54 protein-coding genes (1 of these 54 only partly in view) are annotated in these 55,120 nt (G+C 70.7%); 29 read left to right on the top strand and 25 right to left on the bottom strand.

From position 1 onward, the window contains the following. Positions 1-104 precede the first annotated feature (104 nt). The 3 genes from CK500_RS06315 (at position 105) to CK500_RS06305 (ending at position 6,104) form a co-directional block, all read left to right on the top strand. On the top strand, positions 105-3,767 hold the full coding sequence (locus CK500_RS06315) for a transcriptional regulator FilR1 domain-containing protein (protein ID WP_095636408.1): 3,663 nt from the start codon (positions 105-107) through the stop codon (positions 3,765-3,767). 74 nt (positions 3,768-3,841) lie between these two features. Then, positions 3,842-4,363: a PUA domain-containing protein gene (locus tag CK500_RS06310; protein WP_095636407.1), complete on the top strand. Its 522-nt coding sequence runs from the start codon at positions 3,842-3,844 to the stop codon at positions 4,361-4,363. 520 nt (positions 4,364-4,883) lie between these two features. Continuing rightward, positions 4,884-6,104: an ArsA family ATPase gene (locus CK500_RS06305; RefSeq protein ID WP_095636406.1), complete on the top strand. Its 1,221-nt coding sequence runs from the start codon at positions 4,884-4,886 to the stop codon at positions 6,102-6,104. Between the two features lie 23 nt (positions 6,105-6,127). Here CK500_RS06305 and CK500_RS06300 read toward each other — a convergent pair whose 3' ends face one another. Together CK500_RS06300 and CK500_RS06295 are read right to left on the bottom strand one after the other, a co-directional pair. Further along, a complete protein-coding gene (locus CK500_RS06300; RefSeq protein ID WP_095636405.1) occupies positions 6,128-6,793 on the bottom strand; it encodes a hypothetical protein in 666 nt (221 codons plus the stop codon). Continuing rightward, positions 6,790-7,422 (bottom strand): hypothetical protein, encoded by a 633-nt coding sequence (locus tag CK500_RS06295; RefSeq protein ID WP_095636404.1) that lies wholly within the window; start codon positions 7,420-7,422, stop codon positions 6,790-6,792. The genes CK500_RS06300 and CK500_RS06295 overlap by 4 nt, the downstream gene beginning before the upstream one ends. Positions 7,423-7,512: 90 nt before the next feature. Here CK500_RS06295 and CK500_RS06290 point away from each other — a divergent pair, with 90 nt between their 5' ends. From CK500_RS06290 to CK500_RS06255, 8 genes are all read left to right on the top strand, one after another. Then, the gene (locus CK500_RS06290; protein WP_095636403.1) at positions 7,513-8,304 is read left to right on the top strand and encodes a DUF2103 domain-containing protein; all 792 of its coding nucleotides are present in this window, start codon (positions 7,513-7,515) and stop codon (positions 8,302-8,304) included. Positions 8,305-8,385: 81 nt separating this feature from the next. Next, entirely contained in the window at positions 8,386-9,045 is a 660-nt protein-coding gene (locus tag CK500_RS06285; RefSeq protein WP_095636402.1) for a metal-dependent transcriptional regulator, read from the top strand. A 168-nt stretch (positions 9,046-9,213) separates the two neighbouring features. Then, a complete protein-coding gene (locus CK500_RS06280) occupies positions 9,214-9,912 on the top strand; it encodes a LysE family translocator (protein WP_095636401.1) in 699 nt (232 codons plus the stop codon). 125 nt (positions 9,913-10,037) lie between these two features. Beyond that, on the top strand, positions 10,038-11,090 hold the full coding sequence (locus CK500_RS06275) for an NAD(P)-dependent glycerol-1-phosphate dehydrogenase (protein ID WP_095636400.1): 1,053 nt from the start codon (positions 10,038-10,040) through the stop codon (positions 11,088-11,090). Positions 11,091-11,178: 88 nt separating this feature from the next. Then, positions 11,179-11,841, top strand: a complete 663-nt coding sequence (locus CK500_RS06270; RefSeq protein ID WP_095636399.1) for a DUF420 domain-containing protein — start codon at positions 11,179-11,181, stop codon at positions 11,839-11,841. Between the two features lie 89 nt (positions 11,842-11,930). Then, entirely contained in the window at positions 11,931-13,247 is a 1,317-nt protein-coding gene (locus tag CK500_RS06265) for a M28 family peptidase (RefSeq protein ID WP_095636398.1), read from the top strand. Positions 13,248-13,305: 58 nt separating this feature from the next. Next, a complete protein-coding gene (locus tag CK500_RS06260) occupies positions 13,306-14,064 on the top strand; it encodes an NAD(+)/NADH kinase (protein WP_095636397.1) in 759 nt (252 codons plus the stop codon). Positions 14,065-14,078: 14 nt separating this feature from the next. After that, positions 14,079-14,522: a DUF7313 family protein gene (locus tag CK500_RS06255; RefSeq protein WP_095636396.1), complete on the top strand. Its 444-nt coding sequence runs from the start codon at positions 14,079-14,081 to the stop codon at positions 14,520-14,522. Between the two features lie 747 nt (positions 14,523-15,269). Here the strand turns inward: CK500_RS06255 and CK500_RS06250 are convergent. The 7 genes from CK500_RS06250 to CK500_RS06220 form a co-directional block, all read right to left on the bottom strand. Further along, the gene (locus CK500_RS06250; RefSeq protein ID WP_095636395.1) at positions 15,270-15,548 is read right to left on the bottom strand and encodes a DUF7314 family protein; all 279 of its coding nucleotides are present in this window, start codon (positions 15,546-15,548) and stop codon (positions 15,270-15,272) included. Positions 15,549-15,552: 4 nt separating this feature from the next. Then, positions 15,553-16,008: a DUF7315 family membrane protein gene (locus CK500_RS06245; protein ID WP_095636394.1), complete on the bottom strand. Its 456-nt coding sequence runs from the start codon at positions 16,006-16,008 to the stop codon at positions 15,553-15,555. 39 nt (positions 16,009-16,047) lie between these two features. Then, positions 16,048-16,836: a cytochrome b family protein gene (locus CK500_RS06240; protein WP_095636393.1), complete on the bottom strand. Its 789-nt coding sequence runs from the start codon at positions 16,834-16,836 to the stop codon at positions 16,048-16,050. Between the two features lie 4 nt (positions 16,837-16,840). Beyond that, on the bottom strand, positions 16,841-17,650 hold the full coding sequence (locus CK500_RS06235) for a cytochrome b (RefSeq protein ID WP_095636392.1): 810 nt from the start codon (positions 17,648-17,650) through the stop codon (positions 16,841-16,843). 7 nt (positions 17,651-17,657) lie between these two features. Then, positions 17,658-18,047 carry a DUF7318 family protein gene (locus CK500_RS06230; protein ID WP_095636391.1) on the bottom strand — a complete coding sequence of 130 codons (390 nt, stop codon included), beginning with the start codon at positions 18,045-18,047 and terminating at the stop codon, positions 17,658-17,660. Then, positions 18,044-18,682, bottom strand: coding sequence for a halocyanin domain-containing protein (locus tag CK500_RS06225; RefSeq protein WP_095636390.1), 639 nt, complete (start codon positions 18,680-18,682; stop codon positions 18,044-18,046). The genes CK500_RS06230 and CK500_RS06225 overlap by 4 nt, the downstream gene beginning before the upstream one ends. 95 nt (positions 18,683-18,777) lie before the next feature. Continuing rightward, positions 18,778-19,602 (bottom strand): DUF7319 domain-containing protein, encoded by an 825-nt coding sequence (locus CK500_RS06220; RefSeq protein WP_095636389.1) that lies wholly within the window; start codon positions 19,600-19,602, stop codon positions 18,778-18,780. A 127-nt stretch (positions 19,603-19,729) separates the two neighbouring features. Here CK500_RS06220 and CK500_RS06215 point away from each other — a divergent pair, with 127 nt between their 5' ends. Together CK500_RS06215 and CK500_RS06210 are read left to right on the top strand one after the other, a co-directional pair. Next, the gene (locus CK500_RS06215; protein WP_095636388.1) at positions 19,730-20,212 is read left to right on the top strand and encodes a DUF7321 family protein; all 483 of its coding nucleotides are present in this window, start codon (positions 19,730-19,732) and stop codon (positions 20,210-20,212) included. Positions 20,213-20,294: 82 nt separating this feature from the next. Further along, entirely contained in the window at positions 20,295-20,915 is a 621-nt protein-coding gene (locus CK500_RS06210) for an HAD family hydrolase (RefSeq protein ID WP_095636387.1), read from the top strand. Between the two features lie 14 nt (positions 20,916-20,929). On the opposite strand, the gene CK500_RS06205 is transcribed toward CK500_RS06210, so the two are convergent. Next, a complete protein-coding gene (locus CK500_RS06205) occupies positions 20,930-21,841 on the bottom strand; it encodes an MBL fold metallo-hydrolase (RefSeq protein WP_095636386.1) in 912 nt (303 codons plus the stop codon). 3 nt (positions 21,842-21,844) lie between these two features. Then, positions 21,845-23,722, bottom strand: coding sequence for a radical SAM protein (locus CK500_RS06200; protein ID WP_095636385.1), 1,878 nt, complete (start codon positions 23,720-23,722; stop codon positions 21,845-21,847). Positions 23,723-23,833: 111 nt separating this feature from the next. On the opposite strand from CK500_RS06200, the gene CK500_RS06195 reads away from it, so the two are divergent. The 3 genes from CK500_RS06195 (at position 23,834) to CK500_RS06190 (ending at position 24,950) form a co-directional block, all read left to right on the top strand. Then, positions 23,834-24,226, top strand: coding sequence for a hypothetical protein (locus CK500_RS06195; RefSeq protein ID WP_095636384.1), 393 nt, complete (start codon positions 23,834-23,836; stop codon positions 24,224-24,226). Between the two features lie 85 nt (positions 24,227-24,311). Continuing rightward, a complete protein-coding gene (locus tag CK500_RS17350) occupies positions 24,312-24,467 on the top strand; it encodes a DUF7559 family protein (RefSeq protein ID WP_198951515.1) in 156 nt (51 codons plus the stop codon). A 3-nt stretch (positions 24,468-24,470) separates the two neighbouring features. After that, positions 24,471-24,950, top strand: coding sequence for an Hsp20/alpha crystallin family protein (locus tag CK500_RS06190; protein WP_095636383.1), 480 nt, complete (start codon positions 24,471-24,473; stop codon positions 24,948-24,950). Positions 24,951-24,962: 12 nt separating this feature from the next. On the opposite strand, the gene CK500_RS06185 is transcribed toward CK500_RS06190, so the two are convergent. Continuing rightward, a complete protein-coding gene (locus CK500_RS06185) occupies positions 24,963-26,234 on the bottom strand; it encodes an NAD(P)/FAD-dependent oxidoreductase (protein WP_095636382.1) in 1,272 nt (423 codons plus the stop codon). 62 nt (positions 26,235-26,296) lie between these two features. Next, the gene (locus CK500_RS06180) at positions 26,297-27,115 is read right to left on the bottom strand and encodes a DUF7388 family protein (protein ID WP_095636381.1); all 819 of its coding nucleotides are present in this window, start codon (positions 27,113-27,115) and stop codon (positions 26,297-26,299) included. Positions 27,116-27,412: 297 nt separating this feature from the next. Here CK500_RS06180 and CK500_RS06175 point away from each other — a divergent pair, with 297 nt between their 5' ends. Further along, positions 27,413-28,444, top strand: coding sequence for a glutathione S-transferase family protein (locus CK500_RS06175; RefSeq protein WP_095636380.1), 1,032 nt, complete (start codon positions 27,413-27,415; stop codon positions 28,442-28,444). A 414-nt stretch (positions 28,445-28,858) separates the two neighbouring features. Here the strand turns inward: CK500_RS06175 and CK500_RS06170 are convergent, their stop codons facing one another. Next, positions 28,859-29,992, bottom strand: a complete 1,134-nt coding sequence (locus CK500_RS06170) for an ABC transporter ATP-binding protein (protein WP_095636379.1) — start codon at positions 29,990-29,992, stop codon at positions 28,859-28,861. A gap of 196 nt (positions 29,993-30,188) precedes the next feature. Between CK500_RS06170 and CK500_RS06165 the strand changes: the two genes are divergently transcribed. The 6 genes from CK500_RS06165 (at position 30,189) to CK500_RS06140 (ending at position 38,004) form a co-directional block, all read left to right on the top strand. Further along, complete coding sequence (locus tag CK500_RS06165; RefSeq protein WP_198951514.1) at positions 30,189-31,484, top strand: extracellular solute-binding protein; 1,296 nt, start codon at positions 30,189-30,191, stop codon at positions 31,482-31,484. Positions 31,485-31,499: 15 nt separating this feature from the next. Beyond that, complete coding sequence (locus tag CK500_RS06160) at positions 31,500-32,492, top strand: carbohydrate ABC transporter permease (RefSeq protein WP_095636378.1); 993 nt, start codon at positions 31,500-31,502, stop codon at positions 32,490-32,492. Beyond that, positions 32,489-33,550 (top strand): sugar ABC transporter permease, encoded by a 1,062-nt coding sequence (locus CK500_RS06155; protein WP_095636377.1) that lies wholly within the window; start codon positions 32,489-32,491, stop codon positions 33,548-33,550. Before CK500_RS06160 ends, CK500_RS06155 begins: the two co-directional genes overlap by 4 nt. A gap of 512 nt (positions 33,551-34,062) precedes the next feature. Beyond that, positions 34,063-36,327 (top strand): DNA mismatch repair endonuclease MutL, encoded by a 2,265-nt coding sequence (gene mutL / locus CK500_RS06150; protein WP_095636376.1) that lies wholly within the window; start codon positions 34,063-34,065, stop codon positions 36,325-36,327. A 94-nt stretch (positions 36,328-36,421) separates the two neighbouring features. Next, positions 36,422-37,582 carry a thiolase family protein gene (locus CK500_RS06145; RefSeq protein ID WP_095636375.1) on the top strand — a complete coding sequence of 387 codons (1,161 nt, stop codon included), beginning with the start codon at positions 36,422-36,424 and terminating at the stop codon, positions 37,580-37,582. Beyond that, positions 37,579-38,004 carry a PhlB family protein gene (locus CK500_RS06140; protein WP_095636374.1) on the top strand — a complete coding sequence of 142 codons (426 nt, stop codon included), beginning with the start codon at positions 37,579-37,581 and terminating at the stop codon, positions 38,002-38,004. The genes CK500_RS06145 and CK500_RS06140 overlap by 4 nt, the downstream gene beginning before the upstream one ends. 21 nt (positions 38,005-38,025) lie before the next feature. Here CK500_RS06140 and CK500_RS06135 read toward each other — a convergent pair whose 3' ends face one another. The 4 genes from CK500_RS06135 to CK500_RS06120 form a co-directional block, all read right to left on the bottom strand. Continuing rightward, positions 38,026-40,086, bottom strand: coding sequence for a histidine kinase N-terminal 7TM domain-containing protein (locus CK500_RS06135; protein WP_095636373.1), 2,061 nt, complete (start codon positions 40,084-40,086; stop codon positions 38,026-38,028). 334 nt (positions 40,087-40,420) lie between these two features. Beyond that, a complete protein-coding gene (locus tag CK500_RS06130) occupies positions 40,421-41,230 on the bottom strand; it encodes a metallophosphoesterase (RefSeq protein WP_095636372.1) in 810 nt (269 codons plus the stop codon). Next, positions 41,230-42,858, bottom strand: coding sequence for a hypothetical protein (locus tag CK500_RS06125; RefSeq protein ID WP_095636371.1), 1,629 nt, complete (start codon positions 42,856-42,858; stop codon positions 41,230-41,232). The genes CK500_RS06130 and CK500_RS06125 overlap by 1 nt, the downstream gene beginning before the upstream one ends. Continuing rightward, on the bottom strand, positions 42,855-44,129 hold the full coding sequence (locus CK500_RS06120) for a Single-stranded DNA binding protein (RefSeq protein ID WP_095636370.1): 1,275 nt from the start codon (positions 44,127-44,129) through the stop codon (positions 42,855-42,857). The genes CK500_RS06125 and CK500_RS06120 overlap by 4 nt, the downstream gene beginning before the upstream one ends. 121 nt (positions 44,130-44,250) lie before the next feature. Here CK500_RS06120 and CK500_RS06115 point away from each other — a divergent pair, with 121 nt between their 5' ends. Further along, the gene (locus CK500_RS06115; RefSeq protein ID WP_095636369.1) at positions 44,251-44,598 is read left to right on the top strand and encodes a DUF7510 family protein; all 348 of its coding nucleotides are present in this window, start codon (positions 44,251-44,253) and stop codon (positions 44,596-44,598) included. A gap of 91 nt (positions 44,599-44,689) precedes the next feature. On the opposite strand, the gene CK500_RS06110 is transcribed toward CK500_RS06115, so the two are convergent. Both CK500_RS06110 and CK500_RS06105 read right to left on the bottom strand, forming a co-directional pair. Further along, entirely contained in the window at positions 44,690-45,718 is a 1,029-nt protein-coding gene (locus tag CK500_RS06110; protein ID WP_095636368.1) for a glycosyltransferase family 4 protein, read from the bottom strand. 171 nt (positions 45,719-45,889) lie between these two features. Further along, a complete protein-coding gene (locus tag CK500_RS06105) occupies positions 45,890-46,168 on the bottom strand; it encodes a DNA-directed RNA polymerase subunit L (RefSeq protein WP_095636367.1) in 279 nt (92 codons plus the stop codon). Between the two features lie 114 nt (positions 46,169-46,282). On the opposite strand from CK500_RS06105, the gene CK500_RS06100 reads away from it, so the two are divergent. Further along, positions 46,283-46,855 (top strand): GNAT family N-acetyltransferase, encoded by a 573-nt coding sequence (locus CK500_RS06100; protein WP_095636366.1) that lies wholly within the window; start codon positions 46,283-46,285, stop codon positions 46,853-46,855. A gap of 436 nt (positions 46,856-47,291) precedes the next feature. Here the strand turns inward: CK500_RS06100 and CK500_RS06095 are convergent, their stop codons facing one another. The 4 genes from CK500_RS06095 to CK500_RS06080 form a co-directional block, all read right to left on the bottom strand. Beyond that, the gene (locus CK500_RS06095; RefSeq protein WP_095636365.1) at positions 47,292-47,939 is read right to left on the bottom strand and encodes a 30S ribosomal protein S3ae; all 648 of its coding nucleotides are present in this window, start codon (positions 47,937-47,939) and stop codon (positions 47,292-47,294) included. Next, entirely contained in the window at positions 47,936-48,268 is a 333-nt protein-coding gene (locus tag CK500_RS06090) for a KEOPS complex subunit Pcc1 (protein ID WP_095636364.1), read from the bottom strand. The genes CK500_RS06095 and CK500_RS06090 overlap by 4 nt, the downstream gene beginning before the upstream one ends. Then, positions 48,265-49,545 carry an exonuclease RecJ gene (locus CK500_RS06085; RefSeq protein WP_095636363.1) on the bottom strand — a complete coding sequence of 427 codons (1,281 nt, stop codon included), beginning with the start codon at positions 49,543-49,545 and terminating at the stop codon, positions 48,265-48,267. Before CK500_RS06085 ends, CK500_RS06090 begins: the two co-directional genes overlap by 4 nt. Positions 49,546-49,716: 171 nt before the next feature. After that, a complete protein-coding gene (locus CK500_RS06080) occupies positions 49,717-50,187 on the bottom strand; it encodes a 30S ribosomal protein S15 (RefSeq protein WP_095636362.1) in 471 nt (156 codons plus the stop codon). Between the two features lie 429 nt (positions 50,188-50,616). On the opposite strand from CK500_RS06080, the gene CK500_RS06075 reads away from it, so the two are divergent. From CK500_RS06075 to CK500_RS06060, 4 genes are all read left to right on the top strand, one after another. Beyond that, positions 50,617-52,191 carry a Na+/H+ antiporter NhaC family protein gene (locus CK500_RS06075; RefSeq protein WP_095636361.1) on the top strand — a complete coding sequence of 525 codons (1,575 nt, stop codon included), beginning with the start codon at positions 50,617-50,619 and terminating at the stop codon, positions 52,189-52,191. Next, a complete protein-coding gene (locus tag CK500_RS06070; RefSeq protein ID WP_095636360.1) occupies positions 52,188-52,457 on the top strand; it encodes a DUF7513 family protein in 270 nt (89 codons plus the stop codon). The genes CK500_RS06075 and CK500_RS06070 overlap by 4 nt, the downstream gene beginning before the upstream one ends. 399 nt (positions 52,458-52,856) lie before the next feature. After that, positions 52,857-53,540: a PHP domain-containing protein gene (locus CK500_RS06065; RefSeq protein ID WP_095636359.1), complete on the top strand. Its 684-nt coding sequence runs from the start codon at positions 52,857-52,859 to the stop codon at positions 53,538-53,540. A gap of 5 nt (positions 53,541-53,545) precedes the next feature. After that, on the top strand, positions 53,546-54,724 hold the full coding sequence (locus CK500_RS06060; RefSeq protein ID WP_095636358.1) for an asparagine synthase C-terminal domain-containing protein: 1,179 nt from the start codon (positions 53,546-53,548) through the stop codon (positions 54,722-54,724). A 300-nt stretch (positions 54,725-55,024) separates the two neighbouring features. Here the strand turns inward: CK500_RS06060 and CK500_RS06055 are convergent, their stop codons facing one another. Beyond that, positions 55,025-55,120, bottom strand: the final stretch of a protein-coding gene (locus tag CK500_RS06055) for a uracil-DNA glycosylase family protein (RefSeq protein WP_095636357.1). Its footprint extends 582 nt past the window's final position; only the last 96 of its 678 coding nucleotides appear in the window; its start codon lies off the right edge, out of view — the gene reads right to left on this strand; it ends in the stop codon at positions 55,025-55,027.

Raw genomic sequence — 55,120 nt, 5'->3', positions numbered from 1 at the left:
TCGCCGAGCCCCATATTCTCATCCGGTGGCACACTGTGTCACCTCGCGACGAGACGTGTGATCGAGGAAACAGTTATTCGGGTGGGCCGAGTCGTGGGCGACGAATGGAGGCGCCCTCAGCGCTCGTCGAGGTGGTCGAACGCCGGCTCGACTTCCTCGAGCGACTCGTCGAGGAGGGGCTTCGGAAACACGAGCTGGTCGACGAGCTCGGTCACTCCCGCTCGACGGTCAACCGCGCGATCGACGAGCTGGAGGCGGCCGGGCTCGTCGCCGGCGAGACCGACGGGTACCGGACGACCCTGACCGGGCGACTGCTCGCGCGGAGCTACCGCCGGTTTCTGACGGTCGCCGCCGACGTCGACGCCGCGAGCGAAACGCTCGCCCCGCTCGGGCCGGACGTCGCGCTCGCCCCGGCCGCGCTGCGGGACGCCGACACCTATCGCGCCGCGGCCCCCGACCCGTATCGACCCCTGGAGCGCCTCGATGCGGTCCTCGCGGACGCCGAGAGCGTCGCCGCCGCGCTCCCGGCGCTCCCGTACCCCCGGCTGCTGGACCGGTGCCGGCGGATCGCCGCCGACGGCGGGCGCGTCGAGCTCGTGCTGACCGAGCGTACGTACCGACACGCCCGCGAACGCTACGCCGACACGCTGGGCGGACTCGCGGCCGGCGACGGCGCCGGGGTGTCCGTCATCGACGCGGTCGAGGTCGGCTGTCTCGTCGCCGACGGGACGGCGGTCCTAGTCGTGTTCGACGACGACGGCGGCGTTCACGGCGTGGCCGAGTCGACGGACCCGGAGGCGGTGGCGTGGGCCCGCGACCGCGTGCGCGACCTCCGTGAGGCGGGTCGCGACGCGACGGGCGAGCTCGCCGCGATCCGTGAGGCGAGGGCTGGACGGGACGGGGAGACCGCCGGCGTCGCCGAGCCCGGGGGCGACGAGCGCGACGGCGCGGTCGAGACCGACGTGGCCGACGCCGGCGGGTTCGACGCGTTCGGCGCGCCGCCCCGGGCCGGCGGGCGCTCCTCGTCCCCGGACCCCCTCTCCGCGCAGGGATTCGTCGCGCTCGACGACGCGCTGCTCGACCGCGACGCCGACCCGATGGGCCCGCTCCGCGCGACGGCGTCGTTCGCCGAGGTCGACGACGGGTACGTGCTCGACCGGACCGCGGTCCGCGACGGCTCGCGCCGGTCGATCGCCGACCGGCTGATCGAGGGGCTCGACGGTGGAGACGACCACGCGCTGGTCGGTCCGGCCGGCGGCGGGAAGAGCACCGTCTGCCGGCTCGCCGCCGTGCGGTGGTACCGGTCGGGGCGGGGGGCGGTGCTGTACCGCGCCGGCGACGAGGGGGAGCCGTTCGCGGCCGCCGACCGGCTCCGCGAGCGCGCGCTCGACGCCGAGGGGCACGCGCTCGTCGTCGTCGAGGACGCCGTCGATCCCGACGCGGCGGACGCGGTCCGCGTGGCCCGCGAGCTGGCCGACCGGACCGACGTCTCGTTTTTGTTCGACGCGCGCGAGGACCGGTACGACGACCCCGACTCGCTCCCGCTCGACCCGATCGACCTCGAGTACCGGCGGGAGATCGAGACCGTCCGGATGCCGCGGATCGACGAGCGCGAGGCGGAGCGACTCGCGGAGCACGTGGCGGACCTCACCGGCGCCCCGCCGGTCGCCGATCCGGGGTCGCTTCTCGACGCGGTGCGCCGGCCGGCCGACGACCGGTCCGGCGAGCTGCTGCGCCTCGTCCACCACCTCGTGCGGACGGGCGACCTGCTCGACGGCGACTCCTCGGCCGGGGAGGTCGGTGCCGGAGACGCGGCCGAGGAGCGCGAGACGGGGCTGGAAGCGTCCGTCTCGACGGCGGTCCGCGATCTGACCGGGCGGCCGTCCCCGACGGCGGACGTCGCGGTGCTGGCGAACCTGCTCAACGTGGCCGGGATCGGCGACGTGCGGGAGTTCGCGTACGCGCTCGCCGACGACGAGACGACGCCCGAGTCGGTGCGGCGGGCGCTGGACCGGCTGTCGGGCACGGTCCTCGTCCCGACCCCCGACGAGCCGGACCGGACGGTCCACCAGGAGTGGTCGGTGCTGTTCTTAGAGCGGCTCCTCGACCGGGAGCCGGAGCCGGTCGTCGCGAGGCGGGTCGGCCGCGCCGCGACGCGGGTGCTCGCGCTCGCCGACGAGCCGGCCAGGCGGTCACGGATCCGGCGCGCGACGGGCGGCGACGCGCCGGCGATGGACCGGATCGAGCGCGACCCCGAGGCGTGGGCGGCCGACACGGTCCGGGCCCTGTACGGCGTCGGGCGGCGCTACCCGCGGCTCGCGGGACTGTACGGGCGGGTCCGCTACTCGTGGATCGACCTCCCCGACGCCTGCCCGGCAGAGCTCCGGGACCGGCCGCCTGAGTGGGTCGCGCGCATGTACGTCGACGCGGGCGACCTCGACGGCGCGACCGACGCGCTCGACGCGTGGCGGCCCGCGGACGAGGCCGGCGAGGCCGAGCGCCAGCGCGGGTACGGCGACGTGGCCCGCCGCCGGGGCGAGTACGACGCGGCCCGCGACCGCTACGACCGCACCGCGGAGCTGTTCGCGTCGGCCGAGGACCGCCGGGGGCTCGCCGCCGCGGTCCGGGGGCGGGCGCAGGCCGCCCACTTCGCCGGCGACTACGAGGCGGCGTACGAGGCCGCCTCGCGGGCGTACGCCATCGCCGCGGCGGTCGGCGACCCGATCGCGGTCGCGAAGGCCCTCATGGACGCCGGGAACGCGCTCGACGCGCTCGACGGCACCGACGCGGTCATCGACCACTACCGCGTCGCCCGCCGGCTGTTCGGGGCCTACGACGACACCCACGGCGAGGCGAACGTCGGGACAAACCTCGCGGTCGCCCGCCGCCGGCGCGGCGACCTGGCGGCCGCCAAACGCGAGGCGCAGCGCGCGCTCGACGGCTACCGGACCGTGGGCGACGAGCACCGCGAGGCGGTCGTCCTGTTGAACCTCGGCGCGATCGCCGAGCAGCGCGGCGAGGTCGGCGAGGCGGCGGCGCACGCGAGGGAGGCGCGGGCGATCGCCGACCGGGTCGGGTCCGACCTCTACCGCGCGTTCGCGGTGAGCCACCTCGGGTCGGCGGCGCAGCTCGCCGGCGACCTCGACCGCGCGGAGCGGCACCTCCGCGACGCGCTGTCGGCGTTCGAGGAGCTCGGCGCCGACTCCCGGCGGGCGATGGTCGCGGTGACCCTCGCCGAGATCGGACTCCAGCGGGGCGACCTCGACGCGGCCGAGCGGTGGATCGACCGGACGGCGTCGCTGCTCGACGACCACGCGGGGCGACGGCGGCTGGCGATGCTCGACCGGAACCGGGGGGTTCTCGCGCTCGAGCGTGGCGACCTCGACGGCGCCGCGGCCGCGTTCGAGTCCGGGCTGGAGCAGGCGCAGGCGGGCGGATTCACCACGGTCGAGGCGCGCGTGCTCGGCGACCTCGGTCGCCTCGCGGCCGAGCGGGGGGACGCGCGGACCGCGGTCGACCGGCTGACGGCGGCGATCGACCTCGGCTGTCGGATCGAGTGCGTGCGCGCGGTCGTCCCCGCGGCCGAGGAGCTGGCGGCGCTGCTCGCGGCGCGTCGGGACGGGGACCTCGACGTCGATGCCCCCGGCCCGATCCCCGAGGCGGCGGCGACCGACTCGGCCGCGTACCGCGAGCTCGCGGACCGGTGGCGCGTCGGCGCGGACGGGGCCGCCGCCGACTTCACCGCGGACGGGAGCGAGGCCGAGTGAACCGGGGGATCGGGCCTCTCGTCGCCCGCGCCCCGTGTCGCAACCGCTTTGCGGGTGGCCGCGATAGGCCGGGTATGAGCGACGAAGCCGCCTTCGCGGACCTGCGGACCGGCGCCGACTACCAGTTCGGCGCCGGCGCGGGCGACGCGCTGTTCCCCCCGGACGAGACGCTGACCCTGCGGCGGTCGAGCGGCGGCCGCCCCAGACAGGTGATCGTCGGCGACGTGGACGACGACCCCGGCAGCCCGGAGGGCGACCGGCTCGTCTCCTACGGCACGGACGGGCGGTTCACCCTCGGCGTCGCCGGCGGACGCCGGCTCCGCGAGGCCTTCTCGACTCCGCGTCACCGAATGGTCGTCGGCGAGGAGAGCGAGCCGTTCGTCCGCGAGGGGCGCAACGCCTTCGCGAAGTTCGTGACCGCGGCCGACGACGGGATCCGCCCCGGCGACGAGGTGCTCGTCGTCGACGAGGACGACGCGCTGTTCGCGGTCGGACGGGCCGAGCTCTCCGGCGCCGAGGCCGAGCACTTCGCGAGCGGCGTCGCGGTGAAGGTGCGGAACGGCGCGGGGAGCGAGGGTAACCAGACCGACGAGTAGTGCACGCTCACCCCTTTTAAACAGATTTTATATTCATGCATGTGCGGTGGCGCGCGCCTCCGAGCGGTCGTCACCGACGACCGCGAGGAGCACCGCGCGAGGGAGTCGCTGGTACCCGGAGTGAAGCGACGGGTGCCAGCGACGAGGTTGGGGAGGTGTGAGGCCCGGTGCTGTGCGTGCGGGGTGGGACTCAAAGGGGCAGGCGCGCTCGGCGAACCCCAGCGACGCAAGGACCGCAGGGAGCGAGCAGCGCGAGCGACCGAGGACCGCAGCGAGCTGTGGGAGCCGAGCGCGCCTGGGGCTTTGGAGGCCTTCACCGCCGATACGGGAACAGCCATTTATAAGCGATCGACGGAGGCCTTCGGGAGAAATCATGCGTCGCCGGTAACCACTTATAAGCGGTCGACCACCCCCTCCTAATCCACTCACCCACCCAAACCGCCGAACGACCCGATCACCAACCCAACGCCCACGTATCGGGACCGACGGGTACACAAGCGGGCCGCGCCCACAATCCGGTATGGACGATATCGACGTCGAGCCGGTGGATCGCGTCGAGGAGTCGGAAAGTGACGGGAACGTCGACGCCGAGAGCGACCGCGAAACCGACCCCGATACGGATCTCCCGACCGAGACGGACACCGCCACGGCCCTCCCGGTGGGCGTGGACGCCCCGGACTACGTCCTCTACGGCGGGAAGGGCGGGGTCGGGAAGACGACGATGGCGGCCGCGACCGGGCTCGCCTCGGCGGCGGGCGGGGTCAGTACCTTGGTGGTCTCCACCGACCCGGCCCACTCCCTCTCCGACACCTACGAGACCGAGATCCCGGCGAAGCCGTCGCGCATCCGCGAGGAGATCCCGCTGTACGCCGCCGAGATCGACCCCGACGACGCGATGGAGGAGGGGATGTTCGGCGCCGACGGCGACCCCCTCGGCGGGATGGGCGAGATGGGGGACGCGATGGGCGGGATGATGGGCGGCGCGGGCGACGGGGCGGGAGACCCGGACGCCGACGGCGACGCCGGCCTCGGCTCCCTGCTCGGCGGGACGATGCCCGGCGCCGACGAGGCGGCCGCGATGCGCCAGCTGTTGGAGTACCTCGACGACCCGCGGTTCGACCGCGTCGTCGTCGACACCGCGCCGACTGGCCACACCCTCAGACTCCTCCAGCTCCCCGAGATCATGGACTCGATGATCGGCCGGGTGATGAAGCTCCGGCAGCGCTTCTCCGGGATGATGGACGGGATCAAGGGGATGTTCGGCGGGGGCGACGACGACCCCGACCCCTCCGCGGACCTCGACGAGCTCCGCGAGCGGATCGAGCGCCTCCGGAGCGTGCTCCGGGACCCGTCGAAGACCGACTTCCGCGTGGTGACGATCCCGGAGGAGATGAGCGTCGCCGAGTCCGAGCGGCTCGTCGCACGCTTAGACGAGTTCGGGATTCCGGTGAACACCCTCGTCGTCAACCGGGTGATGGAGGGCGTCGGCGACGTGACCGGGGCGAGGTCCCCCGGAGAGAGCGGGAGCGAGGAGACCGCGCCCGCGATCGACCCCGAGTGGGTCGTCGAGCCGAACCCGGACACCTGCGAGTTCTGCGCACGGCGCTGGGAGGTCCAGCAGGCCGCCCTCAGACGCGCGACGGACCTGTTCCGCGGGCGCGACGTGAAGCGCGTGCCCCTGCTCGCGAAGGAGGTCCGCGGGGAGGCCGCGTTGCGGGTCGTCGCCGCCTGTCTGCGCTGAGCCGCGTCTCGCCGCCGCCGTTCTCACTCGCCGCGCCGCTCGGCGTCGGAGAACAGCCCGTCGCGGATGTCGTCGGCGACGCCCGCGAGGTGCGCCTGCCCGAACGCCGCGACGAGCAGCGCGCCGACGGAGTTGTACATCAGGTCACCGACCGTGTCGTCGAGCCCGTGTTGCGCGAGCGGCATGTCGATCCCGGTCTCGTCGGCGACGATGTCGAGCGCGAACTCGAACAGTTCCCAGGCGACGCCGAACCCGAGGACCACCACGAAGATGAAGACGAACGCGAAGCGGGCGGGGATCCGGATCTCGTCGCTGTGGAGGTCGACGGCGCGGATCGTCGTGTAGCCCACGCCCGCGACGAGCGACGCCGAGAGCGCGTGCGTGACGTGGTCCCACCACTCGATCTGCGCGTAGAACCCCGCGGACCCGAGAGTGTGGAGGAAGACGGCGGTCGTGATCCACACCCCGAGCCACGGGTCCAGCGGGAGGTCGTAGTTCCGTTCGAGCACCGCCGGAACGAAGGTGACCAGCAGCCCGATCGTCCCGTTGGTGACCGCCTTCGTCCCGCCGCCGGGCAGCCCGAATGTGCCGCCGACCAGCCCGTAGACGATGATCCCGATGAGGACAGCCTGCATCGCCCTCGTGAGCCGGCGCTGCGTTCGCATCGAGGGGCGGGGGAGGAGCCTCATCGGCGCACCACCCGCTTTATCGCCCGCCCGAGGCGACGCCCGCGCCGCCGGAAGTACGCGTCGAAGAGCAGTCCCGCGGCGAGTCCGGCCAGCGTCACGTAGATCCACTCGACCATCAGCGCCTCGTTGGTCGTCAGGTAGGCGGTGTCGAGCAGGCGGTCGGCGTTCCACCGCAGGATCGTCCACGCCGCCGCCGTCGCCAGCGTCGTCAGGACGACGAGCGCCACCGCGAACCAGTGGGTGACCTGCAGCGAGGTGAACATGTGGAGCTCGACGGTGACGGCGAGCGCCAGCGCGGCGATCGCGAGGTACGTCGCGAAGACCCCGAGTTCCCCGCCGAGCAGCACGCGCACGAGCACGGGCAGCAGCGCGAGCCCGAGCAGTTCGGCCGGGAGCAGGACCTTCCAGTCGCGCGCCGAGACCGCGGGAGCCAACACGACCGCGACGAGGCCGACGACGAACGCCATCGACAGCAGGTCGGCGTCGAGGAAGCTCTCGACGAACACGCCGACGAGCACCGCGACCATCGCCCACACGACGATCGCGTTGGTGCGACCGTTTCGAAGCAGTCGGAGCAGCCGGTCAACGGCCTCCTCGTCGGACCCCCCGCCGCGTCGCGTTCCGTCCATACCGCGTGTCGAGGCCGGCGACACTAATAGGGGTTGCTCCGGCGGCGACCGAACGGACGCCCTTTTATCCGTCACGTCCCTCCGTTCGCTATGAACTGCCGGCGGTGTGGGACCCCGCTCCGCAAGCCCGGGGACTACTGTCTCACCTGTAACACCGCCAACGCCGACGCCGTCGTCGTCGAGTTCGAGGCGGACCGCGCCCGGCTCACGATGCTCGACGAGGACGAGGTCGTCGGCGAGACGACCGTGACCACCCGTCCCGAGAGCGACGAGCAGCTGACCGAGATCCAGCTCCGCAACTTCGCCGGGCGTGTCGCGGACGAGATCCGTCGGAAACGACCCGACACCGTCTACGCCGCCGGCGCCCGGGAGCCGCTCCGGGAGACGCGCGCGCAGGTCCACCACGAGTTCTACCGGGTCCCCGACGCGGAGGCGGGGGACGGAGGCGGAAACGGGGAGTCCGCCGACGGGCGCGACGGCGAGGGGCGCGACGAGAGCCCCGTCGTCTCGTGGGTGCTCGACCGCCGCGGCGACCGAGCCCTCGAGGTCGTCGAGACGCCCCCCCGCGAGAAGATCGGCGGGTCGCACTCGACGCTCATCGGCGACCGCAAGGGCCGGAAGGCGGTCAGCACGGTCGCGCAACACCCGCACGTCAAGAAGATCGTCCCCGGGCCGATCGACGCCGGCGGCACCGGCTCCCGGACGGGGCTGCGCGCGAAGGCGACGCGCGCGGGCACGAACGGGAACGTCCGGCTCCTCCTGCGGGACGGCTCCAGCGTGCAGGAGAACCGGATCGTCACCACCGCGATGGACCGCGAGACCGGCGAGCGCGTCCGCGAGGACCTCAACGAGGCGCTGCGGGACGCGGAGCTGCAAGACTGACGAGTCCGGACGCAGAACGGCGACGGTCGGCCACGCCGATTCCCGGTAGGTATTTCCGCCGCCGCGCGCGATCGCTTATAAATGCTGAGCGACGTGATGGAGGACTACCTGAAGGCGATCTACGTCCTCCAGTCGGAGCGGGGGCCGCCGGTCTCGACGTCGGCGATCGCGGAGTACCTCGACAAGACCTCTCCGTCGGTCACCGACATGCTGGGCAAGCTGGAGGACCGCGGGCTCGTCGAGCGCGAGCCGTACCGCGGCGCGGAGCTGACCGCGGAGGGCGAGGCGGTCGCCTTGGAGATCGTCCGTCACCACCGGCTGCTGGAGGCGTTCCTCGCCGAGCGGCTCGACTACGACTGGAGCGAGGTCCACGAGGAGGCCGACGCCCTCGAACACCACATCTCCGAGGCGTTCGAGCGCCGCGTGGCGGAGGCGCTCGGCGACCCCGCCGTCGACCCCCACGGCGACCCGATCCCGAGCGCGGACCTCGAACCGGTCGACGAAGGGAGCGGCGCGCGGCTCGCGGACCGCGAGGAGGGCGACCGGGTGGTCGTCGCGCGCGTCTCCGACCGCGACGAGGAGGAACTGGAGTACCTCGCCGACGCCGGGATCACGCCGGGCACCGAGATCGAGGTCGTCGACGTCGCCCCGTTCGGGATGGTGACCGTGGCGACGCCGACGGGCGAGCAGAGTCTCCCGGCCGAGATCGCCGGCTCGATCCGGGTCGAGGACGCGGGCTGAGAGGCGGACCGACCCCGACGCCGACACCGGCGCCGACATCCGACGCTGACATCCGACGCCGACACCCGGCGCCGACCGCTCACATTCGCTCATCGATGCTGGTTCTCCGCCCGTGAGGATCACCCTTCGTTCGCGAGGCTTTTCACGAAAACGGCCCTCCCGAACGGTGTGAGTCTCCTCGTAACGCTCGGCGCCGGCGTCGTCTTCGGGCTGGCGCTCGCGGCGCCGCCCGGGCCGATGAACGCCGTGATCGCCGAGGAGGCGGTGCTCCGCGGTCGCCTCGCCGGCTTCCGCGCCGGCCTCGGCGCCGCGACCGCCGACGCGATCTTCTTCGTCCTCGCGTACCTCGGCGTCGTCGCGGTCGTGGAGTCGTTCCCGCTGTTGCGGGGCGCCATGATCGCGGTCGGCGGCGTCCTGATGCTGTACTTCGCCGTCGGCGCGGCGCGGGGCGCCCGCGCGTCGTTCCGCCCCACCTCTGGCGACGAGCCCATCGTCGCGGAGGGGAAGGGGTTCCGCAAGGCGCTGGTGCTCGCGCTGACGAACCCGTACCAGGTGCTGTTCTGGCTGACGGTCGGCGTCGGCCTCCTCCGGCCGGGCGAGCTCGACGTGCTCGCCCGGCTCCCCGTCGTCGGCGCGGACCTCGCAGGGACCTTCGTCGTCGCCACCGGCTCGCCCGCGCTCATCGGCGGGTTCTTCCTCGGCGTGCTGGTCTGGGTCGCCGGGTTCCCGACCGGGCTTGTCGCCGCCGAGCGCCGGATCGAGACGTTCGCGCCGATCGTCGCCGTCGGCTCCGCGGTCGTGCTCGCCGGGTTCGGCGTCTACTTCCTCTACGACGCGGCGACCACGCTGGCGGCGCTCGGCGCGTAGCGGGGCGAGAGACAGGCCTCCGCGACCGCGACCACCGACACGGGCGACGGCCGCGCCGACCGGCATGGACAACGTCGCCGCCCAGCATGGACAACGGCTTTCACCCGCGGGCGCGACCGCCCGGTATGTTCGAGAAGACCACGTGGATCAAGCTCCCGCGGAACGTGCTCGTGGGCCACGGCGTCCTCGACGACCTCGGCGAGGCGGTCGGCGAGCTCTACCTCACGGGGCGACCGCTGATCGTGACGAGCCCGACGCCCAACGACATCGCCGGCGACCGGGTGCGCGCGCAGTTCGACGACCCCGCGACCGCCGTCGTCGAGGAGGCCTCCTTCGAGGCGGTCGAGGAGCTCACCGAGACCGCGGAGGCGGTCGACCCCGGCTACCTGATCGCCCTCGGCGGCGGGAAGCCGATCGACATCGCGAAGATGGCCGCCGACCACCTCGGCGTCGGCTTCGTCTCCGTCCCCACGGTCGCCTCCCACGACGGGATCGTCTCGGGGCGCTCGTCGATCCCCGAGGGCGACACGCGCCACTCGGTCGCGGCCGACCCGCCGCTGGCGGTCGTCGCGGACACGACGCTGATCGCGGAGGCCCCGTGGCGGCTCACCACCGCGGGCTGTGCCGACATCATCTCGAACTACACCGCGGTGAAGGACTGGCGGCTCGCGCGCCGGCTGCGTAACGTCGAGTACAGCGAGTACGCGGGCGCGCTCTCGGAGATGACCGCGGAGCTGCTCGTCGAGAACGCCGATATGATCCGACCCGGGTTAGAGGAGTCGGCGTGGGTCGTCGTGAAGGCGCTCGTCTCCTCCGGCGTCGCGATGTCGATCGCGGGCTCCTCGCGGCCCGCCTCCGGCGCGGAACACCTCATCTCCCACCAGCTCGACCGGACCGCGCCGGGGCGGGCGCTCCACGGTCACCAGGTCGGCGTCGCCTCGATCATGACCGAGTACCTCCACAGCGGCGAGAACGGGGAGTGGAGCGCGATCCGCGACGCCCTCGCCGAGCTGGACGCCCCGACGACCGCCGCGGAGCTCGGCATCGACGACGCCGAGCTGATCGCCGCCCTCACGAGCGCCCACGAGATCCGCGACCGGTACACGATCTTACAGGGCGGGATCAACGAGGCGGCCGCGATCGAGGTCGCGACCGCGACGGGCGTCATCGACGGCTGACCCGGATCGCGACCGAACGGGTCCGCCGACGGCCGGCGACCCGTTCCGCGCTCGAAAGCGAGTTAACGGTCCCGCGACAACTCCGCGTATGTCCACCGCCAGCGTTCGCGACCGGGCCAAGGAACGGGCCGGCGCGCTCACCCTGCTCCTCACCGTCGTCGGCTACGGCGCCGTCGGCGGCGTGTTCCTCGTCCCCCAGTTCCAGGCGCTGTTTCCCGAGCTGACGCGGAGCACCGTCGACCTGCTCGCGCACGCCATCGCCGCCGTCAACACCGTCGCGATCGGTACCCTCTCGCTCGGCTGGTACTGGATCCGCAACGGCGAGGTGAAGAAGCACGCGGCCGCGATGACGACCTCGTTCGCCCTCATCCTCGTGTTCCTCGGGCTGTACCTGCCGAAGGTCGCCGGCGGCGGGACGCGGGAGTTCGTCCTCGACTCCGCCTACGCGTGGGTTCCCCTGTGGGAGCCGATCTACCCCGCGTACCTCCTCATGCTCGCGGTCCACATCGTCCTCTCCGTCGTCGCCGTGCCGGTCGTCCTCTACGCGGTCGTCCTCGGGCTCACGCACTCGGAGGCGGAGCTCCGGAACGAGACCCCGCACCGCCGGGTCGGCCGGATCGCGGCGAGCGCGTGGCTCCTCTCGCTCGTGCTCGGCGTCGTCACCTACCTGATGTTGAACCACGCGTACGACTCGACGTTCGCGGCCGCCGAGGCCGCGGCGGTCCTCCTTCCGACTGCTCCCGTCCTGTAGCCGGCGCGTCTCGGCGGCGTCGACGCGCCGGATCCGGCCCCGTCCGCCGCCACCGAAACGTTTGACCGGCGTCCCGGCCACCCACAGGCATGACCGACTGGATCGGCGACGTCTTCACGAGCGACGCCGGCTGGGACCACCTCGAATCACTCGTCGACGTCGGCGACCGCATGGCCGGCTCGGCCGGCGAGCGCGCCGGACTCGAACTGACCCGCGACGCGCTGACCGACGCCGGCGCGCGCGGCGCGCGGATCGAGGAGTTCGAGATACAGGGGTGGGAGCGCGGCGACAGCGAGATCCGACGCGGCGGCGAGGCCGTCGCGAGCGGCCAAAACGCCTGTATCGCGCTCCCCCGGAGCCCGAGCGCCGAGGCGACCGGCGAGTTCGTCGACCTGGGGTACGGCGTCCCCGAGGACTTCGACGGGGACCTGACGGGCAAGGTCGTGATGGTCTCGTCGGACACCCCCGACTCCGTCGACCGGTTCATCCACCGCCGCGAGAAGTACTACCACGCCGTCGAAGCCGGCGCCGCCGCCTTCGTCTTCGCGAACCACGTCGAGGGGACGCTGCCGCCGACCGGGAGCGTCGGCACCGCGGACGCGCCGATCGGCGGGATCCCGGCGGTGGGCGTCTCGAAGGAGACCGGCGCGCGCCTCGCGCGTCGGCGCGAGGGGGAGGAACTCACCGTTGCCGTCGACTGCGAGACGCCCGACTCGACGAGCGGGAACGCGGTCGCCGACCTCGGCCCCGACACCGACGAGTACCTCGTCGTCTCCTGTCACGTCGACGCCCACGACCTCGCCGAGGGCGCGATGGACAACGGCGCCGGCACCGCGACGCTCGTCGAGGTCGCGAACGCCCTGGCGGCCCGCGAAGACGAGCTCGACACGCGAGTGCGGTTCGTCGGCTTCGGCGCCGAGGAGGTCGGCCTCGTCGGCTCCTCCGAGTTCGCCGCGAGCGTCGACCCCGATCGCGTCAAGGCCGTCGTCAACGTCGACAGCAACGTGTTCGGTCGCACCCTGAAGCTCGATCACCACGGGTTCGACGCGCTGGCGGCGGCCGGCGAGCGCGTGAGCGACCGGTTCGACCACCCGATCGCGCTCGGCGAGGAGCTGGTCCCCCACAGCGACCACTGGCCGTTCGTCGAGCGCGGGATCCCCGGCTACATGGTTTCCGGGAAGACGGAGGGGCGCGGCCGGGGGTGGGGACACACCGGCGCGGACACGCTCGACAAGCTGGAGTCGCGGAACCTCCGCGAGCAGGCGATCCTGCTGACCGAGCTGGTCGTCGACCTCGCCGGCGACGACGTCTCGACCGCGCGGCGGCCCACCGACGAGATCGCGGCCGCGCTCGAGCGGGAGGGGAAGGCGACGGGGATGAAGATCACCGGCGACTGGCCGTTCTAGCCCCACTCGCTCGCCGCGAACCGGGAGGTTTTCACGCGCGCCGGCCGCAGTCCCGGACATGGAAGCGTCGGAACGCCGCGTCGCCGTCGTCGGCAACGACGAGCGCGCGTCGGAGCTCCGAGACGCCGTCCGAGACGCCGGAGGGCGGCTCGCGGCCGCCGCGAGCGCCGAGGCGACGCTCCTCGTGGCGGTCGGCGACGAGGCGATCCGAGACGCGGTCGTCGCGGCGCCGGGCGGGACGGTGGTCCCGGTCGCCGACCGCCGGCTCGCGTTCGACCGCGACGGCGCGGTCGACGCCCTCAGCGGGCTCCTCGGGGAGTCGGAGACCGGAGCGCCCGTCGGGCGCGTCACGCATCCGGTCCTCGGCGTCGAGGGCGCGGGGGTCGCGTCGGGCAGGGCCGCGTTCGACGTCGCCCTCGTCACCGACGAGCCGGCGCGGATCTCGGAGTTCGCGGTCGCGTTCTCCCGCGGCCGGGACGAGTCGGTCCGCGCCGACGGCGTCGTCGTCGCGACGCCCTTGGGGAGCGACGGATATGCGAACGCGGTCGGCGCCCCCCTCGTGGAGCCCGGCGGCGGACTCTCGGTCGCGCCGATCGCACCGTTCAGCACCCGGACGGACGCGTGGGTCGCGGGGGATCGGGTGCAGATCACGGTCGAACGGGAGAGCGAACCGATCGGGCTCGTGGTCGACGGGGAGCGATGCGGGACCGTCGAGCCGCACCGTCCGATCGCGATCGAGGCGGTCGACCGGGTCGCGTTCGCGGTGCCGAGGGGGCGTCGCGAGCGCGACGATCGGAAACACTCTAATAAGTCGTGACCGGAAGTGTCGGTATGGACCCACTGCAGTTCCTCGTTCCGCTCGGCTGGCTGTCCGACGTCGGACCGATGCTGCCGTACGCGATACTCGTGATGGCGGTCGCGAACCTCGCGACGCGACACATCGCGCACCGGCACCACGTCGAACAGGGGAGCGACGGCGACAGCGTCGAGCCGTACGCGCCGCACGCGTTCACGAACATCGGGCTGCTGCTCCTGTCGTTCCTGTTCGTCCTCGACTCCCCCGTCAGCGGGACGATCCTCGCCGTGATCGTGATCACGATGCTGATCGCCGACCTGTTCGAGCTGGAGGCGCGCAACGTCGAGGCGCGCAACGACATGCCGATCGAGGCCCCCAAGAGCTCGATCGCCGCGTCGCTGCTCGTGTTGGTGTACGCCGCCTACTACGCGCTGTTCTTCCTCGTCTCGGGGATCTGGAACCAGTTCGTCGTCGCGTAGGGCGACCGCGAACCGACGAATCCGGTTCCGGCCGACGGTCGTCGATCGGGAACGCGGAGGCGCTTCGAAGTCCGGAGCGGGCGTTCCGTTCCTCCTGTAGTAGTGCGAGAGCCGCGGTGATCGATAGCGGGAGTGGGTATTGCAGATCGGTGGCGGCAAGGCCATATTTAAGCGAACAGTGAGCGACGGCGACGATTACTTATAAAGAACCGTGCGGTGGCGTCGCCGGCGGCTCCGCCGCCGGCTGCAAGCGAGAGCTGTGCTCTCGCCCTGCGTGCCTGCGAGCGGCCGACAGGCCGCGAGTCAGCACGCGCGAGGGACGCGGCGACCGAAGGGAGCCGCGAGGCTGGGGAGGCGTGAGGTGCGGTGCTGTGCAGGGCGGGATTCAAATAGGCAGCCGTGAGGCGGGCGCAGGTGCCGCAAGGACCGCAACGAGGGAGCTAGCGACCGAGTGAGGGCCGCAGCGAGCGTGCGCCCGTCTCACGGCTGGGGCTTTGTAGACCCTCCTCGGAGCGTCGTCATTCACGTATAAACGGCCGACACTAACACCGTTCGAGCACTTATAAACGACCGAACCGCAGTCTCGATATCCCCATTCCCGTTATCGATCAGACGGTCCGATCTGCCGTTTCGGACGAACGACGGAACCGAGGACAGCCCATACTGAACCGATCGGATCGAAGCGCGGAGCCGACACGACGACGGAAAAGGGGCAGAGGGTGGAAACCGAAGCCGAAACGGTCGCAGTCAGTTCGTCGCTTCGGCGTCCTCGCCGAGCACGTCGCGGAGCTGGCGACTCACCGGAATCAGCACCCAGAAGGTGAGCGCGCCGAGGATCATCAGCCAGAAGGACGCGTCGCCGACGACCAGGCCGATCTCGCCGTAGGCCGTGTTGACTCCTTCAGCCGGGTTGACGAGCTGGACGACGTCGTAGTACGAGGGCGTGCGGTACCAGCCGCCGAAGGTGAGCCATCCGAGACCGCCGAGCGTGAAGAGGGTGAACCCCTTGATGAACTCGTCTGCCATTATCTCAGGTTTCGCTGGAATCGCCTTGAGGCTTTCCCATCCCCTGTCCGCGGAACCGCGTGCCGAGAACGTACACCGCCGTTCCGGCGACGAGGAACCCGATTCCGGTGATCGCGAGGGCCGCGACCAACAGGTCGTCGGACGGGTAGAGCCCGGCGCTGTTGAGCAGGTAGACGATCGCCGTCCGGACGAAGCTGATCTGTAAGGTCGCCGCGTCGATCAGCGTGAAGCCGATCAGGTACGCGATCACGGCGGCGAGCGTGGAGAAGACGGTGACGGCCTTGTACAGCCGAAACGGAACGACGATCTCCCGGCCGTCGGGGCCGACGCGCGGCCCGGTGGGTTCGGTCCGCGGGTTCCGGTCGCCGTCTCCGGCGTCCCCGGCGTCCTTCGCGACGGGGTCACCCGTCTCGTCGTACGCCTGCGTGTCGTCGGCGTCGGTGTTGGATGGTGATGACATCGGTGACGGAGACCGCAAAATCGGGAGCAGTTCGGCCCGTTACTTCGGGGGGCGCAGCATGTAGTACCGCCGGTTCAGGTCGTACATGTACCCTTCACGCATCGTCTTCAACACCGCGTAGGTGAGGATCCCGCCGAGCACGGGCAACACGAACGTGAGGGTGATGAGCAGGTCGAGCGAGATCGGGAAGAAGTTCTGGATCGCGAGCGCCGCAAGCGTGAACGCCAGGATGACGCCCGTCACGCCGACGGCGGCCCAGAACGGCTGCTCGACGGGTCGGCGCGCGCTGCCCTTGTTGAGGAAGGGCACGAGTCCGATGACGCCGAACACGACCCCGTGGGCCACGATGCCGAGCAGCTCGTTCGACATCACGATGTCGCCGCCGAGCACCGCCAGCTCGGGGTTGAGCGGGTTGAGCTTCAACAGCCCGAACGACCAGTAGAGGTACCAGTCGGGCAGGATGATCGCCGGCGTCGCACCGGGGTTGGCGGGCTCGCCGAAGTGGGCCGGCATCAGCGCCGCGACGAGGAGCATGATGCCGACGAAGAAGCTCGTGATCGCCAGGTTCCGGAGCGTCTCGTGGGGCCACGTCGGGAAGCCGAGCACGTCGCGCTCGACGTACGTCGACTCGGCGCGGAGGTCCTCGTCCTCGCGGCGCGAGCGCTCGAAGTACTGGTAGGTGAGCTGTGCGAGTCCCTGCGAGCGCTCCTTGCGGTCGGACCAGGTCGGCGTCTCGTCGTCCGGCGGCACGGTCGCCGGCGGACCGCCGTCCGTGCGCGCTTCCGCGTCGGTGCCTCCGTCCGTCATGGGGGTGTCGTCGTCGGTCATTGGATTAGTGCGGCTCCGCGATGCCCTGCACCCAGACGATGCCGACGTGGAGGGCGATGAGCCCCGTCACCACGAACGGCAGCACGAAGACGTGCAGGATGTACATTCTCACGAGCGTCGCCTGTCCGAGCGTGAACCCGCCGAACAGGAGCTGTGCCGCCCACTCGCCCACGAGGGGCGTCGCGAGCGCCATCTCGACGCCGATCTGTGCGGCCCAGAAGGACAGCTGCTTCCACGGGAGCACGTACCCGGAGAAGCCGAACAGCAGCGTCAGGCCAATGAGGACGATCCCGAGGATCCAGTTGACCTCGCGGGGCTCCTTGTAGGAGCCGGTGAAGTACACGCGAAGCATGTGAAGGAACACCGCGGCCACCATGAACTGGGCGGCCCAGCGGTGGATCGAACGGAGCATGTACCCGAACTGCACGTCCGTCATGATCATCACGAGCGAGTCGTACGCGGCCGTCGGGTCGCCCTGCGCCGCGGCGCCGGCGGTCGACGGCGCGTAGTAGAACCCGAGCAGCGCGCCGGAGACCGCGGCGACCAGGTACGCGACGATCGACAGGGAGCCGAGCGAGTACAGGGGGTACCAGTACCAGAACTTGTTGTCGAGGTCGTACTGTTCGGTGTGGCTCTTCGGCATCTGGAGGTTCGCGCGGTAGTACATCGTCTCCAGCAGCTCGAGGTAGTCGACGATGCGGAGCCGCTTGTCGAGCCAGATGAGCGTGGTCAGGAAGGCGGTCTCGATGACCGTCAGGTCCTGATTTTTGAGCCACGCATTGTGGTCCATCTCGTCTTGTTTTTTGAGGCTCATTGTGTGGTCACTTCTTGTAGTACGGGTAGACCGCCCGCTTGAGCGTCTCGGTCAGGTTTCCGGTGTCGACGCCGACGCCGTCTTTGTCCTCCTCGCGGACGTAGAGGTCCTCCCACTTGCGGCGGCGCTTCTTCACGATCATCACGTCGGGCAGGAACTCCTTGCGGTACAACAGGAGGATGAAGGCGAGGTCGATGAAGATCATCGCCAGCAGGGCGCCGGCAAACATGTTCCCGAACTCCGTCGAGGCCCAGGCGGACATGAGCCCGAAGACGAACAGGGAGACGAACACGACCTCGATGACGGTGAGGAGCACGATCGCGATCGCGGCGGCGGTGCTCTCGCGGGCGGGCTCGTACCGGTGGATGTCGCCGTACGAGGAGCCGCCGGAGCTCATTGCGCACCTCCGTGCCCGGTGTGAGCCGACTCACCGTACTTCAGGAGGTAGAAGGTGAACACGAAGGTCAGCGCGATACCGAGTATCGCTGCGATGCCGACCCAGTGGGCGTGCAGCGGGACGCCGACGTGGGCGATGTTCTCCGGCCACCCGGTGTTCCCGCCGGTCTCGACGGTGGGAACGTCCTCGCCGACGGCGATGCCGGCGTGCATCCCGACAGCGTCGTGGGGCGAGCAGTGGTAGTGGGTGATACCGGCGTCCTCCTCGGTCACCTCGTACTCGTAGGTGTACCCCTCCTCGCCGACCGGGTCGCCGCTGTCGAGGGAGGCCTCACCCTCGACCGTGACGACGTTGTGGTCGCCGCCGTTCCCGGTCCACTCGAACGTGATCGTCGTGCCGGTGTCGACCCACAGCTGGGTCGGGGCGAACGCGAGCCCGTCGCTGCCGGCGCCGACCTCAACGGTGACCTCGCTCTCGCCGCGGGCGTCTTGGTACTCTCCGAGGTTTCCGCCGGTGACACCGCTCGGCCAGTCGGGCTGAACCTCCTGTGCAGCCGCCGTGCCGGTCGCCCCAGCGGAGGCGGCGACCGCCGCGCTGGCGCCCCCGGCCGTCCGCACAAATTCCCGCCTTTTCATACAGGTTCACTCGGGACGGGGTGCGCTTAAACCCACCGACTGAATCCGTCGACGCGGTGGAGTTTACAAGGCCTGTGTCCCGCGATATCGGCGGTTCACTCGTCTCGGTCCTCCTCGTTCACGACCCCGCCTTCGACCGGGACGAAGTCGGGTCGCTCCTTGGCCTGGCGGAGTGCCCGCAGCCGCTCTCGGTACTCCTCCGAACGGAACCGATCGGAGAGCCGCGCGTTCGCGACCATGACGAAGAGAAACAGGCCGATCAGCAGGAACACGATCCCCATCGCCGGCGCGACGATCGTGTTCAAGTCGGTGACGAACGAGGCGACGAGCAGCGCGCCCCCGGCGAGCACCTGCACGACCGCGATCACCTGGACCATCAGGTTGCCGAACTCGCCCGAGCCCTCCGGGACGGTGTCGGGGTGCGGCAGCGACCAGTCGTCCGGGGGCTCGGGCACGTCGTACGACTCCATCGCGGCCAGCGCGACGATCGGCTCGATGTCGCGGAGGACGGTCCCCTGCCCGGTCACCTCGCCCGTCGGCCGGACGATCGCGTACCCCTCGTCGGAGTAGACGAGGATCCGGTCTTCGCCGTCCTCGCGGACGCGCTCCAACACGCCGAACACGTCCCGGCGCGCGATCCGGGTCTTCAGCTCCGCCTCGGCGCGGTCGAGCAGGCGGTCCCCGGTGATCCACGAGTCCGGGTCGAACGCCGCGTCCCACTCCTCGGCGCTCATCCGGGCCATGTCGGCGGGGCCGAAGTCGTCGAAGTCGTACTCTTCTTCGACCCGTTCGCGGAGCGCGGCGAGATCCTCGTCGCCGTCTGACTCGTCCGGTCCTCGGTCCGGATCGTCGCCGTCGGGCCCGGCCGGCTCCCGATCCGGCCGCGACTCCGGGTCCGGTCCCGTCGAGGTGTCCTCCATTGTCCGCCGATACGTCCTCCGGACGCTAACTGTTTTCGTCTGCGGCGCCGACGGTTCGAGCCCGGGATACCGCGACACCGAGCCGCGGATCGCGGGGCTTTACGCGCCGGAGACCGAACCCCGGGTAATGGTCGACGAGTCGGTTATCGCGGCGGCGGCCGGGCTGTCGGTGACTGCGAGCCTCCCGTTCCTGCTGTACGGGGCGTGGATCATGATCGACACCGAGACCGTGACGTGGACCGTCCTCATGCGCCACCTCCGGTACATCGGCGCCGGGCTGGTGCTCACGACCGTCCCGATCGTCGGGTGGATGATCCCCCGGCTCTTCGTGAACCTGTCCGGGATCGCCGTGATCCACGCGTTCCTCGGGGTGCAGGCGTACGCGCTGCTGGCGTTCGCGCTCACCGGGATCGCCCGAATCCTGCAGGCGAAGCGCAACGCCGACGCCTACGAGGACCCCGACGTCGACATCGACGAGATCCACGAGGACATGGGCCACTGGCGGGCGCGGCTCCGAGCCGGGGTGGCCGGGTTCATGCTCCTCTGGCTGTGCGCGTGGGTGACCGGGCTCTACCGGCTCTACACCCTTCACATCGCATCGATGTTCTGACAGGGGCCCGCGGAGCGCGGAACCCGGCATCGACCGCGCCGACCGACAGGTTCAATCCCGTTTTCGCCGTAGTCCCGATATCGTGGCAGTCACCTTCGACCTGTTCGGGACCCTCGTCGACGTGGAGTACCCCTCCGACCCCGCGGAGATCGTCGCGCGCGAGCTGGAGTCGCGCGGCGTCGCGGTACCGGACGACTGGCACGTCGCGTACGGCGAGCGACACGTGGACGCCCCGGCGGGCGCCGAGGTCCCCCTCCCGGCCCACGTGGCGCACGCGCTCGACTCCCGCGGCGTCGAGGCCGCCGACAACGTCGTCCGGCACGCGGTCGTCGCGGCGTTCGACCCGGACGTGGCCCGGCGCGACGGCGCCAAGGCGGCCGTCCGCGACGTGAGCGAGCGCGGGCCGGTCGGCCTCCTCTCGAACTGCGCGGTGCCGGAGTTGGTCCCCAAGACGCTGATCCGCGCCGGCCTCCGCGGCGAGTTCGACGCGGTCACGACGAGCATCGGCTGCGGCTGGCGGAAGCCCCACCCGAAGGCGTTCGAGGCGGCGGCCGAGGCGCTCGGCGTCGCGCCCGCGTCGCTGGTCCACGTGGGCGACGACCCGACCGCCGACGGCGGCGTCGAGGACGTGGGGGGCCGGTTCGTCGACGTGACGGAGACCCCGCTCGACGAGCTGGCGGCCCACCTCGAAGCGGAGCTCTGACGCGCCGGAAACAGCTATTCTTTAGGAGTTCCGTCCGCGCGCTCGCCGCCGATCCGGTCCCCCCACTCCCGGCCGATCCGTCCCTCCGCGAGCAGCGCTTCGAGGTGCGCGACGACGGTCGCCCGCGCGAGGTCCGCGACGCCGGTCAGGTCCCTCTCGTACGCGGCGTCGACCACGCTCTCCACGTCGCTCGCGCCGTCCTCGACCGCCGCGAGGACCGTCCGCTCGCGCTCCAGCCGGTGGTCGATCAGCCGGTCGCAGACACCTTCCGGATCGTCGATCACGGGGCCGTGACCGGGGTAGAGACGGTCGTACCCGGCCGCGCGGACGCAGTCGAGGCTGTCGAGGTACTCGCGGAGGTCGCCCTCGGGAGCGCCCACCACGACGCTCCCCTCGGCGACGGCGAGGTCGCCGCAGAGGAGTTCGCGGGCCGCGTCCGCCGCGACGCCTCTGTCGCCTTCGTCACTCCCTCCCGCCGACTCGACCGCGAACGCGACGTGATCGGGCGCGTGGCCCGGCGTCTCGACCGCGCGGACGCCGGTGTCGCCGACGCGGTCGCCGCCGCGGAACGTCCCGTCAGGCTCGACGCCGGTCGCCGCTGCGAACCGGTCGACGTGGTCCGCGTGCGCGAACACCGGCGCGCCCGTCAGGTCGGCGTACTCGGCGACTGCGCCGACGTGGTCGGGGTGGGCGTGGGTCACGGCGATCGCGTCGATCTCGGGGGTCCCCCCGTCTCTGTCGGAGTCCGCGTCGGCGACGCCGACTGCCGCGTCGAGCGCGTCGGTCCGGGCGGCCGGGTCGACGAGGAGGCCGCCGGCGGCGTGGGCGTTCGTCGTCCCGCCCGGCGCGCGGGTCTCGACCGGGACCTCGACGCGGGCGATCGACGGGCTCGGACCCGGGAACGGGCCCGGGTCGAAGGCTCCCATCCCTCAGTCCCCGCGGCCCACCGAGGAGCCGTCGCGCCGGTCGAGCAGCGAGCGCGCGTCCGCGCCGGGGCCCGACCCGGCGCGCTCGCGCCCCGGGATCGGCACGTCCGTGTCGCCGGCGACGGCGAACCGCGAGAGGTCGGCGACGCCGGCGTCGACCGCCTCGATCGACCCGTACGGGCGCCCGACCACGATGTCGCCCGCCTTGCTCCGGTTGATCCCGGGGATCGCCGTCAGCTCGCTCATCGACGCCGAATTGACGTCGAGTGGGTACGGGACGCCGGTCACGGAGCGGTAGCCGTGGTCCGTGATCGCCACGTCGATGGCGGTGCCGAGCTCGCGCTCGCCGGGGACGGCGACGAGGAGCGCGTAGGTGCCGAGCTGGCGTCCGAACGTCTTGCCGTCCTGGTGGTACTCCAGGTGCACGTCGGGGAGGACCGTCCCCGGCGGGACGACCCGGTCGAGCATGGGGTTGTCGACCGTCTCGCGCACCTCCTTCTTGTACGCCTGGAACTGGTCTTTGTGCTCCTGTGCGATGTCGGCGCCCGTCTCGGCCATCTCCGTGCCCGCGAACGCCATCACCTGCCGGATGTTGATCCGGCGGAGCATGAGCCCCTCGTCGTAGACGGTCTGGAGGAACTCCTTGTTGTGCTCGTACGTCTCCGGGCGCTCGCCCGCGAGCCCGTGGACGAGGTTGATCCCGGGGAGGAGCTTCGGCAGCCGGGGGCTCGCGTCGGGGCCGGTCGAGGGACCGATCACTCGGCCGTCGCCGCCGGGCGTCGACGCCGGGGTCTCTCCCGGCCGCCACCCGCCCTCCTCGTTGACGACGCGGACCGCCTCAAGACACTCCTCGGCGGTGACGAGCAGGTTGTTCTCCTCCTGAACCACGGGGTCGGCGGATTCGAGCCCGAACGCCGCGGTGTCGCCGGGCGTGTTGTGCTCGGCGATCACGCGGATCGCCTCGCGGGAGGCCTCGGGGTAGTCGGTGATCGTCACCGGGTTCATGTTGTCGAGGTGGAGCGTCCGCAGGTCGGGCGCGACCTCGCGGATCCCGCCGTACAGCTCGCGGAGCGCGTCGGGGTTCGGCGCCTCGCCGTCGCCGCCGAACGCGAGGATGTCGGCCTGCCGGCCGAGCCGGAAGTGCTTGACTCCCCGGTCCGAGAGCGCGTCGACCTCGTCGACGACCGAGCGCGCCTCCCGGAACGCCGGGCTCCCGTACAGCGGCTCCGTGCAGAACGAACACCGGTAGGCGCAGCCGCGGGAGGTCTCCATCTCGCAGATGAGGTAGTCGGGGTGGTTCGGGTGCTGCTCGACGACGAACGCCCCCTTCTCGGCCCACCGGTCGATCTCCGCGTTGTCGCGCATCCGGTTGCCGAACCCCTCTAACCCCTCGCTGACGAGGTCGTACGCGGCCGCCTCCACGTCGCCCATGGCCACGAAGTCGTAGTCGAGGTCGTCGCGCTCGGTCTCCTGTGCGCCCGCGTTCTCCTCGCCGACGCCGAACCGCACGGGCCCGCCCAGCAGGGTGACGCCGTCCGCGGTCCACCCCAGCTCGCGCACCTCGTCGGGCTCGGCGGGGGTGCCGCCGACGTACTTGCCCGGGACCGTCATCCCGCCGACGTACACCATGAGATCCGCGTTCGCGACGTCGGCGTGCTTGCTCCGGTCGTCGCGGAGCTCGTCGATGGTGTGGTAGGTGACCTGCGACTCGGGGACGCCCGCGTCGACGAGCGCGCCGGCGGTGTACCGCGGGTACGTCGAGATGTACGGCGGCACGCCGAAGTGGGCCGGCTCGTCGACGTAGCCGTCGACGATGGTGACGGAGAGGTCGTTCGGGTCGGGCGGGAGCGAGCCCCGGCCCGACGCGGGCGAATCGGTCATGTTACCTCTCGTAGTCGGCCGAGACGGGAAAAGCGTGCGGAACGCGGGGGCGGATCGGGAGCGTGAGCGGCGGGCCGATCGCTTATAAGGAGTCGCTCGGTAACGGAACCCGTGCCCTCCACGTCCAGTCGACGCCAGCGGGTCGTACAGTACGTCGCCCTCGGCGGTGTTTCTGTCTTCGCCGCCGTGCAGTTCTACGGCGCCGACCCCCGACCGTGGCTGACTGCGGCCGCGTGGGCGGTCGGAACCGCCCTCGTCTTCGGCCCGGCCGCGTGGCTGGCGCGGGATCGGCTGTCACCGGACCGGTACGAGACGCTGACGTACGTCGCCGCCGGCGGAGGGATCCTGCTCGCGTCCGTCTGGCTCGGCGTCGCGCTCGCGTTCGCGCCGGCGCTTTTCCCGTACGGACCCGGCTTCCTCGCGGGCGTCGCGCTCGGGACGCTCGCCGTGTCGCTCGCCGAGCGCACCGTCGTTCCCGAACGGCTCCGCGGAGCCGGGATCTGACGGGACCCGCGCGATCGGTCACACGTGCCGACCGGACCGCCGCCGCCACGCCGTTTAAGCCCTCGCCGACACAACGGTTCCGTATATGCCATCGACGATGGAGGTCAAGTGCGAGAGCGACGACTGCGAGCTCGACATGTTCGAGAACCACTACACCTACGACGTGCCCGACGACCACGCGGTCGAGGACCTCTCGTGCCCGTACTGCGGCGGGAGCGAGCTCTCCGAGATCGAGGTGTAGCCCGTGAGCGACCTCGTCGAGACGGGGCGGTCGATCGTCCGCCGCACCCTCGAACGCCTCGGCCGCGGGTGGAGCAAGATGCAGGAGCGCCGGCCGCTCTCGTACGACCTCCTCGAGAGCGACGACGCCTACCTCGTCGTCTTCGACGCCCCTGGCGTCCGCGGCGAGGACCTGAACGTGACGTTCCTCGATCACACCGTCGAGGTCGAGCTCGACCGGTTCCGCGACTTCTACGACGGCTACGAGATGCTGTTCCCCGGCCGCGGCGTCTCGCTGTCCGGCAGCGCCGACCTCCCGGCGGACGCGAGCGTGACGCCGCAGGGCGCGAACGCGACGCTCACACGGAACGGGACGCTTCAGGTGGAGATCCCGAAGAAAGACGACGGGCGCGACGTGGCCGTGGTGGAGGAGGACGGTGACGAAGCGGGCGACGACGGCGACACCAGCGACGGCGACGAAGACGGCAAAGACGACAACGCCTGACCGCGGCGCTTCTCACTCCCCCGCCCGGCTCTCTACCGACATCCCCTCCGCGATCTCGAACGCCTCGTCCCCGTCGAAGCGGGCGGGATCGAACGCGTCGATCCACGGCGACTCCGGGGCTCCCGCGTCGATCCCGTCGAGCGACGCGAGCACCCCCTCGGCGACCAGCTCCCCGATCGCCGGCGCGCGCATGAACCCGTGGCCCTGCCAGCCGGCGGCGACGAACACGCGGTCGGCGGGGCCGCCGACCGGCCCGACCAGCGGGTCGCCGTCGGGGGTCGCCGTACAGAGCCCGGCCCACGCGCGCTCGACGTCCGGGCCGTCCGACCCGACTGCGTCGAGCCGCTCGCGGAGCGTCTCGGAGACAGAATCGACGAACCAGTCGTCGCCCGTCCGGTCATAGCCGTCCGGGTCCGCGGGGACCGGCTCCGTGCCGTCGCCGGCGAGCAGCCCGGTCGGGTGGGGTCGGACGTAGGCGCCGGCCGTCGCGTCGTACACCATCGGTCCGTCGTACGCCGTCCGCCCGTCGGCGCTTTCCGGTCCGCCCGCGCCGACCCCGGCCGTCAGCGCCTGCACGCGGTACGGGACCACGGGGACCTCGATCCCCGCGTCGCCGAGGAGGGCGGCGGTGTGCGCGCCGGCGGCGACGACGACCGCGTCGAACGCTCGGGGGTTGCCGGATCGCCCCGCCACGACGGGCTCCGGTTCGGTACCGTCGCCCGCGAGCGACACGGGAGTGTCGGTCTCGACGGCGACCCCCTCACGGCGCGCGCGCTCGCCCGTCGCGGCGACGTAGCTCGCGGGGTCACACCAGCCGGCGCCCTCGGCGACCGCGGCGACCGCGAGGTCGTCGGTCGCGAGGGGGAACCGCTCGGCGAGGGCCTCGGGGTCGACGACCGCCACGTCCCGACCGTGCTCGCGCATCCGATCGACCATCGCGGGCACGGCCTCGGCGTCGGAATCGCCCTCTCGGACGGCGATGACGTAGGGACAGGGCGTGAACGAGAACCCGGGGAGCGAGCGGTCGAACGCCCGGAACCGGTCCATCGCGCGGGCGGCCAGCGCGGCGTCCACGTCCTCGGCGTACGCGTCGTACAGCACGCCCGCCGCGCGCCCGGAGCTCCCGGATCCGAGGTCGCCGCGGTCGTACAGCGTCACGTCGGCGCCGCGCGCCGCGAGGTCCGCGGCCGCGGTGACGCCGACCGCCCCGCCGCCGACGACCGCGACCGCGGGAGTCGCGCCTGCGGAGCGCTCGGCGCTGTCCGGCGATTCGTCTCGGCTCATGGGGATGCGTCGCGGTGCGTCTTGTTAAAAACCGTGGCCGACGCGGCGAGGGGGAACCGGCGCTACGCCAGAAACTCGTCGATCCCGCGTGCGGGGTAGCCGACCACGTGGTCGACGCCGGCCTCGCGGAGGTCGTCGACGCGCTCGCGGACCGTCTCGGGCGACCCGACGAGCGCGAAGTCGCGCGCGGCCGCCGAGAGCACCTCGCGGGCGCGCCCCGTCGCCGACGAGTCGGTCGGGGGCCCGTCGCCGTCGGCTCCGTCGGCCCCGTCTCCGTCCCCGTCCGGCAGCGCGCGAGCGACGGGACGGCGCCGGGAGACGTACGCGCCCACGGCGTCGAGGACGGCGTCCTCGTCGTCGGTCAGGACGGTGGGCGCGTAGACGGCGACCTCGCCCTCGAACCCGGCGGCGCGGAGCGCGCGCACGTCCCGGTCGGTCGACCGAGTGAGCAGCTCGAACTGGGTCCCGCCCGCCGCGAGCGCGACGCGCTCGACGCCCTCGGTGCCGACCCACGCGTCGGGGGCGTCGCGCCGCGCGGCCCCGAGCCGCGGGGCGACCGCGCGCGACGACTCCTCCTCCGAGAGGTAGGCGCCGTGGCCCGCGACGAGCACCCGGCGGGCGGCGTCCGGGATCTCGCCGACGAGCGAGTCGTCCCCGAGCGGGTCGAACCCGTCGGCCCGCACCGGGGTGGTGACGTACAGCTCCGTCGCCGCGGCCAGCCGGTCGAGCGTCGCCGCGTCCGGGAGGTGCTCGCGGCCCTCGTAGTCGATCGTCACCCGATCGACCGGGAGGTCGACCGCGCGGGAGACGTCGCACTCGGCGGGCTTCAGCGCCGCGGCGTCGATGCCGGTCCGGGCGACCGCCTCGCGGCCGGTCAGCATCGGGCGATCACCTCGGTCGACGACGCGGTCGGCGGAGCGACGGCTCTCGGGGGCGAGTCGTCGGCTCGGCGCGTACTGTCGATACTCACGGAAGAGACCTCATCACGATCGCGGAACGCGATCCATCGCCTGTGCGGCCATGACTGGCAGTCGGTAGTCGCGTGCGTCGCATAAACCCGTCGCGACGCGGCAATATTGCCGGCGGTGCGGTCGTCTGGCGCGAGGGGCCAGCGATGAGGGCCCGGTGACGCGCGCGTCCCCGCCCACGTTATGGGGCTCGCGCCCGTACGATCGGGTATGAATCAGCTCGTCGACGGCGAGTGGCGGACCGACGCGTACGAGGCGACCGACGATGAGGGGTCGTTCCAGCGCGGCGAGACGACCTTCCGGAACTGGATCGCCGGCAGCGACGTGCCCGACCACGTCGACGCCGAGCCGGACGAGCGGTTCCAGCCCGAGGCGGGGCGGTACCACCTGTACGTCTCGTACGCCTGTCCGTGGGCGCACCGCACCCTGCTCGCGCGGTCGCTGCTCGGGTTGGAGGACGCGATCGGCGTCTCGGTCGTCGACCCGTACCGGGCCGAGGACGGCTGGCAGTTCAGCCCCGAGAAGGAGGGATGCACGCCAGACAAGCTCCACGGCAGCGACTACCTCCGCGAGCTGTACGTCGCGGCCGACCCCGACGCCACCTGTCGGGTGACCGTCCCCGTGCTGTGGGACACCGAGGAGGAGACGATCGTCAACAACGAGTCGCGCGAGGTGCTCCGCATGCTCTCGACCGCCTTCGACGAGTTCGGCAACGACGCGTCGCTGCTGCCCGGTCCCGACGACGAGGCGACCGTCGCGGCGGTCGACCAGGTGATCACCGACATCTACGAGCCCGTCAACAACGGCGTCTACCGCGCCGGGTTCGCGAAGTCGCAGGGGGCCTACGACGAGGCGATCGACGAGCTGTTCGGCGCGCTCGACCGGTGGAACGAGCACCTCGCGGACCAGCGCTACCTCGTCGGCGACTCGCTGACCGAGGCGGACATCTGCATGTTCACGACGCTGGTCCGGTTCGATCAGGTGTACCACACCCACTTCATGTGTAACAAGCAGTTCGTTCACCAGTACGAGCACCTCTGGCCGTACCTGCGCGACCTCTACCAGACCGCGGGCGTCGCCGAGACGGTGAACATGAGCCACATCAAGGAGCACTACTACACGACGCACCCGGACGTGACTCCCTCCGGGATCATCGCGCGCGGCCCGGACCTCGACTTCGAGGCCGACCACGACCGCGACCGGCTCGGCGGCGAGGCGCCGACGCCGGACGCGGCGGACTGAAGGAGTGAGACAGCGGACGGAGCGGTTTATAAGTCGACTTTTGAATCCTGTTAGTGCGGTGGCGCGTGCCTTCGAGGCCGCCCCAGTGGCCGAGAAGCACGCGCGAGGGAGTCGCTGGCACCCGGAGCGACGCGGAGGGTGCCAGCGACGAGGCTGGGGAGGCGTGAGGTGCGGTGCTGTGGGGGCGGGACTCAAAGGGGCAGCCGCGAGGCCGGCGCAGGCGACGCAAGCACTGCAGGGAGCGAGCACCGCGAGCGACCGAAGCGCGCAGCGAGCGTGCGCCGGCCTCGTGGTTGGGGCTTTGGTGGTGTTCACCGATGATCCGACAACAACTGTTTATAAGGCATCGTCGACCGTGACGACCGGCGCATTCCGAGATTCCGCGCGAACCCACCGATCCGGAACCGCTCCGTATCAGGCCACTGCGGCCGCAATCTCCTCGTCGGTCAGGAACACGTCCTCGCCGGTCTCGGCGTCGAACAGGTGGATGCTCTCCTCCTCGAACACCACGCCCACCTCGTCGCCGGCCTCGGGCTTGACGTCCGGGGGCGACCGCGCGAGGAAGTCGTCGTTGACCGCGAGGTGGACGTAGTTGTCGGAACCGATCGGTTCGACGACCTCGACGGTCGAGGCGAGCGTCTCGTCGCCGGTCGGCTCCTCCACGATCCGAATGTTCTCGGGGCGGATCCCGAGCGTGTACGGGGCGTTCTCCAGCGCGTGGCCCGCGACGTACTCGTCGCTGAGCTCGAAGGCGAGCCCGACATCGTCGTTGCGGATCGTCGCCGACGAGCCGTCGGTCTCGACCGTCACGTCGACGAAGTTCATCGAGGGCGAACCGATGAAGCCGGCGACGAACTCGTTGACCGGGTTCTCGTACACCTCCGTCGGCTTCCCGACCTGCTGGAGCTTCCCGTCGTTCAAGATCGCGAGGCGATCGCCCATCGTCATCGCCTCCTCCTGATCGTGAGTGACGTACATCGCGGTGACGCCGAACTCCTTCTGGAGCTTCTGTATCTCCGCGCGCATCTCGGTGCGGAGCTTGGCGTCGAGGTTGCTGAGCGGCTCGTCGAACAGGAACACCTCGGGCTCGCGGGCGATGGCGCGGCCGAGCGCGACGCGCTGCTTCTGCCCGCCGGAGAGCTCATCCGGCTTGTCGTCGAGCAGGTCCTCAATCCCCATCATCTCGGCCATCTCGGTCACGCGCTCGCGCCGTTCGTCCTCCGTCATGTCGGTGCTCATCTTGAGCCCGAACGCCATGTTTTCCATGACCGTCTTGTGGGGGTACAGCGCGTAGTTCTGGAACACCATCGCGACCGGGCGCTCCTTCGCGTGGACCTCCGTGACGTCCTCGTCGTCGAACCGGACGGCGCCCGAGGTGGGCTCCTCTAGCCCCGCGACCATCCGGAGCGTGGTCGTCTTCCCGCAGCCCGACGGGCCGACGACGGTCACGAACTCCCCGTCCTCGATCTCCAGGTCGAGGTCGTCGACGGCGACGATGGTCCCCCGGTCGAACTCCTTCCGGAGCGTGTCGAGCGTGACTCGTGCCATTTCCATGAGAACGGACCTACTGGCATATTAGTTCTTTGCTGTTTTTCAGATATGTGAGGAACGATCTCATCTCGAATATCGAGTGCGCGCTGATCGCGGTGCGATCGGCGTCGAACCGCGTTTATCCGGAGCCCCTGCGAACCCGACCCAAAGTACTAAATGTATGAATATGTAATTCATCGTTTGTTGTAGTCACATGAACGAGAAACGCAGAACGCTCCTGAAGGCGATGGGGGGATCGACCGCGCTCGCGGCGCTCGCGGGCTGTATCAGCACCGGCGGCGACGGCGGCGACGGCGGCGACGGCTCTGACGGTAGCGATGGTTCCGACGGTAGCGACGGCTCCGACGGTTCCGACGGCGGCAGCGGCGGATCCGCGCGGCTGTGGGTCGACCTCGCCGACGCCGAGGACGAGGCGCTCTCGGAGTACATCGGCCAGTACGAGTCCGAGACCGGCGACACGATCAACAAGGAGGCGCCCGGCGGCGAACTCGACGAACAGCTCGAAACGGCGATCCCGGCGGGCGACGGCCCGGACTCGTGGATCTGGGCGCACGACTGGGTCGGCCGGTTCGCGGTCCGCGAGGACCCGCCGTTCCTCTACGACGCGAGCGACGACATCGACGTTTCGCTCGACGACTACACCGAGACGGCACAGGAGGCGGCGCAGTTCGACGGCGGGCTCTACGGGCTCCCGTTCGCGTCCGAGACGGTCGCGCTGTTCTACAACGAGGACCTGGTCGACGAGCCGCCGGAGACCATGGCGGAGATGGTCTCGATCATGGACGAGCACCACGACCCGGAGAACGGTCAGTACGGTCTCTCGTACCCCGCCACGGACCCCTACTTCGCCAGCGGGTTCATCCAGGCGTACGGCGGCGACCTGTTCGACGAGTCGAACCTCGAGGTCGGCGTCGACAGCGACGCGTGTAAACAGGGGATCGACGCGCTCCAGACCCTGTTCGAGTACATCCCGTCCGACCCGGGCTACGAGTCGCAGATCGTCGCGTTCGCCGACGGGCTCGCGCCGTTCGCGATCAACGGCCCGTGGGAGCTCGGTAACCTCCAGGGCGAGATCGACAACCTCGGGGTCACGACGCTGCCGACCGTCGAGGGCAACAACCCGCGGACGTACTCCGGGATTCAGCTGTTCTACTTCTCGTCGATGCTCGCGGACGCCGACGCCTCGACCGTCGACGCCGCGACGGGGCTCGCCGAGTGGTACACCACCAACGAGGACATCGTCCTGACCAACGCCGACGAGCAGGGGTACATTCCCGTCCTCGCCGACGCCGTGGACAACGACGACCTCTCCGCCGAGGTGCAGGCGTTCGCGCGGCAGGTCGACCACGGCGTCCCGATCCCGTCGCACCCGGACATGGACAGCGTCTGGACGCCGGTGACGGAGGCGCTGGAACGCGTCTTCAACGGCGAGCAGGACGGCGACGCCGCCCTCGACCAGGCCGCCTCCGAGATCCGGGAGGCGCTGTAGCTCCCCTCCGGAGCCATGGCCTCTTCGCAAATCGGCACCGGCGGCGGGCTGTCGCGCCTCCGATCAGCGCTGCCCTTCTCCAACCGCGACTGGGGGCTCCTCCTCGTCGCTCCCGGCGTGCTCCTCTTCTCGAGTTTCATGCTGTACCCGATCTTCTATCTCTTCTACATCTCGCTCACCGACGCGACGTTCGCCGGGTCGGTGATCGGCGGGGGCGCCGAGCTGATCGGCCTCGCGAACTACGTCCAGCTCATCGGCGACTCGCAGTTCTGGACGTCGATGACGACGACGTGGCTGTTCGTCGCCGTCTCGCTCGTGATCAAGGTGCTTCTGGCGGTGGGGATCGCCCTCCTGTTGAACCACGTGCGCGTCGCCGGCAAGCGGTACATGCGCGCGGCGGTGATCGTCCCGCTGGGGTTCCCCGGCATCTTCACGATCACCGTCTGGCGCGGCATGTTCAGCGACGCGCGCTTCGGCGTGTTCAACACGATCCTGGGCCGGTACAACGACGTCATGTCGTCGCTGTCGGCGCCCGAACTCCTCCTGTTCGACGTGCCGATCGGCTTCCTCAGCGGTCGGTGGGAGGCCTTCTTCGCGTACGTCACCACGGAGGTGTGGCTGGCGTACCCGTTCATGGTGATCATCATCGTGAGCGCGCTGCAGGACGTGCCCCGGTCACTCCACGAGGCCGCGATGGTCGATGGGGCGGGCGCGTTAGAGCGGTTCCGCACCGTCACGCTGCCCGCGATCAAGGGGCCGGTGCTGTTCGCGTCGATCCTCACGGCCGCGACCTCGTTCCAGCAGTTCCTGATCCCGTGGGTGTTCAACCAGGGCGGCCCGTCGCGACAGAACGAGCTGATCATCGTGTACGGCTACCGTGAGGCGATCACGTTCAACCAGTTCGGCCTCTCGGCCGCGATCTTGATCGTCGGCATCGCGTTCGTCGGGCTGTTCATGTACGTCGCCGTGCGCTACGGCGGCCTCGCCGAGGGGGTGGGTGACGAATGAGCGCGCTCGCCGCCCTCCTGGCGCTGGTCCGCGCGAAGCTCGTCGCGCTCGCCACCGCCCCGAAGCGCTTCGTCGTCATGGTCCAGCGGGCCGTCTACGACGTGCGCACGGGGAACCGCACCGCGTGGGACGTGACCAAGAGCGTCCTGATGACGCTGTTCGGGCTCGCGATGGTGCTCGTGCTGCTGTTCCCGCTGTTCTGGATCACGACCGCGTCGCTCGCGGAGGGGACGCGGCTGTTCAACACCGGCGGCATCTTCCCCGACCCGTCGACGTACAACCTCGACGCCTACCGGTGGGTGATCTTCGAGTCCGACTTCTTCTTCGTCGACGGCGACTGGGGGTACCCCCAGCTCGTCCTCGGCGGCGGAAGCGGGCTGGTGAGCTTCCGGTGGGTCGGCACCGACACCGGGCCCGGCGCGCTGTTCAACAGCCTCTACATCGTCAGCGTGACGCTCGCCGCCGGGTTCGGGATGATCGTCCCGGCCGCGTACGCGTTCTCGCGCCGGCAGTTCATCGGTCGCAAGCGGATCCTCTACGGGTACGTCCTGTTCACGCAGATCGGCGCCGGGCTGTCGATCGCGACGCTCGTCGCCCTCTACTCGCTGTTCAGCACGTACGGGCTCACGAACAACCTCTTCATCTTGGGGCTGTTCTACGCCGCGTCGGCGATCCCGTTCAACACGTGGCTGTTGAAGACGTACATGGACAACATCCCCGTCTCCTACGAGGAGGCGGCGATGGTCGACGGCGCGAGCTTCCTCGACACGATCCGGGAGGTGATCCTCCCGCTGACGAAGCCGGGGCTCGCCGTCGTGCTCATCTTCGTCTGGCTCGCGGGGTGGAACGAGTTCATCATCGCGCAGACGCTGCTGCGCCCCGAGAACTACCCGCTGTCGGTGGAGCTGTACAACATCGCGACCCAGGGGCGGTTCTCCACGCCGTGGACGCAGTTCGCGGCGTTCGCGAACCTGTTCGCGCTCCCCGTCGCGATCGTCTACTTCGCGGCGCAGCGCTCCGTCGAAGACGGCCTGTCGTTCGGCGGGATGGAGGGATAGGCGGGGTTCGGTCCCGCTTCCCTGCGTTCTGCGTTCTCTCGTTCTTACGGTTTTTGGGACTCCGAAGGCGTAGACCACGGCTCGGCGGTTATCAGCGTCAAAGCCCCAGTCGCTCGGTTGTACGTGAACGATGACTCCGCCGTCAACACCGTCAAAGCCCCAGCCGTGAGGGCGGCGTACGCTCGTTGCGCTCCTCGCTCAGTCGCACACGCTCCTTCGCTGCGGTGCTTACATCGCCTACGCCGCCCTCACGGCCGCCCCTTTGAGTCCCGCCCAACCGCCCCGCAACCGCACCTCATGCCTCCCCAGCCTCGTCGCTGGCACCCTCCGCGTTGCTCCGGGAGCCAGCGACTCCCTCGCGCGTGCTGCTCCCGGTCGCCGTGGGCGACCGCTCGCAGGCACGCGCCACCGCGATTCACTTATAAGTAACACCGTGTCCAGACGAGCAGACCACTTCCCGTCGCCGCCGGCGACAACGGGTTCAAGTGCGCGCTCGCCCGACCGGAGTAACAATGGAGCCGCCGAACATCGAGCGGTTGGACGAGCGGACCGTCCAGCGCATCGCGGCCGGCGAGGTCGTCGAGCGCCCGGCCAGCGTCGTCAAGGAGCTGATCGAGAACAGCCTCGACGCGGGCGCGACGCGCGTGGCCGTGTCGGCCGAGGCCGGCGGCACCGAGGGGATCCGCGTCCGCGACGACGGCGTCGGCATCCCCCCCGACCAACTGGAGGCGGCGGTGGCGGAGCACGCCACCTCGAAGATCGGCGACATCGAGGACCTCGACCATGGCGTCGGTACCCTCGGCTTCCGCGGCGAGGCGCTGTACACCGTCGGCGCGGTCTCGCGCCTCACCGTCCGGTCCCGCCCGCCCGGCGCCGACGCGGGCGCGGAGATAACGGTCGAGGGGGGCGACGTGGGCGACGTGCGCCCCGCCGGCTGCCCCGAGGGGACGACCGCCGAGGTCGACGACCTCTTCTATAACACCCCCGCCCGCAAGAAGTTCCTCAAGCGGATCGCGACCGAGTTCGACCGGATCAACACGGTCGTCACCGGCTACGCGCTGGCGAACCCCGACGTCGCCGTCTCGCTGGAACACGATGGGCGGGAGACGTTCGCGACCGAGGGGAACGGCGACCTCCGGTCGGCCGTCCTCGCCGTCTACGGCCGCGAGGTCGCGGAGGCGATGGTGGACGTGGAGTGGGAGCCGGACAGTTCAACTACCGACCCGCCGGTCCGCGGCGTCTCCGGCCTCGTCTCGCACCCCGAGACGACCCGGTCGACCCGCGAGTACCTCGCGACCTACGTCAACGGTCGGTACGTCACCGCGAGCGCCCTGCGCGAGGCGGTCCTCGACGCGTACGGCGGCCAGCTCGCGCCCGACCGGTACCCCTTCGCGGTGCTCTTCGTCGAGGTCCCGCCCGGCGACGTCGACGTGAACGTCCACCCCCGGAAGCTGGAGGTCCGGTTCGACGAGGAGCCGGCGGTGCGCGACGCCGTGGAGGAGGCGGTGGAGGAGGCCCTGCTCGACCACGGGCTGATCCGGTCGACCGCGCCGCGGGGGGAGTCGGCCCCGGATCAGACCGAGATCAGCCCCGAAGGGCCCGAGACCGAGGCCGTCGGCGGCGCCGGGACCGACCACGAGCGCGCCGCGATCGGAAACCGGGAGAACGGTGACCGAGACGAGGGCGGAGAGCCGGAAACCGAACCCGCGACCGATTCCGCGTCCGAACTGGACCCCACCGACGAGGAGGCGTGGGCGGTCGGCGACGTGGGGTCCAGTTCGGACGCCGCCCCCGATCCGAGCGACCCGGTCACCGACCGAGACTCCGGTTCCGCAGATACCTCGTCCGACCGGCCCTCGCCGCGGAGCTGGCAGTCTGACGCGGACGAGACCGAGGGAACCGAGAGGGACGACGGTGATACCGTCGCCGGCGCCGCGATCGAGACGGACTCCGAGAGCGACGCGGGAGAGCCCGAGGGGCTCAAGCGGTTCGGTGACTCGGCGTCGGACGACACCGAGGGACCTGCGTCGACCGACGCCGTGCCGAGCCCGAGCGCCGACGCGCCGGACGAGCGACGAGACCCGACCACCGACTCGCGTCCGGCCGCGACCGCCCAGCGGACCCTCGCCGGCGAGTCGACGAGCGCGGAGCGAACCTACGACTCGCTCCCGCCGCTGCGGGTGCTCGGACAGCTTCACGAGACGTACGTCGTCGCGGAGGCGCCCGACGGGCTCGTGCTGATCGACCAGCACGCCGCCGACGAGCGGGTGAACTACGAGCGGCTGCAGGCCGCCTTCGCCGACGGCGCGGCCGCGCAGGCGCTCGCCGAGCCCGTCCGGATCGAGCTCACCGCGCGGGAGGCGGCGCTGTTCGAGGAGTTCGTCGACGACCTCGCCGGAATCGGGTTCCGCGCCGAGCGCGCGGGCGAGCGCGAGGCGGTCGTCCGGTCGGTCCCGGCTGTCTTCGACGCCGCGCTCGACCCGGCGCTCGTCCGGGACGTGCTCTCCGCGCTCGTCGACGACGCGGGTGCGGGCGACAATCCGGTGACCGACGTGGTCGACGAGCTGCTCGCGGATCTCGCGTGTTACCCCTCCGTGACCGGGAACACCTCGCTGACGGAGGGGTCGGTCGTCGACCTGCTCGACCGGCTCGACGCCTGCGAGAACCCGTACGCCTGCCCGCACGGGCGGCCGGTCGTGATCCGACTCGACCGCGACGAGATCGGCTCACGGTTCGAGCGCGACTACCCGGGTCACGCCGGGCGCCGCGCGGAGTAGCGGCGGGGAGACGAGAAGGAGACGAGGTGGAGAAGTCGGTCGCTCGGCGACCGCAGAGAGATACGCTTTAGGCGGGCGCCGTGGACCCACGGGTATGGAACGCGTAGCGATCATCGGCGCGTCGATGACCCCGTTCGGGCAACGTGACGCGTGGGTGCGAGAGCTGCTGGCGGAGGCGGGCGCGGCCGCGCTCGACGACGCCGGGATCGACGGCGACGACCTCGATCACCTGTACGTCTCGAACATGGCCAGCGGCGAGTTCGAGGGCCAGACCGGCGTCCCGAATGCGCTCGCCCACGACCTGGCGGCCCAGCCGGCCTACACCGCCCGGATCGACCAGACCTCCTCCTCGGGGGGCGCCGGGGTGTACGCCGCGTGGCAGTCGGTCGCCTCCGGCGCGTCGGACCTCACCATGCTCGTCGGCGGCGAGAAGATGACGCACCGCACGACCTCGGAGGCGACCGACGTGATCGCGTCGCTCACCCATCCGGTCGAATACAAGCAGGGCGTCACGCTCCCCTCCTTCGCGGGGCTCACGGCGCGGCTCTACCTCGACGAGTACGACGCCCCCCGCGAGAGCCTCGGGAAGGTCGCGGTGAAGAACCACCGGAACGGCGTGGACAACCCCCACGCGCAGTTCCAGAAGGAGGTCGACCTCGACACGGTGCTTGAGTCGCCGATCGTCGCCGACCCCCTCCGGCTGTACGACTTCTGTCCGATCACGGACGGCTCCGCGGCGCTCGTGTTCTGTCCGGAGTCCGTGGCCGAGGAGTACGTTCCCGAGGACGAGTACGCGGTCATCTCGGGGATCGGCGGCGCCACCGACACCCACGTCGTCCACGAGCGCGCGGACCCGACGACGATGGGGGGAGTCGTCGACTCCTCCGACATCGCCTACGAGATGGCCGATATCGGCCCGGACGACGTCGACGTGGCGGAGCTCCACGACATGTTCACCATCCTCGAGTTCCTTCAGAGCGAGGACCTCGGCTTTTTCGAGAAGGGCGAGGGGTGGAAGGCGGTCGAGGAGGGCGTCACCGACCGCGACGGCGAGCTCCCGATCAACACCTCCGGCGGGCTCAAGTCGAAGGGACACCCCCTCGGCGCCAGCGGCGTCGCACAGGTGTACGAGATATACGAACAGGTCACCGGGAACGCCGGCCCGCGGCAGGTCGAGGCCGACACGGGGCTCGCCTGCAACGTCGGCGGGTTCGGAAACTGCGTGACCACGACGATCCTGGAGGGCAACCAATGAGCGAGAACGATCAGCCGGTAGACGAACCGACCTTCGAGGCCGCCGAATATGCGGACGGAACCGTCACCTACCCGCCCCACACCGTGGGACCGAACGGCGCCGAGCGCGTCGGCACGGTCGACCTCCGAGAGTACGAGGGGCGCGTCCTCACGTGGACGACCTCGACGGCGACGCCGCCGGGCGTCCGCGAGCCCAACACCCTCGCCATCGTGGAGTTCGACATGGACGACGAGTACGACGGCCCGGCTGTCCGCGCGCTCGGGCAGATAGCCGAGCGGGAGGACGGTTCCGGCGAGACGTTCGACGTCGACATCGGCGACCGGGTTGAGCCGGTCTACGCCGGCGAGCTGCGCGAGCCGGGCGCCGGCATCCGCGAGCCCGAGAGCCAGAGGTGGGACGGGTTCAGGTTCCGGCCGCTCTGAGGGGCCGGCGGGGCCGGGTGCTCAGGCTGTTGCCGGCTGCTCTTCCAGCGGTACCTCGGAGCACTCGATCTCGAACCTCGCGCCGCCCTCGTCGCTTTCCGAGACCGTGATCTGCCACCCGTGCGCCCTGACGATGTCCCTGACGATCGCGAGCCCGAACCCGGTCCCCTCCCGGTTGGTCGTGTACCCCTGTTCGAGCACCTGATCGCGTTTGTCCTCGGGGATCCCCGTGCCGGTGTCCTCGACGTAGAAACCGAACGTCTCGGGAAGCGACCCGACCCGAACGGTCAGACCCGTCGTCTCGTTGTGTTCGGCGCTGTTCCGATACAGGTTCTCGAAGACGTTGAGCAGCCGGTCCCTGTCAGCGTCGAGGGCGAGCGACGTGTCGACGACCAGGTCGGCCTCGGCGGTGTCGACGTTCTGCCACGCGGTGTGGGCGATGTCCTCGAGCCGCACCTCAGTGGCTTCGGAGATCACCTCACCCGACCGAGCCAGCGTGAGGGCGTCGCTGATGATCGCCTCCATCCGCTCGAGCTGACGCTGAACCGTCTCGATGGAGTCTCCCTGCTCGCTTCCGGCGTCAGATTCGAGCATATCGACGTGGCCGGTCGCGACGTTCAGCGGGTTTCGGAGGTCGTGCGAGACGATGCTGGCGAACTGGTCGAGCCGCTCGTTCTGCCGTTCCAGCCGCCGCTTCTGCCGCTCCTTTTCGGTGACGTCGCGGGAGTTCAGCACGATACCCTCCACGAACTGGTCATCGAGGAGGTTCCGCGCCCGCACTTCGAGGACCCGCCATTCTCCGTCGGCGTGGCGGAACCTGACCCTGTAGGAGCTTGTGTATCCGTATTCGGTGCCGTGGGCGGAGAGTTCGGCGCGGAGTTCGTCTCGGTCGTTGGGGTGAACATTCTTGATGACGTTGGCACCGATCAACGCCGTCGGCACGTAGCCGAGAATCTCTTCGACAGACTGGCTAACGTACGTGACATCTCCATCCTCGTCGATCACCGCGATGACATCCGAAGACTGTTCGATGAGCCGTTTGAACCGCTCTTCGGCGATGTGTCGATCGGTGACGTCGCGGTAGATCAACAGCGACCCGATCGTCGCTCCGCTCCGGTCAGTCAACGTCGTTCGGTTGATGTCGAAGAACCGGACCGACCCGTCGCGTTCGACAGTCACGTCCGAGTCGGCGTCGTCGGTGTTCCCGTGGAACGAGTCGTACAGCGGAACGACCTCGGCCGCCGGTCGCCCGACTGGCTTATCCACACCCTCGTCGAGAAGTTCCATACCGGCCACGTTCACGTCGACGACGCGATCGTCGATGTCGACGACGTACACCGGGTCGACCATCTCGTCGACGAGGGTATGCCTCGCGATGGGAGCCAGGTCGAGGAAGCCGAACCCGAAGAGCGCGACGGCGAACACGACGCCGGTGGCCGTGTTGGCGAACGCGGTCGGGTCGAAGGCCGTCGACAGGTTACCGCTGTACAGGAGGAGGAAACTGCCGATGACCGGGATGATTCCGCCGGAGAGCATCAACAGGACCTGCGTGCGGTATTGTCCGCCGCGCCTGACCCCGAAGACGAGCAGCAACGAGTACGTGGTGAGTATCAGGGTGTAGGTGTACGCCAGCGCCAGCCAAAACAGCGGCCCGTTCGCTCGGTCGACCGCAGCCAGCGGAGCGGCGCTGCTGAACCCGTGAACAGTCCAGAGCAGGTCGTGTGCCGGTGCGGTCGCGACGAGCGCGAGGACGGCGGCTGGCCACGCGAGCAGGAGCGCCCAGCGGCGACGAGTGAGGAGGGACTCCCGGCCGGTGTATATGAGTCCGAAGCGGAGTTGGGTCGGCCCGAGTCCGAGGATCCCGGCGAATTTGACCACCGTCCCGACCTGATACAGCGAGAGCGTCGTGCTCCCGGCGCGGATTCCGGTGCCCAGCGAGTAGAGAGACACGCAGATCATCACCAGCGAGAACGCGACCGCGCCGCGCACCTCTCTGCGCCGGACCGCGACGGCGGCGATGCCGAGGTTCAGCCCGGAGATACCGAACAGGACCCAAGAGACGATACCGGGTGAAAACCCCATATGAGGTCGAATTCACCCTCGGCAGATAAATATATGGACATGTTCTCAGTCGTGGTAATATGGCCCTATCTGATTCGCGTTCGACGCCGCCATTGGACAGAAAAACTGACCCACACATCCTATAACAGAGTTTCACCGCCCGCCCTCACGACTATCGAGATCCGATACGCCGTTCTTGTCTCGTGAGAATTACCAGAACATCCTGTGAAAGCGCCCCCTATTCGACCACCGGCGACGAGCGAGAGAGCGGGCCGAGGCAGCGTGTGCGAGCGCCGAACACACACGTTATCGATCCGTCGCGGGCTAAAATCGGGCCGCGGCCAACGGCGACGCCTCACACCCGTCGGTAGTCTCCGAGCCGCGTCCCGTCAAGCAGGTACGCGTCGCCGGCCGGTAGCGCGTCCGGGAGGAACGGCGCGAGGAACGACTGGCCGTCGACGTTCACCCACGTGCCGCCCGAGCGCTCGTTGAACGCGGGGAAGACGACAAGTTCGGGCGGGTCCGCCTCGGGTAGCGGGCCGGCTTCGCCGCTCTCCACGAACGCCGCCGGGTCAAGTTCGCCGCGGAGCCACGCGCGCTCCACGCGCGAGCCGCCGACCGCGTCCTCCAGTCGCACTTGGGGGTGCTCGTGACCCATGCAGATCACGTCTGCGTCGAGGAGCGAGGGATCGGGCCACGTGTGGCCGTGGAGAACGCCGACGCCGGCGTCCGCGGTCGAGTTATCCCTGTCGCTGTCTCCGAGAATCCCGCCGCCGGGACCGATCACGTCGATGTCGCCGGCGAACGCCTCGGCGACCCCGGCGTCGTGGTTCCCCTCGACGAGCGTCATCGGGACGCGGTCCGTGACCGCCCGGATCAGCTCGACCAGCTCCTCGCGCTCGTCGCCCTCCGGCGCCGCGATCCGGTGTGCGAGGTCGCCGAGGACCACGAGTCGGTCGGCGTCGGTCTCGGTAATGAGGCCACAGAGACGCTCGCGACGCTCGTCAGCGCGGCTGTCGAGTTCGACGCCGCGCTCGTATCGGAGCCCGACCTCGATACCGGCGTGCACGTCGGCGACCAGCAGCGCGCGCTCGTCCTCGAGGTCGGCCACGGCCGCGGGTTCGCCGACCACCGGTTCGACGGCGGGCGACGCGGCGGGGGCCATCAGATCGGCTTCAGCGTGCCGTCACCGGGCTCGTAGCACTTCCCGCTCATCAGCGCGTCCTGGATCGCGTCCTCGACCGACTCGGCGGCGACGCCGAGGTCGTCGACGACCGCCTCGACGACGGCCTCGCGGTCGGCCCCGTCGCCGTCGTCGAGCGCGCCCATCGCGTCGATGACCGCGGCTTCGAGGTCGACGTCGTCGCTCTCCACGGAGTCGTCGGTCGTCTCGGCGTCATCGGTCGCCGGTTCCCGGCTCTCCGGTTCCGAGTCGGCGGCGGGCTCCGCGGCGTCTTCGGCCGGGGGCTCGTCCATCTCCTCGGGCTCCGGCACGTCGATATCGGCCTCGCCGGGCTCGTCGACCTCGCTCCCGGTCGAGAAGTCGGTCCCGAACTCCGACTCGATCTCCTCGCGCTCCGCCTCGTCGAGCTCGTACATCTCGTCGGAGGCGGGGTCGGCCGACGGCTCGTCGAAGTCGGCCTCGGCGTCGTCGCCGGATTCGCCGGAGTCGGCGTCGTCAGTCCCGGCGTCGAAGTCGCCGAGTCCGTCGCTCTCGTCACCCGGATCGGCCGACGGTTCGTCCACGGCGCGGTCGGCGGACTCGGACGCGGCGTCGTCGGATTCGGCCTCGATCCCGGAGGACCCGGAGTCGGCGGGCGCGGCGTCGGCGGCGCCGGTGACGTCGGCGGCGTCCGCGGCGTCCGCGGCGTCCGCGGTGTCAGTGGATTCGGCGGCGGCGTCGGTGGTGTCTGCGTCGGCTGCGGTGTCGGCGGGTTCGGAACCGATCGAGTCGGAATCGGTCGATTCCGGCTCTCCGGCCGGTTCGTCTGATTCGGAAACGTCCGGTTCGGAGTCCGACTCCGCCGTTTCCCCGCCACCGACCGACCCCGCCGGCGCCTCGATCGTCACGTCCGTCGCCGGGAGCGTACCGATCGCCGCTTCGCCGCCCTCATCGGGCGCGATCTCGGGCGAGCGGACCTCGTCGCGGTCGCCGGCGATCAGCTCTAAGGCGTCGACGGCGAGCCGACGGAGCGCCTCGACGTAGGCGGTCGAGGTGTCGTAGTGGGCGATCGCCTTCGGGATCCCGGCCGCCAGCGACGCCGGCGCGCCGCCCGATTCGAGGGCCGCGCGGAGTTCCTCGCCCCGGAGGTCGGAGTCGAGGGCCTTCGCGAAGACGGCGAGCCGGTCGAGCGTGGCCTCCGCCGCGGAGACCACCCAGCGGTCGCGGGTGTCGGCGTCGACCGCGTTGAGGCTCTCCGGGCGGACAGAAGTGAACACGCGGTCGGAGTCCTCCGGCTCGAAGGTTCGCGCCTTCCCGGTGAGGGCGACGAACGCCGGCGGTTCGGCGCGCTCCAAGAAGGTCTGTGCCTCCGGCTGGTACTGGCCGGCGTAGGTGACGAACGCGCCGGAGGGGTCGACGACCCGCCCGCGGCGCGTCTCGTCGTTCACGCGCTCGACCTCGGTGAGCACGCCGGCGACGAACAGTCGGTTCACGCGGGCCCCCGTGGGGGAGACCACGTAGTTCGGGGCGCGCTCCTCGTCGCTCTCGGAGTACGAGAGGGAGGCGTCGTCGAACTCGGCGGCGAACAGGCGGTGCGCGACCTCCCGGGCGCCCGGTCCGTCGTCGCTCATTCGCCCACCTCCGCGAGCGCGGCGCGGGCGCGGTCGGCCGGGTCGTCGTCCGCGAGCTCGAACTCGGCCGCGTCGAGGTTGGCGCCGTAGTCGTCGACCGAGAGGTTCCCGCGGACGCGGTACGCGCGCCCGACGAGGGAGTCGGCGATCGCCTCGGCGACGACCTCCTTGTCCATCGCGTCCTTCGCGGCCTCGAGGGCGTCCTCGAGCCCGCCGCCGTACACCTCGGCGGTGAGCTCGTCGTCGAGGACGACGGTGACGGTGTCGGTGCCGTCGTCGACGATCGCCTTCACGCGGAGGTCGTCCTCACTGTCCACGTCGCCGTGGCTCCGGCACTGCCCGTTCTGAACCACGCGGCCGCACTCCGGACACCGCTCGATGAGCCCGGAGCCGTCACGGATTTCGAGGACGTTGCCGACGATCTCCACGTCGAACATCCCGCCGGACCCGACCGCCTCGGCGACCGACAGGCGGGGCGCGTCCTCGGCGACCTCGACCGGGTCGGGGAGCGGCGTCACCGTCGAGAACTCGGTGAGGTTGATCGACGGGACCCCCCGGAACTCCCGGACGTACACGTCCTCGATCCGGAGGTCGGCACCCGGCGTCAGTTCCGACCGGGGCTGCCAGTCGGTGAAGGGGAGCTTCGCGGTGGCGTCGCCGACGACGCCCTCTAAGATCTCCGTCTCGCCGTCGCGGCCGGAGATCGTCTTCTCGTCGACCTCCAGCACGCGGACTTCCACGTTCCGGCCGCGGTCGCCTGCATTGATGTCGACGAGGCTCCGGTCGCCGCCGACCTCCTGGTCGACTTCGACCGGCTCGTCGGCGATGGCGACGGTGGTGGAGTCGTTGAGGTTGAGCTCCGGTGCCCCTTCCCACTCGCGGACGCCGGCGTTGCCGATCGTCAGCGAGTCGCCCGGTTCGAACCCGAAGTCCTGCCACGCGGTGTAGGAGATGACGCCGGTCTCGTCGGCGACCTCCCCCTCGCGGATCGTGAGGTCGTCGCCTTGATACCGGATCGTGCGGGTCCCCTGGGTGAGCACGCGGACGGTGACCGTCACCCCGTCGTGGTCGGTGGTGATCTCGCCCACGTCGACGGCGTCCGGTGTCGGCGACGAGCCGCCGCCTCCGCCGCCGTGCTTCCGGCGGACGCTCTGTTTGGCCTCGTCGATCGGGACGCTGTACTCCAGTAGGTTCTGCAGGTCCTCTTTGACCTCCTCTTTGTCGACGCCGAGGTCGGAGGCGAGCTCCTCGGCATGGCTGTTGACGTCCATCGGGTCGGGCTTCGACGCGACCGCACAAAAGGGTTCACCACCCCTCGCGCGGCTCCCCGTAGAGGGGTGGCCCGCCGCGACGGCCGGTAGGGCTAAACCGCCCGCGTCCGCACCGTGGTGTATGGACGAGATCGACATCGACGCGCGCGTCACGGGGGAGCGGACCGTCATCGACGTGACCGGGACCCGCGACGTCGCGGTCGTCGTTCGCTCCGCGAGCGGCGAGCGGATCTACCTCCCGCCGGCGGGCTTCGACGAGCCCGTTTCGGAGTCGCCGTACACCTCGCCGTATCAGGGCGGGAGCGGCGTCGACGGCGAGGAAAGCCCGTACGGCGGCGGATCCGGGAGCACGCGCGGCGTGATCGAGACCGCGGAGGGGTTCCGGATCACTCACCCGGAGACGGCCACCGAGTTCGACGTGTACCGCGGCGACGGCGACGCGGACGACGACGCAGACGACGGCGAATAGCATCGGCGCGCCTGACGGCGAAAGCGACGGTGCGGCCGAAAACGAATAGCGCCGACGGAAAGGGGATCGAAAAGCGGCGGACGGAGGGCGTCTACGCCACGTCTTCGTACACGGCCAGCGTGTCCTCGACGACCGCCGACCACTCGCGGCGCTCGTACTCCGGCGGGGACTCGCGGTCGAGCGCGGTCGCGATCCCGTCGACGATCGACTCCGAATCGACCTCGACCTCGACGAGGCAGTCGTCGGGAAGCACCTCTGCGACGCCCGACCGAGTGGCGACGACCTGCGTCCCGGCTTCGAGGGCCTCCGTGATCGTGATCCCGAACGGCTCCGCGTACGAGGGGGAGACGAACGCGTCGGCGGCGGCGTAGTAGTCGCCGAGCTCCGCCTCCGGGACGTAGCCGACGAACTCGACGCGGTCCTCGATCCCGAGCAGCTCGGCGAACCGCTTCAGCTGGTCGGTCTGGTGGCCCGACCCCCCGACGACGAGGGTCACGCCGGGGCGGTGGAGCTTCCGCACCGCGTACAGCAGATGCGAGATCCCCTTCTGGTCGGTGTGTCGGCCGACGAAAAACAGCATCTCGCCGTCGATCCCGAGGTCCGCGCGGACGTCTTTCCCGGAGAACTTCGGGGTCGAGAAGCCGTTGTACACGACGCGCGAGTCGGCGTCGTACAGTTCCGTGATGTCCTCGCGGACGATCTCGCTGACCGCGATGTTGGTGTCCGCCGCGTTCGCGAGGCGGCGCTCGGTCTCGACCTCGCGGGTCGGCGGGTCGATGTTGCGGTCGCTCGCCAGCGAGTGGAACGAGGACACCCACGTCGCGTCCGACGCGCGGGCGGCCTGCCGACCGGGGCCGTAGCCGAACCAGTCGTGCGTGTGGATCACGTCGTGGTCGGGGGCGAGCTCAGCGAACCGGTCGCTGAGCCGGTCGACGCGGGCCGCCACGTCGCCCTCTCCCGTCTCGACCGCTTCGATCCCCGGCTCGTCGTCCGGCGCGAACTCCGCGGGCAACACGAGGGTGGCGTCCACCCCGAGGTCGTCGCGGAGCCCGGAGAACAGTTCGCCGACGTGGACGTCGAGCCCGCCGGTGATGTTCGGCGGATACCCCCATCCCAGCATGAGTACGCTCGGCGGCATACCTCCCCGTTTCGGGAGTCGGCACTTAGGTATGCCCCTCGTTCGTCCGGGCGAACGGCTCGAGGGAGCGGAGGTGTGCGAAAAGACGCTCGGGAACTCCCGTCCGTCCCGGCTCGGGGTCGATCCCGACTCGGGTTCAGTTTCGATCCCGGTTCAGGCCGCCTTCACGGCGTCGCGCAGCGCGTCCGTGCGGTCGGTGATCGACTCGGCGGCGTCGGCGAGCACGTCGAGCGGGTCGCCGGACTCGGATTTCACCGTCAGCACCGGCTCGGTCTGGCCGCCGGACTGCTCGGGGTTCATGTCGTAGGTCGCGGCCGCGACGTCGTCGGTCTCAAGCAGGACGCCCTTCAGCACGTTCATGAACGTGTGGTCCTCGCCGGCGATCTCGATGCGGAGTTCCGTGTCGGTCTTCTCGATGACCCGCAGTTCCATGTTCGTGAGGTCGGGCGAGCGGCGTTTCAAGCTTTCGTCTCCCGGATATCCGGGGATGGGGAGGGACCGCACGCGACCCGAAAGCGTATGCCGTCGGCCCCGGTGGCCCGCCGTATGGAGATCCGACGCCTGCCGGCCACCGAGGCCGCCGCGGAGCGCTACGCGGCGGCCCTGTGGCTGCCGTATCACCGCGACCTCGAAGCGAGCGTGGACGCACACGCGCTCGCGGACCGACCCGACCAGGAGCTGATCGCCGCCGAGACGGAGTTCCGGCTCGATCTGCTCCGGGAGGACGCGGACCGCCGCCTGTGGGTCGTCGCGGTCGGTCCGGACGCCGACCCGAGCGAGGCCGCCGTCGACGACCTCGATCCGACCGATCCGGCGCCGGTCGGCGTTCCCGGCCCGGACAGGGATCTCGTCGCGTTCGTCTCGACGAGCGTCGACGAGTGTCCCACCGTGTTCGACCGGCCCGATCGGCTCGTCGTCGGCGACATCTACGTCGCCGAGTCGTATCGGGGAACCGGGATCGCGAGCCGATTGATGGGGCGGGCCGTGATCGATGCGCGCGAGGAGGACTGCGGCCAGCTCCGGCTCGACGTCGACGTCGACAACGAGCGGGCGATCGCGTTCTACGAGAACGCGGGGTTCGAGTCGTACCGCAAGCAGCTGACGCGGGAGGTGGTGTGAGTGGGTTTATAAACATCTAACGGCGGTTTGGGAGAAAGCACCTCCAAATCCGCAGCCGTTAACTTATAAGTCACTACTGTCGAATCGACGGTGAACACTTCCGAAGCCCCAGCCGTGAGGCGGGCGCACGCTCGCTGCGCTCCTCAGTCGCTCGCAGTGCTCGCTCCTTGCGGTGCTTACGTCACCTGCGCCCGCCTCACGGCTGCCCCTTTGAATCCCACCCGTCCCGCACAGCACCGCAGCCTCACGCCTCCCCAGCCTCGCGGTTCGCGCTCTTCGAGCGCTCACCGCGTCCCTCGCGCGTGCTGGCTCGCGGCGCTTCCGCGCCGCTCGCAGGCACGCGCCACCGCATCCGACCCCATTACAACCATCCTCAGTCAGCGCCGCCGCTATGCGGTTTATAAACGGGAAAACTGCGGGTTCGCTCGGAGCGGCGTTACTCGTCGGCGTCGACGGCCACTTCGTCGGCGTCGACATCGACGGCGGTCTCCTCCTCGGCGGCGACCTCGGACGGGCGCGCCTCGAGCGTCAGCTTCTGGACCTCGACGCGGCGGAGCGGGTAGATGAGCTTCGCGTCGCCGTAGATCGCCGACGAGAGGTTCCCCTCGACGATGGCGTCGACGAACGACTCGAAGGTGCGGTCCTCGGCGGCCGCGTGGACCTTGTCGATCATGACGCGGCGGATGGCCTTCTCCTGCGAGCGGTCGGCCTTCTTCGTCGTCAGCGCGACGGGCTGGACGCGGATGCGGTAGTCGTCCGTCGTCAGCACCGTGATCGACGCCTCGACCTTCGAGGCGCCGCGGCGGACGAGCGAGCGCAGGTAGTCCCGCGTGAGCTCGTACTTGATGAACTCGGTGTAGGCCGTGTCGCTGCCCACGTCGGTGATCTTGAACGTGAGCTTCGTGTTGTTCGCGCCGGAGTCGCCGGTCAACTCGCCCAGCGTCGTCGTGATCGTACGGCCGACGACCTGGTCGGGCTCCTCGGCGAGGGTCTCGCCGAGCTCCTGCCGGTCGAACTGTTCGGGCGCCAGCACGGAGTACCAGCGCTTCTGTTCTCTGCTCTTGGATACGGATCGTTCGCTCATGTGTTGGTGTCTGTGTCGCCGTTGGTGTCGGAGCGGCGCGCTCCGTCGTCGGCCGCGAGGTGAGCCCTCGCGCGCTCGACGAGTCGGTCCGCGACGCGCAGGTTTACGACGTGGTCATCCACGGTCGACCGCAGTCCGCCGGTGGCGGGCCGCTCGACGACGCACTCGATCGCGTCGCCGTTGACGCGAGTCGCCATCGAGTCGGTCTCGTCCGGGGCGAGCGCAGCGGCGACGAGGGCGGCGTCGGCGTGGGTCGTCCGGACGGTGGCCGTCCGGGTCGCCCCGTCGCCGCGGGCGGACTCTCCGCCTCGAGCGGGTTCCCCGCTCATAGCGCCTCCCTGAGCGCGGCGAGCGCGCCCGTGATGTCGCCGTCGGTTTCCTCGGGGCCGTTCCGGTTCGCTTCGTCCGCCTCGTCGGCGGCCTCGATCCCCGGCCCGACCGCGATCCCGCCGCGGTCGGCGGTCCCCCAGCCGTCGCCGCCGACCTCGCCCGCCGCCGAGCGGCAGGCGTCGCCGAGCCCGATCGACTCGGTGGCGGACGCGGCCAGCAGCCGCGCGGCCTCGTCGACCGCGACCGCGACCGGCTCCGGCGACCGGAAGTCCCGGGCGATCCGGGCGATCGTCGGGAGGACGGCGGCCGCGTCGGGCGCGGCGTCGGCGTCCGCCGCGGCGTCGCCCTCCCCCGGGTGGTCGCTCCCCGCGAGGTCGACGCGCGCGACGAAGCAGCCGTCGTACCGGCCGGTCGTCGCGGCGTCGAGCGCGCGGTGCGCGGCGAGGCCGTGAGTCCGCCACGCGTCGAGCGCGGCGGTCCGGAGCCCGTCGCTCGGGTCGGCGTCGAGCGCCATCGCGATCCCCGTTCCGGGGGCCGCGCGGGAGAGCGCGTCGAGGGCGTCGGCGTAGCCGCCGACCGTCTCGAACGGCGCCGCGTCCCCGACCGTCGCGTACGGGCGGAGCGCGCGCTCGACCGCCGAGGCCGCCCGCTCGCTCGCGCCGTCCGCGTCCGCGACGTCGACGGCGACCAGCGACGCGAGTCGCCGGTGCGCGTCGTCGTCGAGGTCGGCCGGAAGTCCGAGCTCGGCGAGCGCGGCCCGCGCGGCCTCGGTGTCGCCGGAGTACGGCGTCCGGACGAGCGTCGAGGACGCGAGCCCGTCCGCCAGGTCGGCGGTCGGGAGCGCGACGCCGGGGCGTCGCCGGACGAGCTCCGCGCGCTCGGCCGCCTCCAGCGCGTCGCCGGAGCCGTCCGTGCCGGGCACGGAGCCGGCCGCGACGACGCCCGCGAGGGCGACGACCGGGTCGGGGTCGTCGCCGAGGGCGCGCGCGATCTCGAACGCGGTCGTGCTCGCCGGGCGTCCCGAACCGGGGATCGCGTGCGGACCGCGATTCGCCCCGACGGTCACGGCGACGGCGTCGTCGCCGGCGTCGGGGACGGGATCGCGAGACACGCGGGCCTGGAACGGCGTGCCGACCGTCCGCAGCGCTCGCGCGAGCAGCCCGGTGGCCGCGACCGCGTCGCCGTCGTCGGTCGCGACGAGCCGGACGAACGGCGCGTCCGCGAGGACGTCGGCGAGGGCGTCGGGGGCGGGCGTGGCGGCTGTGGCCTCGGTCATTGGGTGGGTGTGGTGTGGGTGCGGTCGTGTGTCGGTGCGTCCGTGGTGTCACGATCAGTGCGTCGGTCGCGTCGTGATCGCCACGTCGTGCGTCGTTGCGTCGCGTCGCTCACTCCTCGGAGCCGGTCTCCGTCGGAGCCGCGTTCGTTCGTGTCGCGTTCGTCTGCGTCGTTACTCGTCGCCGAGGAGCTCGGCGGCGTACTCGTAGGTGTACGTGAACTCCTCGTCGATCTCGTCGCCGCGGTAGTAGTCCGCGAGGCGGCGGATCTTCGACTCCGTGTTCTGGAGCGCGCGCTTGTTCTGGTGGTCCTGTCCGTTCTCCGCCATGTGCTCGCGCAGGCGGACGGCCTGAGACATCAGGTTGCGGAGGTCCTCGGGGAACTCGGAATCCGCGTCGTGCTCCTCGAGAATCTCGGTGACCTTCTTGCCGGTGGCCAGCTTCACGTCGGGCACCGGAACGCCCTTGACGCCCTCGTCACGGAGCTTGAGTCCGATGACGCTGGGGTCGTGGCCCTGCTCTGCCAGTTCGACGACGCGGGACTCGATGTCCTCGGCGTCGACGTCGCTCCACTCCGGGTTCTCGTCCGTCGCCGGCTTGTCCGAACCGGACGAACCGCGACGGCGCGTGTGCATTCGTGCCATTGTGTATCTGGTTGGAACGGCACAACCGCAACGTGACCGCGGCTCCGCGCGACGCGGCTGACGGACGGCTCGCGGACCGAGCGGTCCGACCGGACGGCCCGCGAACGCGGGCGTCCGACCGCGACGCCGGAGGCGTCGGCGCACTGCTACATTCCCAAGCCGTGGGCGAAAAGACCCCGGCGCGTCGGATCTGCAGCTGTGCTGTTCCCGTGTGAGGCCTCGTCGGCGCCCCTCTTAAGGGTGTTCTTGTGGGCCCGCGTCGGCCGTCGCGCCACGGGTTCGTGGAGAACGGCGGACGATCGCGGTCGCCGGCGGACGAACGCGGACCGCGAGCCCCGCGAGCCGATCAGTCGGACGGATCTTTTCGATCGAGGGGGAGACACGAGGATTTACGTGGGTGGTTGGCGACCGAGGGCGTGTGAGAGACTGATGACCGAAACAGTAGACGGCGACCTGTCGGCGACTGACGGCGGGGAGCCACCGGACGGCAGCGAGTTCGGCGTTGGTGACGGCACGGACGACGGGGACGACTCCCCGCGAATCGACTTCTACGGCGGGAAGTGGGCGAGCACGATCCCGCTCGCCTTCTTCATCCTCTGGGCCATCTTCCAGAGCGGCGTCCTCGGCATCGGCGACACGAACGGGCTGGTGATCGGGGCGTTGATCGGGACAATCTTGGGGATGTTCTTCGTACGCGGGGACTGGAAGGCGTACGCCGACACCATCTTCGAGGGGATGACCCAGCGCGTCGCCGCGACCGCGATCGTCGCGTGGCTGTGGGCGGGCATGTTCGCCGACACGCTGCAGGTCGGCGGGTTCGTCGAGGGGCTCATCTTCGCCGCCGACGCGCTGAACGTCGGCGCGGCGACGTTCCCGGCCGCCGCGTTCGTCCTTTGCGGCCTGCTCGCGACCGGGATCGGGACGGGCTACGGCGCCACCGTCGCGTTCGTGACGCTCTTCTTCCCGGCCGGCGTGCTCATCGGCGCGAACCCCGTGCTGCTGTTCGCGGCGATCCTCTCGGGCGCCGTCTTCGGCGACAACCTCGCGCCCGTGAGCGACACGACGATCGTGAGCGCGGTGACGCAGGACGCCGACATCGGCGGCGTCGTCGCCTCGCGGTTCAAGTACGCGATCGCGGCGGCGATCCCGGCGTTCGTCGCGTACCTGATCGCGGGCTCCGCCATGGCCGGCGTGAGCTTAGAGGGGTCCGCCGCCCTCCGCGACACGGCGACCGCGGCCGGACTCGTCCACCTGATCTCGATGGGCGTCGTCATCGTGACGGCGGTCGCGGGACGCCACATCGTTGAGGCGATCTCGTGGGGGATCGTCGTCGCCGTCGCGTTCAACCTCGCGTTCGGGCTCTCGTCGGTGAGCGACATCCTCGCCTTTACCGTGACCGAGTCCGGGACCTTCACCGCGCTGCCGTTCGTCGTGGTCGGTGAGAGCGCTGGCGTCGGCGGGAGCCTCTACTCCGGCGCGATCGGCTTCTTCCCGCTCATCGTCCTCACCCTGCTCATCGTCTCGATGGCGCAGATCATGATCCGCGGCGGCGGGTTCGCGGCCATCCAGGAGTTCCTCCTCAACACCGTCGCGACCAACGTCCGCCGGGCCGAGCTGACGATGGTCATGGGCACGGCGACGATCAACGGGATGATCACGATCAACACCGCGGCGGAGATCGCGATCGCGCCGTACATCGCCCGGATCGGCGAGAAGTTCAACATCAACGGCTACCGTCGGGCGAACATCCTCGACGCCAACACGTCGGCGCTCGGGTACATCTTCCCGTGGGCCGGCGGGGTCCTCGTCGGCTACCAGGTGATGGTCGGGCCCGGCGGGCTCGGCGCGGAGTACGGCCCCGAGATGGTGGTTAACCCCATCGACGTGGTGCCGTACGTGTTCCACGGCTGGTTCCTGGTGATCGTCTTCCTGCTGGCCGCGATCACCGGCTTCGGGCGGGAGTACATTCCCGACCGCACCTCCGAGGAGGTGTCGCGCGCATGAGCCGCTTCGACAAGTTCTTCGCCGGGTTCTCGTTCCGGGGGTCGACCCCCGACTACGAGCCCGGGGACACGCTCGAAGTGATGGTGACCGGGGCGGAGGACGGCGGAACCGCAGTCGCCCGCATCGGCGACTCGACGCTCCGGATCGAGGGCGCGCCGGCCGACGCCGTGAACACCCGCGTGCTCGTCGACGTCGACTCCTGGGACGAGAGCGCCCACCGCGGAGTCGGAACGTACCGGAAGACGGTCGGCGAGAGCGCGTTCTAGATCGACTCTCGCGGAGTCGTTTTTATACCGATAAGTCGAGTGGTGGCGTTGCCGTCTGCTGTTTATAGGTGATCGACGATACTGCGGTGAAGGCCTGCAAAGTCCCAGCCGGCGGCTTGCCGCCGGCGACTGATCCTTCGGTCCCGCTCCGCACCGCTCCGCACCTCACACCTCCCCAACCTCGGCCGGCGGCGGCCGCGGAACCGCACCGCAGCGCGGCCGCCGCCGACCTCCCTCGCGGGCACCTCGCGGCCGCCGGGGGCGGCCGCTCGGCGGCGCGCCACCGCTCGTGTTCGCTTAAATATCTCGTCGCTGGTGACAGCGTGGCAGGCGCCTGCGCAGATGGTGGAGCCGCCACAGACCGGGGCGCTTTTTATTCCGACCGCCGAACGTAGAGGCGTGTTATCGGTCGAGCTGCACGCGCACTCCGCGCTGTCCTACGACGGGCGCGATCCGGTCGACCTCCTCTTGGAGCAGGCGGCGGGGGTCGGGCTGGACGCGCTCGCCGTCACGGACCACGACGAGATCGACGCCAGCATCGAGGCGGCCGAGAAGGCCCCCGACTACGGGCTCGTCGGCATCGTCGGCATGGAGGTGACGAGCGCGGTCGGCCACGTCCTCGCGTTCGGCATCGAGGAGCGCGTCGAGAGCGGGCTCCCCTTCGACGAGACCCTCGACCGGATCCGCGATCAGGGCGGGATCGCGGTCGTTCCCCACCCCTTCCAGAAGTCCCGCCACGGCGTCGCCGCGCACATCAGCGACGAGCAGCTGGCGAGCGCGGACGCCCTCGAAGTGTACAACTCCCGGCTGTTCACCGGGCGCTCGAACCGGCAGGCCGAGAAGTTCGCGATCCGGAACCGGATGCCGATGACCGCCGGCAGCGACGCTCACATCTCGGAGATGGTCGGACAGGCCGTGACCGAGGTCGGCGCCGACGAGCGCTCGGCCGAGGCGATCCTCGACGGGATCGCCGAGGGCCGGACCAGCGTCGTCGGGAAGCGGACCCCGTGGCGCGTCTCGCTCCGCCAGTTCGGCGGCGGCGCCAAGCGCCGCGCGCTCCGGGCGCTGGACGCGCTCCGCTGACCGCGATGGCGGACGCTTTCCCCTCCGATCCCGATCCCGATCTGCGCGGCGCGTCGCCCGACCGCGTCCGCGACGCCCTCCGCGACGGCGACCCCCTTCCCGGCGGACGCGGCTTCGCCGGACTCCTGCGCGACCCGCCGGACCGCGAGGGACCGGTGCTCGTCAGGGACGTGCTCGGTCGCCAGCCGCTGTTCGTCGAGCGGGAGGCCGGGGATCCCGCGACCGGACTCGATCCAACCGACCCCGGCGCGTGGAGCTTCGACCGGACCGACCTCGACGATCCGGAATCCGTTCCGGCCGGCTCCCTCGCGTCGAGCACGGGGACCGAGCGCGCCTGGTCGCTTCCGGACGACGGGCCAGTCGATCCGGGTCCGGGGCAGGCCGCGGTCGACGAGGCGCTCGACGCCGCGCTCGGGGACCTCGACGCGGAAGGCGGTGAAAACGCCCTCGCGGTCGCCTTCTCCGGCGGCGTCGACTCCGGCGTCGTCGCCGCCGCGGTCCCGGACGCGCCGTGTTACGTCGCCGGCTTCGATGGGTGTCACGACGTCGCGGCCGCCCGCGAGGCCGCCGCGGCGATGGAGCTGGACCTCCGCGTCGTCGAGATCACCCACGACGACCTCGTGCGCGCGGTCCGCGAGGTCGCCGCGGCGACCGGGCGGCGGAACCCGATGGACGTCGCGATCGCGGTCCCGCTGTACCTCGCGGCGGAGGCGGCCGCGGCCGACGGGATCGACCGCCTCGCGGTGGGGCAGGGGGCCGACGAGCTGTTCGGCGGCTACAGCAAGGTCGCCGACCCGGTCGGCGACGACCGCGTCGCGGCGGAGACGGTTCGCGGCGCGCGGACCGAGACGGTCCGCTCCCTCCCGGACCAGCTCGAACGCGACGCGCTTGCGCTCCGGGCCGCCGGGGTCGAGCCGGTCGCGCCCCTGCTCGACGACCGGATCGTCGCCGCCGCGCTCGCGCTGCCGGGCGAACTGCTCGCGAGCGACGGGGACCGCAAGATCGCGCTGCGGCGGGCGGCGGCCGAGCGCGTCCCCGAGTCGGTCCGGACGGCCGACAAGAAGGCGGTCCAGTACGGGACGTACGTCTCTCGGGAGCTCGACCGGCTCGCGCGGCGGGCGGGGTTCAAGCGGCGCATGGACGACCACGTCGGGCAGTACCTCGACGCGCTGCTGTCCGAGTGAGAGGCGGGGACCGATCCGCACGAAAAACGGCCCGTGAGGGCCGATGCTGACCAAGCCGCCGTATGGAGTACCAGTCCTACGGCCGACGCCCGATCGGTCGGGCGCCTACTGACGGATAACGGGGAGCGATATAAAATTCAGGTAGTAGTGACAAATATGACATCGTCATCCCGCGAATGAATGACGATCGAACAGTAATTTCACGGATTCGACCCGAACGATCCGATCGGGGCCGCCAAGAGTCGCCGGAACCGCACATCCATCCGACGGGGGAATCGAGACGGGAGGGCGGGCGTCGCGTCACCTGACGAAGTACGGATCGCTGCCGGCGATGAAGCGCCCGAGGTCGCTCTCGCGGCGGAAGTCCGTCGATCGGAGCTCGCGGAGCGCGTCGGC

Source organism: Halorubrum salipaludis (assembly GCF_002286985.1).
GTDB lineage: Archaea > Halobacteriota > Halobacteria > Halobacteriales > Haloferacaceae > Halorubrum > Halorubrum salipaludis.
This window is presented reverse-complemented; position numbering and strand designations above follow the sequence as displayed.

Excerpts from the sequence above, each read along its gene's own strand:
- CK500_RS06315 (WP_095636408.1), top strand. The coding sequence starts at position 105 with ATGGAGGCGCCCTCAGCGCTCGTCGAGGTGGTCGAACGCCGGCTCGAC.
- CK500_RS06310 (WP_095636407.1), top strand. The coding sequence starts at position 3,842 with ATGAGCGACGAAGCCGCCTTCGCGGACCTGCGGACCGGCGCCGACTAC.
- CK500_RS06305 (WP_095636406.1), top strand. The coding sequence starts at position 4,884 with ATGGACGATATCGACGTCGAGCCGGTGGATCGCGTCGAGGAGTCGGAA.
- CK500_RS06300 (WP_095636405.1), bottom strand. The coding sequence starts at position 6,793 with ATGAGGCTCCTCCCCCGCCCCTCGATGCGAACGCAGCGCCGGCTCACG.
- CK500_RS06295 (WP_095636404.1), bottom strand. The coding sequence starts at position 7,422 with ATGGACGGAACGCGACGCGGCGGGGGGTCCGACGAGGAGGCCGTTGAC.
- CK500_RS06290 (WP_095636403.1), top strand. The coding sequence starts at position 7,513 with ATGAACTGCCGGCGGTGTGGGACCCCGCTCCGCAAGCCCGGGGACTAC.
- CK500_RS06285 (WP_095636402.1), top strand. The coding sequence starts at position 8,386 with ATGCTGAGCGACGTGATGGAGGACTACCTGAAGGCGATCTACGTCCTC.
- CK500_RS06275 (WP_095636400.1), top strand. The coding sequence starts at position 10,038 with ATGTTCGAGAAGACCACGTGGATCAAGCTCCCGCGGAACGTGCTCGTG.
- CK500_RS06270 (WP_095636399.1), top strand. The coding sequence starts at position 11,179 with ATGTCCACCGCCAGCGTTCGCGACCGGGCCAAGGAACGGGCCGGCGCG.
- CK500_RS06265 (WP_095636398.1), top strand. The coding sequence starts at position 11,931 with ATGACCGACTGGATCGGCGACGTCTTCACGAGCGACGCCGGCTGGGAC.
- CK500_RS06260 (WP_095636397.1), top strand. The coding sequence starts at position 13,306 with ATGGAAGCGTCGGAACGCCGCGTCGCCGTCGTCGGCAACGACGAGCGC.
- CK500_RS06255 (WP_095636396.1), top strand. The coding sequence starts at position 14,079 with ATGGACCCACTGCAGTTCCTCGTTCCGCTCGGCTGGCTGTCCGACGTC.
- CK500_RS06250 (WP_095636395.1), bottom strand. The coding sequence starts at position 15,548 with ATGGCAGACGAGTTCATCAAGGGGTTCACCCTCTTCACGCTCGGCGGT.
- CK500_RS06245 (WP_095636394.1), bottom strand. The coding sequence starts at position 16,008 with ATGTCATCACCATCCAACACCGACGCCGACGACACGCAGGCGTACGAC.
- CK500_RS06240 (WP_095636393.1), bottom strand. The coding sequence starts at position 16,836 with ATGACCGACGACGACACCCCCATGACGGACGGAGGCACCGACGCGGAA.
- CK500_RS06235 (WP_095636392.1), bottom strand. The coding sequence starts at position 17,650 with ATGAGCCTCAAAAAACAAGACGAGATGGACCACAATGCGTGGCTCAAA.
- CK500_RS06230 (WP_095636391.1), bottom strand. The coding sequence starts at position 18,047 with ATGAGCTCCGGCGGCTCCTCGTACGGCGACATCCACCGGTACGAGCCC.
- CK500_RS06225 (WP_095636390.1), bottom strand. The coding sequence starts at position 18,682 with ATGAAAAGGCGGGAATTTGTGCGGACGGCCGGGGGCGCCAGCGCGGCG.
- CK500_RS06220 (WP_095636389.1), bottom strand. The coding sequence starts at position 19,602 with ATGGAGGACACCTCGACGGGACCGGACCCGGAGTCGCGGCCGGATCGG.
- CK500_RS06215 (WP_095636388.1), top strand. The coding sequence starts at position 19,730 with ATGGTCGACGAGTCGGTTATCGCGGCGGCGGCCGGGCTGTCGGTGACT.
- CK500_RS06205 (WP_095636386.1), bottom strand. The coding sequence starts at position 21,841 with ATGGGAGCCTTCGACCCGGGCCCGTTCCCGGGTCCGAGCCCGTCGATC.
- CK500_RS06200 (WP_095636385.1), bottom strand. The coding sequence starts at position 23,722 with ATGACCGATTCGCCCGCGTCGGGCCGGGGCTCGCTCCCGCCCGACCCG.
- CK500_RS17350 (WP_198951515.1), top strand. The coding sequence starts at position 24,312 with ATGCCATCGACGATGGAGGTCAAGTGCGAGAGCGACGACTGCGAGCTC.
- CK500_RS06185 (WP_095636382.1), bottom strand. The coding sequence starts at position 26,234 with ATGAGCCGAGACGAATCGCCGGACAGCGCCGAGCGCTCCGCAGGCGCG.
- CK500_RS06180 (WP_095636381.1), bottom strand. The coding sequence starts at position 27,115 with ATGCTGACCGGCCGCGAGGCGGTCGCCCGGACCGGCATCGACGCCGCG.
- CK500_RS06175 (WP_095636380.1), top strand. The coding sequence starts at position 27,413 with ATGAATCAGCTCGTCGACGGCGAGTGGCGGACCGACGCGTACGAGGCG.
- CK500_RS06170 (WP_095636379.1), bottom strand. The coding sequence starts at position 29,992 with ATGGCACGAGTCACGCTCGACACGCTCCGGAAGGAGTTCGACCGGGGG.
- CK500_RS06165 (WP_198951514.1), top strand. The coding sequence starts at position 30,189 with ATGAACGAGAAACGCAGAACGCTCCTGAAGGCGATGGGGGGATCGACC.
- CK500_RS06160 (WP_095636378.1), top strand. The coding sequence starts at position 31,500 with ATGGCCTCTTCGCAAATCGGCACCGGCGGCGGGCTGTCGCGCCTCCGA.
- CK500_RS06155 (WP_095636377.1), top strand. The coding sequence starts at position 32,489 with ATGAGCGCGCTCGCCGCCCTCCTGGCGCTGGTCCGCGCGAAGCTCGTC.
- mutL (WP_095636376.1), top strand. The coding sequence starts at position 34,063 with ATGGAGCCGCCGAACATCGAGCGGTTGGACGAGCGGACCGTCCAGCGC.
- CK500_RS06145 (WP_095636375.1), top strand. The coding sequence starts at position 36,422 with ATGGAACGCGTAGCGATCATCGGCGCGTCGATGACCCCGTTCGGGCAA.
- CK500_RS06140 (WP_095636374.1), top strand. The coding sequence starts at position 37,579 with ATGAGCGAGAACGATCAGCCGGTAGACGAACCGACCTTCGAGGCCGCC.
- CK500_RS06135 (WP_095636373.1), bottom strand. The coding sequence starts at position 40,086 with ATGGGGTTTTCACCCGGTATCGTCTCTTGGGTCCTGTTCGGTATCTCC.
- CK500_RS06130 (WP_095636372.1), bottom strand. The coding sequence starts at position 41,230 with ATGGCCCCCGCCGCGTCGCCCGCCGTCGAACCGGTGGTCGGCGAACCC.
- CK500_RS06125 (WP_095636371.1), bottom strand. The coding sequence starts at position 42,858 with ATGAGCGACGACGGACCGGGCGCCCGGGAGGTCGCGCACCGCCTGTTC.
- CK500_RS06120 (WP_095636370.1), bottom strand. The coding sequence starts at position 44,129 with ATGGACGTCAACAGCCATGCCGAGGAGCTCGCCTCCGACCTCGGCGTC.
- CK500_RS06115 (WP_095636369.1), top strand. The coding sequence starts at position 44,251 with ATGGACGAGATCGACATCGACGCGCGCGTCACGGGGGAGCGGACCGTC.
- CK500_RS06110 (WP_095636368.1), bottom strand. The coding sequence starts at position 45,718 with ATGCTGGGATGGGGGTATCCGCCGAACATCACCGGCGGGCTCGACGTC.
- CK500_RS06105 (WP_095636367.1), bottom strand. The coding sequence starts at position 46,168 with ATGGAACTGCGGGTCATCGAGAAGACCGACACGGAACTCCGCATCGAG.
- CK500_RS06100 (WP_095636366.1), top strand. The coding sequence starts at position 46,283 with ATGGAGATCCGACGCCTGCCGGCCACCGAGGCCGCCGCGGAGCGCTAC.
- CK500_RS06095 (WP_095636365.1), bottom strand. The coding sequence starts at position 47,939 with ATGAGCGAACGATCCGTATCCAAGAGCAGAGAACAGAAGCGCTGGTAC.
- CK500_RS06090 (WP_095636364.1), bottom strand. The coding sequence starts at position 48,268 with ATGAGCGGGGAACCCGCTCGAGGCGGAGAGTCCGCCCGCGGCGACGGG.
- CK500_RS06085 (WP_095636363.1), bottom strand. The coding sequence starts at position 49,545 with ATGACCGAGGCCACAGCCGCCACGCCCGCCCCCGACGCCCTCGCCGAC.
- CK500_RS06080 (WP_095636362.1), bottom strand. The coding sequence starts at position 50,187 with ATGGCACGAATGCACACGCGCCGTCGCGGTTCGTCCGGTTCGGACAAG.
- CK500_RS06075 (WP_095636361.1), top strand. The coding sequence starts at position 50,617 with ATGACCGAAACAGTAGACGGCGACCTGTCGGCGACTGACGGCGGGGAG.
- CK500_RS06070 (WP_095636360.1), top strand. The coding sequence starts at position 52,188 with ATGAGCCGCTTCGACAAGTTCTTCGCCGGGTTCTCGTTCCGGGGGTCG.
- CK500_RS06060 (WP_095636358.1), top strand. The coding sequence starts at position 53,546 with ATGGCGGACGCTTTCCCCTCCGATCCCGATCCCGATCTGCGCGGCGCG.